Raw genomic sequence first — 56,614 nt, 5'->3', positions numbered from 1 at the left:
AAAGGGGGCTAGGTATGTTTGTATTAGACGGCGCTAAAGAAAAATTGCTTGAAAGTGAGCGTTTGCGTTTTTTGCGTGAAGAGTGGCCAGCGACTTTGCTGCGAATCCAACGTTTAGGCTTAGACCTTAGTGAACTGGTGTTAACTCAAAAAGAGACTAACGGACAGGAGACTATATGAATGAAGTATTAATTTCCGCCAAGTCGTTGAGTAAAAAATTCGGTAAACAACAGGCGCTTAATCAGATCCATTTTGAAATTTATCCAGGTCGTATTGTTGGCTTAATTGGTCCGAATGGATCAGGTAAAACGACGACCTTGAAAGCTATTCTTGGACTAACTCCATTTGATGGAGAGTTATCCGTATTAGGTTTTGATCCGCGCAAGCAACGCGATGCTCTTATGAATGAAGTTTGCTTTATTTCGGATGTTGCTATTTTGCCGCGCTGGATGCGCGTTTGTGATGCCATCGATTTTGTGGAGGGCGTCCATCCCAAATTTAATCGTGAAAAAGCGGAACGCTATTTGGCGACGACTAAATTGAATCCGACTATGAAAGTGAAGGCGATGTCAAAAGGCATGGTGGTGCAATTGCATCTTGCCTTAATCATGGCGATTGATGCCAAGTTGTTGATCTTAGATGAACCCACGTTGGGACTCGACATCATGTATCGGAAAAAATTCTATCAACAATTGTTGGAAGATTATTTTGATGAGAACAAAACCATCATCATTACGACGCATCAAGTGGAGGAAATTGAGCACATGTTGAGTGACGTGATTTTTATACGAGATGGAAAGGTTGTGCTGCAAGCTTCAATGGATGAGATCGAAAATCGTTTTGCTGAATTAAGCGTTGATATGGCAAAGCTTGATGCCGCACAAGCGTTGCATCCAATCGATCAACGCTTGGTATTGGGTAAATCGTTAATGCTATTTGATGGTGTGTCACGAATTCAGCTTCAACAGTTGGGGGAGATGCGGACACCAGCTGTTACGGATTTGTTTGTCACAATGATGAAGGGAGTTTACTAATATGAACGTAGACACAGAAGCTCAATCGCTAAATAGCAATACCCATGATGCGCGCGCTTTTAAGTTGAGGCCTTACCTTCAAACATTAGGTTGGTTGGTAAAACGCGAGTATTGGGAAAATAAATCTTGGTTTTTTTGGGGACCACTGGTGATTACTTTGAGTATTTGCTTGGCATATTTCTCGGTCAATCTGCTGGCAAGTCCCTGGCGCATACATGATAGCTTGATGAATGACATTGAGTTGATGCAGAAAGAGCCTTTCGCGGCTAAAGAATTTAGTTCAATATTTATCGCATCAACCGCAGAAGCGATGCCGATACGATTTCAATTAGTGATTTTCTTTATTTTAGGTATCGGTGCTGTAATTTCGATTTTGTACCTAATGAGTTCACTTTACTCAGAGCGAGTGGATCGAAGTATTTTGTTCTGGAAATCTTTACCTATCTCCGATTGGCAGACCATTTTCTCGAAATGCAGTTTTCCTTTGCTGATATTGCCTGCCATGCTGTGGCTAATTGCAACGGCATCATTTTTTATTTTCATATCCTTGTATGCATTTATCTCAGTTTTTACCTCTGTCAATATGGTTGAGCCCCTGTTACTTAATCGTGAAATGTATTTAACGCCACTTAAAATTTTGGCGCTATTTCCAGTCTATGTACTTTGGGCATTACCCAGTGTAGCTTGGTATTTAATGATATCCGCTTGGGCAAAATCACGCGTGTTTCCATGGGCGATTGGAGTACCTATTTTGTCTGTATTGTTTCTTACCTTTATAAATCAAATCTTTAAATTAGAATGGGATGTGCGCTGGTACGCATTACATGTGATCGCGCGTCTCGTATCGGGTGTTTTCCCAGCAAGTTGGTTGCTTGAACAGAGAAATATTGGCTTGCCGGAACATTATTTTAGTTTGCACAATATCACCCACCAAGCATGGTTAGCTATGCAGAGCACGTCACTTTGGATCGGGGTTGTTGCCGGAATTCTGATGTTAATCGTTGCTGTTCGTTTGCGCCAATTTAACGAGTCGAATACTTAGTAAATTGAATCAAAGTGCTGTTATTCGGCCACCATATTTAATTCTTTTGTTGGTGCAATTTCCTCGAGGAAAGTTTTCTTATGCATCTTGGTTATTTGGGATCCAAACTCATCACACATTTTATGTATTTCATCCGCGTTTAAACTATTTTGATCAGAAATCACCTAATGGCATGTCATATTTGATATGCTGAGAGCATCGTTTTGTTAAATTAACGATAAGAATCGTTAGTACTTGATTTGGCGCAATAAAAATAATTCAAGAACTCTTTTTTGTTGCTTCACTATTTCTTTCAAATGGGAATACTATGAAACTGAAACCAATCTGTCTCGCCTTTGCGTTCGCTTTTAGTTCTGCTTCGGTTGTCTTACCTGTGTTTGCGCAAGAAGCAAAAGCGCCTGCGGCGAAAACCGCAAAATCCACAAAGGCGTCGCCAGCTGCTGTCGCATACACTTCGGTTGAAGGAATTACAGAATATCGTTTAGCCAACGGCTTACGCGTCTTGCTCGCACCGGATGCGTCTAAACCAACTACGACAGTCAATGTGACTTACATGGTTGGATCACGTCATGAAAGTTATGGTGAAACTGGTATGGCGCATTTGTTGGAGCATTTGCTGTTTAAAGGCACCAAAACAAGTGGCAATTTGATGGATCAGTTAAGCAAGCGTGGTATGCAATTTAATGGTACGACTTTCTATGACCGTACTAACTACTACGAAACTTTCCCCGCGAGCGAAGATAATTTGCAATGGGCATTGAATATGGAAGCCGATCGTATGATCAATTCCAAAATCGCCCGAAGTGATTTAGATACCGAGTTTTCTGTTGTGCGCAATGAGATGGAAATTGGTGAAAACAATCCATTCCGCGTTTTATGGAAACAATTGGCAGCGGTGACTTTTGATTGGCATAACTACGGCAATAACACGATTGGCGCACGTGCCGACGTCGAAGGCGTAAAGATTGAGAATTTGCAAGGGTTCTACCGTAAATTTTATCAGCCAGATAATGCCGTGTTGATGGTTGCAGGTAAATTTGACACCGCTAAAACTTTAGCGTTGATAGAAAAAACTTTCGGTGGAATTGCGAAACCTAGCCGTCAATTAGAAAAAACTTGGACACGTGAACAAGCGCGTGATGGTGTGCGTGAAGTGACAGTGCGTCGCGTCACCGATCAACAAATGGCCGCAGTACTTTACCCAACTGCTCCAGGTAGCCATGCGGATGCAGCGGCCTTGGCAGCCTTGGGCGATATCTTAGGATCAGCACCGAATGGTCGTTTGCATAAACAATTGGTAGAGTCAAAGCAAGCGGTTGGCGTTGGCAATATTGTTTTCCAATTGGCTGAGCCAGGTTACTCCATGTATTTGACGATGCTGAGTAAAGACCAAAGTGTTGATGCAGCGAAAAAAGTCTTAATTGATACTGTTGAAGGTTTGGAAAAAAATCCCGTCACAGAAGCAGAGTTGAAACGTGCGAAGACAACTTTATTGAATGACTTAGAAAAGACGATCAATGATCCGCAACGTTTGTGCGTAAGTATGTCGGAATCGATTGCGATGGGTGATTGGCGTTTGTTCTTTATTCAGCGCGATCGTATCGAAGCTTTGACATTGGCCGACGTACAGCGTGTTGCGAAGAATTACTTCAAACAAGATAACCGTAGCTTCGGACAATTTATTCCAGTAGCCGCACCGGATCGAGCAGAAATCCCAGATACACCAGATGTTGCAAAGTTAGTCGATGGTTATAAAGGCCGTGCAAAGGTCGCCGCTGGTGAAACTTTCGATGCAACACCTGCAAACATTGACAAACGTACTGAGAAATTGAGTTTACCAAATGGTGCCAAAGTAGCGCTCTTGAGTAAGAAAACACGTGGCGAAACGGTGAGTGGACGTTTGAATATACATTTTGGTGACGAGACTTCCTTATTTGGTAAAGTCGTTGCTTCGAATATCGCCGCCGATATGTTGATGCGTGGCTCTAGCAAATTTACTCGTGCCGAATTAGATACGAAGCTTGGTGAATTAAAAGCGAAGTTGAATATTTCTGGGGGGGGACAAAACGTGGCGATTTCTTTCGAAACTGTGCGTGCAAATTTGCCTGCCCTATTGGATATCATACGTGAAGTTTTGCGTGCGCCAACATTCCCGCAATCTGAGTTTGAATTGTTGGTGAAGGAGAACTTGTCTGCGCTCGAAAGCTCTCGTAGCGAGCCACAAACTGCCGCATCAGAGGCAATGAAGGTGAAGAAAAACGTACCGTACAAAAAAGGCGATGTGCGTTATGCAGCATCGATTGATGACGGTATCGCAGAATACAGCGCGATTAAGTTGGATGCGGTAAAAGATTTTTATAAAAACTTCTACGGTGCCAGCGCTGCTGAATTCACTTTGGTCGGTGACTTTGATGCGCCAGCAGTAAAAGCGCAGTTGACAAAAGTGATCGGTGACTGGAATAGCCCTGCGAAATTCACACGTGCGCCAAGTTTGCCTGTAGCTGCGGAAAGTGCTTCAATTAAGTTGGAAACGCCAGATAAAGCAAATGCATTTTACTTGGGCGATTTGCCATTTGAATTGAATGATCAAGCACCTGAGTATCCAGCGTTGTTAGTTGCTGATAACGTTTTGGGCGGTGGTATTAAGTCGCGTTTATTTGGTCGTATCCGTCAGAAAGAGGGAATCAGCTACGGTGTAGGTAGCGCTGTTTCAGTTCCTGCTTTAGACAAAACAGCTGGTTTAACTTTGTATGCGATGTTTGCACCGCAGAACTTAGAGCGTTTGCAAAATGCGATCAAGGAAGAGCTGAACTTATTTGTGAAAGACGGTATCACCGCGACCGAGTTGGCAGATGCGAAACAAGCTTTGGCACAAACCTATGCTTTGCGTCGTGCGCAAGATCCAGCTTTGGCAGGTGCTTTGCGTAGTCAATTGTTCTTAGGACGTAGCATGGCGTTTGATGCAGACTTAGATGCGAAAATCGCTGCTTTGACTTTGGATCAGGTGAATGCAGCAATCCGTAAATTCATTACGCCAGAACGTATTGGACACTACTACGCGGGTGACTTTGCTGGTGCCGCGAAAAAAGCTGCAGCTAAGTAAGTGCTGCTTGAGCACAAGATTGAAAATTGGCTGAAACTACGCTGTTCGCTTTTATTTTTTGGGCTGAATTGAGTTTGTTTTATCCGTTTCAACTTGTTTAGAGCTACAAAAAAAGCGCCATGTAAAAATTTTCACATGGCGCTTTTTCATTCTCAATACGAATCTGCGAGTTTGTGTCTTATCTCCGTCGCTAATTGGATAGCAATGTTGATACCTTACATAATGATCCAACGTCCACTGCGATAACTGACTCTGACTCGATCGCCAATACGAAATTGACCAGGATTATTCATTTGTACGATCTGAGTTTGTCCATTATTCAGACGTATGGTAATTTCGGTGACAACGCGTTGTTCACTCGTGCCGCGATCCAGTTCATTACCGATGACACCACCGATAATCGCACCCCCTACCGTCGCAACAGCACGTGCCCCATCATTGTCATGACCACGGCTACGATGGCGGCTGTAACCGCGACCACGGTACGAGGAGTGGTCGTCACTTCTACCAATTTGATTACCAATAATACCGCCTAAAATTGCACCGACTACTGCACCGCCACCGCTACTTTCGCGCACTTCGCTGATATTGCGAATATCAACAATTTGCGCTACTTCTTCTTGGTAGGTCGACGAATATTGTTCGCCGTACTGGTTTGAGTATCTAGTTGTGTATTGTTCTTGATAAGCTCTAGGATATTGTGTGTTGTAGCTGGAGTAATTTGCGTTGTAATCTCGTACTGGCTCGGATCGATATCGATGCACGACGCATCCAGTTAGTTGAGTGAGTATCAGTACAGCGGCAATAAGAGCAATTTTTCGCATGATATTTCCATTAAATTGATTGGAATCTTGGCTAAGTCAATGTTCAGATAGGCCAGTAACTCAGGTAAGTCTGAAACAATTGATGATCTAACGCCGTGACAAGATGCTTAGTTGACCTGTGTTTAGGGCATATCCGCAGTTGATTTTGCTCGGTATTACTGATCGATACTTTGGGGAGAGTTAAATAATCCCATCGCGTTTCAATTTTGCGATTTTTTCATCATCGAAATGAAGTAAATCACGCAAACACGAGGTGGTATGTTCGCTGAGCAAGGGCGGCGGATTTTGGCATTCAATTGGGGTTGCAGACATGCGAATTGGATTCGCAACCAAGGGAACTGAGCCTGCAGTTGGATGTGGCAGTTCACGCTGCAATTGGCGAGCTATTACTTGCGGATCTTGAAAGACTTCCTCTAAATTATTAATTGGCCCGCAAGGGACGCCAGCCGATTCTAAAGCATCGATCCACTCTTGCTTGGATTTTCGTCGGACCATTTCTGCTAATATCGGTACCAAAAGATCGCGATGTTTTACGCGTAGTGGATTACTGATAAAGCGATCGTCATCGGCTAATTCTGGCATGCCGCCAATTTGTACAAATTTTTGATACTGCGTATCATTGCCAGCGGCGACGATGATGTGGCTGTCTGAAGTAGCAAAGCTTTGATACGGAACGATATTCGGATGTGCATTGCCCCAACGTTTTGGTGCGTTGCCACTAGTGAGGTAATTTGATCCTATGTTGGCCAGCATCGCTACTTGAACATCCAATAAAGCCATATCAATGTATTGCCCTTCACCGCATCGGTCTCGATGGCTAAGTGCCGCCAAGATGGCGACCGTGGCGTACATGCCTGTCATTAAATCTGTAATCGCCACACCGGCTTTTTGTGGACCTCCTCCCGCCAATTCATCACGCTCACCTGTGAGTGACATCAGGCCGCCCATACCTTGGATGATGAAGTCATAACCAGCGCGATGCGCATAAGGCCCAGTTTGCCCAAAGCCCGTTATGGAGCAGTAAATGAGATCAGTTTTTACTTGCTTTAATGATGCATAATCTAAGCCGTATTTTTTCAGCTGATCAACTTTGTAGTTTTCAATGACGACATCAGATTGTTTTGCCAATTCTCGGATAATCTCTTGTCCTTGTGGCGTAGAAATATCAACCGTAATTGCGCGTTTTCCTCGATTTGCGCATAGGTAGTATGCTGCTTCACTCGTATTATTACCGTCTGCGTCACGGAGGTAAGGCGGTCCCCATTGACGTGTGTCGTCTCCAGCGTTTGGACGTTCAATTTTAATGACATCAGCACCAAGATCCGCTAAATTTTGTGAGCACCACGGTCCTGCCAAGACGCGACTGAGATCTAAAACGCGAATGTGCCCAAGTGCTGACTTACGCGATGGTGATGGTGTAGAGTTTTGCATGTCGTGTTGAAGATGGATTTTTGTAGTTTTCTTATTCTATTGATGGAGAGTAGCTAATGTGGCCATATCCCAAAATTGTAGCGCACCGAGGTGGTGGAAGTCTCGCTCCCGAAAATACTTTGGCCGCAATGGCTTGCGGATTTAGTCATGGATATCGCGCGGTTGAATTTGATGTGATGCTATCCAAGGACGAAATTCCGGTGCTTATGCATGATTCTGAATTTGGACGCACAATTCAAGCGAGTGGTGAAGTCGCAACAACTTCAGCCGAAGAGCTATTAAAAATGGATGCGGGATCTTGGTTTAACTCTGCATTTTCTGATGTGCGAGTACCAGGTTATGAAGAAGTTTTTCGATTTTGCCAGAAACATCAAATTTGGATGAATGTAGAAATTAAACCAACTCCAGGATTTGAGGGGGTAACGGGTAAGGTTGTTGCAGCTCTGACCCAAGAACTCATGCGCGAATGTGGAGCGCAGGCGATTCCACCATTGTTTTCGTCGTTTTCTTATGAAGCTTTGCGCAGTGCTCAGCAACAAGCACCAGAAATTGCACGTGGCTTTTTGATGGACAGTTTTGAGCCAACTTGGCAGCAGTCATTAATTACTTTGGAAGCGGTAGCGCTACATACTAATCATGAAAACTTAACGCCGGATTGGGCGAAGCAAATTAAGCAAGCTGGGTATGGTCTTTTTTGTTACACGGTAAATTCAGTCGAGCGAGCGAGGCAAGTTTTGTCATGGGGTGTGGATGGTTTTTGCACCGATAGAATTGATTTAATTCCAGCAAATTTCACTAGCAAGATTTAACAGCAAAACCGCATTGTTACAAACGCTTACTTCCTTTACAAAAATGTCGTCGTCAAAACGATTCGGCCAACGTTATAGTTCCATGCAATTTGATTTGCATAGCTTGATAAGAGGCTTATCGAATGAACGACAAATTGAATGCCTGAATAACAGCTTATTTGAATTCACAATATGTAAAGGATATATGATGAAAACAGCACAAATTATTTCTGGATTGCTCGCAACTGGTTTGATTGCTTTGATTCCATTAAACACGTTCGCGCAAGAAACCGCGACACCAAACATCACGAAACGGCAAATCCAACAGCAAAAGCGGATTGCTGACGGTGTTCGTTCTGGCGAGCTAACTGCGAAAGAGACCGCGAATTTAGAATTGCGTGAAGCGAAAATTCAAGCTGATAAACGTGCAGCCAAAGCAGACGGTGTAGTCACAGATGCAGAGCGCGCTAAACTACATGCACAAGAAAATCGGACTAGCCGAAAAATCTATCGCAAGAAGCACAACGATCGTGATGTGCAGTGAATGTCACAATTGCGCGGATTAACTAAGGAATCTCGGCTTTACAACTTCACCTTAATAATTAGCTGAAATCTGAAGTGTTGAGATGAGGTAAAGTTCAAATGGTATCTATTTGATTCACTTCATGAACCTTCATGTGCGAAGTGAACAAAGCTTGATCTCGACTAACTAAGCTTAATTGAGATCAATTTGCATTGAAAAAATTAGAAAGTGTTGTGGTAATTTTGATGTAGTGTGGAAATATTTTCTTGGGTAAAAGATAAAAATCGTTGATACTCGACGCATCCCGTTAGTGCTGAATTTTTCATCATATTCATCCTATTTATGCGTCATTTCCTTTTGCACCTGTTACTTGTCTCCTGCCTTTATCTCGTCAATGGGCAGTCTGAAGCGGAAACGCTTCGTCAGGTTAAGTTGTATTACCCGGAAAATATCGACGGAAAAGGTAAGCACATTCCCATCACTCCAGAAGTCTTGCGGGTTTTTGATTATTTTGAGCGTCAAGCTAACTTAAAATTTTCTATCGTGACTTTGCCTTGGAAGCGTGCGCAACGTGAAGTGCTAAGAGGCGAGGGAATTATCTACGGGTTTTCAAAATCCACTGAACGATTAGCGCAATATCATTACTCGGCACCGGTGTTAAGCTTTCCATTGTGGGCGATCTCTTATGGCGAAGAAAATGCGCAGATCGCCGATCTCAAGGATTTGAAGGACAAAGTCGTCGTGGCGAGTGTTGGAATCTCTCACGGTATCGAGTATGAACGCGCACGCAATGTGCTGTTTACCGTTCAAGAAGATTATTTGTCTTATCAAGAGCGATTTAAGAAATTACTTATTAAACGCTGCGACGTGATTTTGATTCCGTTTAATCGTCTTATTAGTCGCGATCAAATTGATCAAGCACTGCATGAAAAAATCATCGCAAGTTTTAACGATCCGGAGCTTAATGGGCGTAGGTTTAACGTTTCTTTGAATCCTATTTTTGTCGATACCATTCATTTTGCTAGCAGTAAACAGCAATTTCAGGATGTGATTGAAAGAATCGACAAAGCAATCGAACGCGGTAGTAAAGATGGCTCTCTAAGTAAGTTATTGAAGAGCTACTAGATATGGAGTTGGCCTCCTGCGCAGCGGATAAAAAAGCGTTGTGATTGAGTGTAAATTAAGCTGAGAAGCAAACTGATTCATTTGTTTTGTAAAATTCTTGGTAAGAGTTCGAGTGTGTGCACTAAGTGGCTTTTTTATTTCGAGAAGAAAAATGCTTGCTTCTTCACGTATAATCAAAGGTTAAATTTACTTTTTGCATGGCCTTTGCCTTTAAATACACTATGAACTCGTCAGAAATTCGCGAAAAATTCCTCAAATTCTTCGAATCCAAAGGACATAGCATTGTCCGCTCTTCAAGCTTGGTTCCAGGTAATGATCCGACTTTGTTGTTTACCAACTCGGGCATGGTCCAATTCAAAGATGTATTTTTAGGTCAAGATAAACGTAGCTATTCGCGTGCAACGACAGCACAACGTAGTGTACGTGCAGGTGGTAAGCATAATGATTTAGAAAACGTTGGTTACACTGCGCGCCATCACACTTTCTTTGAAATGTTGGGTAATTTTTCGTTTGGTGATTATTTCAAACGTGATGCGATTAACTATGCTTGGGAATTATTGACTGTCACTTATGGCTTGCCAAAAGAGAAGTTAACTGTCACCGTCTATCAAGAAGACGACGAAGCCTACGATATTTGGAAAAATGAAATTGGTGTGCCAGCTGAACGGATCATTCGTATCGGCGATAACAAAGGTGCGCGCTACGCTTCTGACAACTTCTGGCAAATGGCGGATACAGGCCCTTGCGGTCCGTGCAGTGAGATTTTCTATGATCATGGTCCAGAAATTTGGGGCGGTCCTCCAGGTTCTCCTGACGAAAACGGTGATCGCTTTATCGAAGTATGGAACTTGGTTTTCATGCAGTTCAATAAAGATGAACAAGGTGTTTTACATCCACTACCAAAACCATGCGTAGATACGGGCATGGGCTTGGAGCGCATTGCTGCGGTTTTGCAGCATGTTCATTCCAATTACGAGATTGACACTTTCCAAGCTTTGATCAAAGCAGCCGCGCGTGAAACTGGCTGTACTGATTTGAACAACAACTCGTTAAAAGTCATCGCTGACCATATTCGTTGCGCGGGCTTTTTGATTGTTGATGGCATTATTCCTGGCAATGAAGGCCGCGGTTATGTATTGCGTCGTATTACGCGTCGTGCATTACGCCACGGTCACAAGCTAGGCCAAACTAAACCATTTTTCTATAAATTAGTTGCAGATTTAGTAAAAGAAATGGGCGCTGCGTATCCAGAGTTGGCGGAAGCTAGCGAGCGTGTTGCGCAAGTGTTGAAACAAGAAGAAGAACGTTTCGGCGAAACACTGGAACATGGCATGAAGATTTTGGAAGCGGCGCTTGCTAAAGACAGCAAAAATCTCGACGGCAATACCGCATTTACCCTATATGACACTTATGGCTTCCCATTAGATTTGACGGCCGATATTTGCCGCGAACGTGGCGTGGTATTGGATGAAGCTGGTTTCGATGCCGCGATGGAAAACCAAAAGCAGATGGCACGTGCTGCTGGTAAATTCAAAATGAGCGCGGCGATCGAGTACAACGGTGAGAAATCGAAATTTGTCGGTTACGAACAATTGAGCTACGACAGTAAAGTGATTGCGCTGTACGTCGATGGTGCTGCGGTACAAAAAATTGAAGCTGGCCAAGCCGCGATCGTGGTCTTAGATGTTACACCTTTCTATGCGGAATCAGGCGGTCAATGTGGCGATGCGGGTGTGTTGCAAGCTGCTAACGGTGTTGGCTTTGTGGTTGCGGACACCCAGAAAATTCAAGCCGATGTATTTGGTCATCATGGTACTTTAAGTGCTGGTGGCTTAGCAGTCGGTGATGCGGTGAGTGCGCAAGTCGATAAAGTATTACGCGCGCATACGATTCGCAATCATTCTGCTACCCATTTAATGCACAAAGCCTTGCGCGAAGTATTGGGTTCCCATGTGGCGCAAAAAGGTTCTTTGGTGGACGCAGAAAAAACGCGATTTGACTTTAGCCACAATGCACCAATGACCGCTGATGAGATTCGTCAAGTTGAAGTGATCGTGAATCGTGAAATTTTGGCGAACGTCGCGACGCAAGCGCAACTGATGTCGTTTGACGATGCGGTAAAACACGGTGCGATGGCTTTGTTTGGTGAAAAATACGGAGACGAAGTGCGTGTTTTAGACATTGGTACTTCACGCGAACTGTGCGGTGGTGTACACGTTCATCGCACTGGCGATATTGGTTTGTTCAAGATCGTAGCTGAGGGCGGTATTGCTGCAGGTATTCGTCGTGTTGAAGCGGTGACGGGTGAAGTTGCGTTTAATCTGGTGCAAGATATGACTGCGCGTATCAGCCAAGTAGCTGCAACAATGAAAGTGCAGCCAGAAGACATCGGTGCTCGTTTGAATCAATGGCAAGAGCAAATGAAGTCGTTGGAAAAAGAAGTTGCCGCATTGAAGTCAAAATTAGCGGCTAACCAAGCAGATGCGATGTTGTCCCAAGCGACGGAGATCAATGGCGTCAAAGTATTAGTGGCAACTTTAGACGGTGCTGATGCAAATGCCTTGCGTGATTCCGTTACGCGCTTAAAAGATCAGCTGAAAACTGCGGTGGTTGTATTGGCGTCGGTAATTGATGGTAAGGTGAGTTTGACCGCTGGTGTGAGCGCTGATTGCACTGCGAAAGTGAAAGCGGGTGATTTAGTCAATTTTGTTGCGCAGCAAGTGGGTGGCAAAGGTGGTGGGCGCCCAGATATGGCGCAGGCTGGTGGTACCAATCCAGATAGTTTGCCTGCAGCTTTGGCGGCGGTTCCAGCCTGGTTGACTGCTAAGCTGTAATTACTTGTTGGTGGTGATGTGAACTGATAAAGGGTTATTACTATGCTTAACCCTTTATCTTTATAAAAAAATCGCAACTTTTTATTACATTTGTTTTTTTGAATTGCTAAACTTCGAAAGAAAAAGTGATTTTTCTTGTTGCGACGCACAATATTTAGGAATTTACGGTAAAATCACCTGCACAATGTTTCAGCATTCAGATTTGACTTTGCTTGCTGGATAAATCGGTTTAAGTTTATTTTCTAGCTTCAGGAAAAACCATGCAATTCAATAGAGAACTGGACGCCCGCGGCCTCAATTGCCCGCTTCCAATCTTAAAAGCAAAAAAAGCCTTATCTGAAATGGTAACTGGTGAGGTTTTACGGGTGATAGCGACTGATCCAGGTTCGGTACGCGATTTCAAAGCGTTTTCCAAGCAAACCGGTAATGAATTATTGTCGCATTTAGAAGCAAGCAATGAATTCGAATATTTTTTGAAGCGCAAATAGACAAGAGTCGCTTGCTACAAGTCAATTTTGCTCCATACACAATCTTGATTAAGATTGATTATTTGAGAAATTTTGAGACAGTTTGAAGCGAGAGATCTCGGAAAAGTGTAAAAACCACAAATTATTTTGTGGTTTTTTTTTATCGAAACGAAGTGATTTCATAGAGGAATTCATCAGTTTTCATAAAAAAGAACGAACGTTCTAAAAATGCAGACGCGTTTCCTGTTAACATCTATAATCATCTGCTTTACGTTTACGTCAATTAGTGTCAGCAAATTTGATTTTTGATTTTCTGCGTGCGTAGACTAGCAATCGAATTTTTTAGCTTTATTCTTCGTTTTTTATCTCAATTATCTTAGTAAGCACAGTAAAGGCAAAACTATGAAAGTCTTAGTACCAGTTAAGCGCGTGGTTGACTATAACGTTAAAGTCCGCGTCAAATCCGATGGCTCTGGCGTTGATGTTGCTAACGTCAAGATGTCTATGAATCCATTCGATGAAATCGCTGTGGAAGAAGCGACCCGTTTAAAAGAAGCTGGTGTAGTAACGGAAGTAGTCGCTGTTTCTTGCGGTGTTGCGCAATGCCAAGAAACCTTGCGTACAGCAATGGCGATCGGCGCTGATCGCGGTATTTTGGTTGAGACGGACGAAGAACTACAACCTTTGGCAGTCGCAAAATTGTTGAAAGCTTTGGCAGACAAAGAGCAACCTCAATTGATCATTTTGGGTAAGCAAGCGATTGATGATGATTGCAATCAGACAGGTCAAATGTTGGCAGCATTGTTGGGTTGGCCACAAGCGACTTTTGCTTCTAAGGTTGTGGTTGCAGATGGTAAGGCGACAGTGACGCGTGAAGTCGATGGCGGCTTGGAAACTTTGAGTTTGACCTTGCCAGCAATCGTGACAACCGACTTGCGTTTGAATGAGCCTCGCTATGTGACTTTGCCAAACATCATGAAAGCGAAAAAGAAGACTTTGGATAACGTCAAACCAGCCGATTTGGGTGTGGACGTGACTTCTCGTATCAAGACTTTGAAAGTCGCAGAGCCAGCTAAGCGCTCAGCCGGCATTATTGTTCCTGATGTTGCGACATTAGTCAGCAAATTGAAAAACGAAGCCAAAGTGATCGGCTAAATTTTTTATTTGAGAACATTTTTCCTTATTCATTTCAATCAAATTTTTAAGCAAATTCATTTGTGAATTTGCGGAAACAAGTGGAAAACATCATGACTACACTCGTCATCGCTGAACACGATAATGCTTCCTTGAAGGGAAGTACATTGAACACTGTTACTGCCGCTGCTAAATGCGGTGGTGACGTACACGTATTGGTTGCTGGTCACAATGCTGGCACTGTCGCGCAAGCCGCTGCACAAATTGCTGGCGTCAGCAAAGTCTTACACGCAGACGCTGCTTACTTCGCTGAAGGCTTGGCAGAAAACGTCGCCGAGCAAGTCTTGACGATTGCTTCTGGCTATACACATGTCTTGGCACCAGCAACCGCTTACGGCAAAAACATTTTGCCGCGCGTTGCAGCTAAACTCGACGTTGCACAAATTTCAGAAATCACGAAAGTGGAATCTGCTGATACATTCGAACGTCCAATTTACGCAGGTAATGCGATCGCGACAGTGCAATCGAGCGACGCGATCAAAGTGATCACGGTTCGTACAACAGGTTTTGATGCAGCGGCAACAGGTGGTTCTGCAGCGGTTGAAACAGTTGCCGCAGTGGCTGATAGCGGCAAGTCTGCTTTCGTATCACGCGAAGTGGCGAAATCGGATCGTCCAGAATTGACGGCTGCGAAAGTGATCGTTTCTGGTGGTCGTGGATTGGGTTCTGCAGATGCATTTAAAGTTTTAGAGCCATTAGCTGACAAACTCGGCGCAGCAATGGGCGCATCTCGTGCAGCGGTTGATGCGGGTTATGTGCCAAACGATTGGCAAGTGGGTCAAACAGGTAAGATCGTTGCGCCAACTTTGTATATCGCGGTCGGTATCTCTGGCGCAATCCAACATTTGGCTGGTATGAAAGATTCCAAAACCATCGTGGCAATCAACAAAGATCCAGAAGCACCGATTTTCTCTGTAGCGGACTACGGTATTGTTGGTGACTTATTCGAAATCGTGCCGCAATTGGTAACGGAATTGGGATAAGTTTAAAAACATGCGAACACGTCATTCCCGCGAAAGCGGGAATCCATGTTTGCTCAAGTCAGTGTGTTAAATTTGGATTCCCGCTTTTGCGGGAATGACGGTTCAAGATGCGTGAAAATGTTGAAAAATCACGGTGACATTGACGCAAAGAATTCGTAAGCCGAAGAGGGCGCAGAGAAAACTTGGGTGATCTCTGCGCCCTTTATGCTTCCGCGGCAAAAAAATTAATTTTATTATTCGGAGATTGTATGAGCTACGTTGCCCCATTAAAAGACATTTTGTTTGTCATGAATGAATTGGCGGGTCTTGCTGATGTGAATGCCTTACCTGGCTGTGAAGATGCGACGCCTGAAACGGTGGAGGCAGTATTGGAAGAGAGTGCGAAGTTCACCAGCGAAGTCATTGCACCCTTGAATTGGGCTGGCGACCAAGAGCCTAGCTATTGGAAAGACGGTCAAGTTTTCACTACTAAGGGCTTTAAAGAAGCTTTCAAGATGTTTGCTGAAGGAGGCTGGCAGGGCATGCAACATCCTACTGAATTTGGCGGTCAGGGTTTGCCAAAATTGGTAGCAACGCCTTGTATGGAAATGTTGCACGCAGCGAACTTGTCGTTTGCTTTGTGCCCATTGCTCAGCGATGGCGCGATTGAAGCCTTGTTGACTGCTGGTAGTGATGCCGACAAAGCGACTTACCTCGAAAATTTGGTATCTGGTAAGTGGACAGGTACCATGAACTTGACTGAGCCGCAAGCTGGTTCGGATTTGGCGATGGTGCGTACACGTGCAGTACCACAAGGTGATGGCACTTATAAAGTTTTCGGTACGAAGATTTTCATCACTTATGGTGAACACGATATGGCGGAAAATATCGTGCACTTGGTCTTGGCTCGCACACCAGATGCACCAGAAGGCGTGAAAGGTATCTCACTGTTTATCGTGCCGAAATTCTTGGTGAATGCTGATGGAAGCTTAGGTGCACGTAATGATGCGCATTGTGTTTCTATCGAACATAAACTTGGTATTAAAGCTAGCCCAACATGCGTACTGCAATTTGGCGATAATGGCGGCGCAATTGGTACTTTAGTTGGTGAAGAAAACCGTGGCCTCGAATACATGTTCATTATGATGAACGCCGCACGCTTTGGCGTTGGCATGCAAGGCATTGCAGTTGCAGAACGTGCTTATCAAAAGGCAGTGTCTTATGCTAAAGATCGTGTGCAATCACGTGATTTGGCTGGATCCCCAGGTCCTGTGGCGATTATTAATCATCCAGATGTGCGCCGCATGTTGATGTCGATGCGCGCGCAAATCGAAGGCGCACGTGCCTTGGCTTACGTCGCTGCAGCAATGAGCGACAAAGCGCACCATGCAAGCGACGAGGCAGTACGTAAACAAAATCAAGCAGCCTACGAATACTTAGTGCCTATCGTAAAAGGTTGGTCGACTGAGATGTCTTTGAATGTCACATCCACTGGCGTGCAAGTGCATGGTGGTATGGGCTTTATCGAAGAAACAGGCGCGGCCCAATACTATCGCGACGCACAGATTCTGACGATCTATGAGGGGACTACAGCAATTCAGGCGAACGACTTAGTTGGTCGCAAAACAGCACGTGATGCGGGTGCGGTAGCAAAACATTTTATTGCCCAAATTGGTGCTACTCAAGCTGAATTGGCAGCGAGCAGCAATGCTGATTTACAAGCGATTGCTAAGCAATTGGCAGTTGGTGCAACGGCTTTGGAAGAGGTCGTCAACTTCGTGGTCGCTAATTTTAAATCTGACATCAAAGCGGTATTCTCAGGCAGCGTTCCGTATTTGAAATTAGCTGGGGTCGTCTTCGGTGGTTGGCAGTTAGCGCGTGCTGCGCAAATTGCGCACGCTAAATTGCAAGCGGGTGATGGTGATGCTAGCTTTAATCAGGCAAAACTGGCGACAGCACGGTTCTTTGCCGATCATATCTTGACGACCGCGTTTGGTTTGAGTGTGTCGATTGTGGATGGAAGTGCTGGCGTGATGGCGTTGAGTAACGATCAGTTTTAAATTTTTAATTCGACAGGGTTAAAAAATGGCGCAAAGTTAAAAAAACTTGGCGCCATTTGTTTTTTTGATTGTTAGCTGTTAGCCGTAAGCGCCACCTGTGTAAAGTAGATCAAATCCACGTGCCATTACAAACAGTAAGGAAATCGCACCGAGGCCTACGCTAAATACAAGCAGAATCGCTAAGGGCCATGAGGACGCACTCTTTGTCCCTGAGTGTGGGTTGAACTGCGCATCCCAATGCTCATCCGATTTTAATCCAAGTACTAAGCACATTAGGATGCTGATTAAGAACGATAGCATCCATGGTCCGAAAGTGATAAAAAAGTTCAAATTGAAATAGAGTTTTGAAATTAAAAAAGAAATTGGCAAGCTCATGAAATGCAGCCATGCAAAATTGTCGCGTTTTCCATATAGGTAAAGGCGATGCGCTCCCAAACTGCCAAAGAGGAGGCAAATCAACACAGTAAGGGTTTTGTTTTTGTGTTTGCTGATTGTCATAGTGGAATTTTTAATGCTTTTGAGTAAATAACCATTTTATCGGATTTGTTGTTTTTGATCTGCATTCATGATGAATCGAGGCGAATTCATTCGGCGTAGTAAATTTCTTTGGAATAGCGTAGAAAGCGAAGGCAAAAATCAGGTAAAATGTTAGGTTTTACGAAGCCACGATTCAATAGTTCTTGCAGAGATACTGCTTTGCGGGCTATAATTTGCGGCTTTTTCCGTCCTTTGACAATTTTTTGGAAATATTATGGTCGTTATTCGTTTAGCTCGTGGTGGTGCAAAAAAGCGCCCTTTCTACAATATCGTTGCAGCTGATTCACGTAATCGTCGTGATGGTCGTTTCATCGAGCGTATTGGTTTCTACAACCCAGTAGCAACTGGCAATGCAGAAGAAGTTCGCATTGCTGCTGATCGTTTGGCTTACTGGCAAGGTGTTGGTGCACAAATGTCCCCAGCTGTTGCACGTTTGGCTGCTCAAGTAGCAAAAAAAGCAGCTTAATTGTCTGCAGTAATTGAAGTAAGACAGGCAGTGCAAGTATCTGCAAATCAATCTGCTCCTGATGATCTGGTCATTGTTGGCTATGTCTCAGGGGCATTTGGTCTTCAAGGGTGGGTGAAAATTCGTCCTTACTCGACGACTGCAGATGCTTTGTTAGATGCGCCGTCGTTCTGGTTAGAATCTAGCGCGCAAGCTGCTGGTGCCCCAAGCTTAAGTGAATATAAACGATTAAGCTCAAAAGTGCATGGTGAAGATGTGGTGGCAAGATTGGACGAAGTTCCAGATCGGACTGCTGCGGAAGCTTTGAAAGGATGTGTCGTCAAAGTGTCGCGCCAAGCTTTTCCTGCGTTAGAGCAAGATGAGTTTTATTGGGTCGATTTGATTGGCTTGTCTGTTCAGAATTTACAAGGTGAGAATCTTGGTGTTGTTCGAGCTATGATGGACAACGGTGCTCAATCAATTTTACGTGTCGCTGGCAGTGATGTGCCCGAAGCAGAATTGATCAAGCATGAACGTTTAATTCCTTTCGTGGATCACTTCATTAAAGAGGTTAATCGCGAAGAGAAGAAGATCGTCGTTGACTGGGGCATCGATTATTAAAGCAAAATTTGTTGGAATCGATCGATGTTCGTCTATTGGAGCGTGATGAATGCAATTTGATGTCATTACGCTGTTTCCAGAAATGTTTGCTGCGATTACGCAATCTGGTGTAACGCGTCGCGCATTTGAGCAAGATAAATGCGCATTGCAGTTTTGGAATCCACGCGATTTCACAACAGATAGACATAGAACCGTTGATGATAGGCCGTATGGTGGTGGTCCCGGCATGGTGATGATGGCCAAGCCTTTGCAGATGGCGCTGCATGCCGCGAAAGCAAGGCAGCAAAATCTAGGTCTGACAAAGCCTAAAGTTCTTTATTTGTCACCACAAGGTAAACCTATCAATCACGCACGCGTGATGGAGTGGGCGGCACAAGATGGTTTGGTTTTGTTGTGTGGTCGTTATGAGGCGGTTGATCAACGATTGTTAGATCGTGAAGTCGATGAAGAAATTAGCTTAGGTGACTTTGTTTTGTCTGGTGGTGAATTGCCCGCAATGGCATTAATGGATGCGGTAATTCGTCAATTGCCAGGTGTATTGCATGATGAGGCGTCGGCAGTTGAAGATAGTTTTGTGAATGGCTTGTTGGATTGTCCGCATTACACTAGGCCAGAAGTGTTTGAAGAGCAAAGCGTGCCAACCGTCTTGTTAGGTGGTAATCACGCAGAGATTGCAAAATGGCGACGTCAGCAATCTTTATTGGTGAGCGGGCAAAAGCGCCCAGAATTAATCGAGCAAGCGCGCAAGGCGGGTTTGCTTAGTAAAGCGGATGAGCAATTTTTAAAATCGCTCAAACCGATGTAAGAAATTCGCGACTTTATGTGCGAGTCAAACATGCAAAATGAGTGCATGTGTTTAGCGTGAGCTGAAGCAGTTATCAGTTCACATGTTTAATCCCATCCTCTACTGAGCAAAATAGCGTAAGCGAATATAGGCGTCAGCAAGATGGTAATTGGAGTGAAAAAATGGATTTGATCCAAACATTAGAGCAAGAAGAAATTGCTCGCTTAGGTAAAAACATCCCTGAATTTGCACCTGGCGATACAGTGGTTGTTAACGTTAACGTTGTTGAAGGCACACGTAAGCGTGCTCAGGCGTACGAAGGCGTTGTTATCGCTCGTCGTAACCGTGGTTTGAATTCGAACTTCATCGTTCGTAAAATCTCTTCTGGTGAAGGCGTTGAGCGTACATTCCAATTGTACTCACCATTGATCGCTTCTATCGAAGTGAAACGCCGTGGTGACGTACGTCGCGCTAAGTTGTACTACTTGCGTGACCGTTCTGGTAAATCTGCTCGTATTAAAGAGAAATTGCCAAATCGTAAAGCAGCAGCTGTGTAATCTACACAATGTTTGTTTTGTGATTCTAGAAAGAGGGGTGCCGATGGCATCCCTTTTTTGTTTGTGAACTTTTTTCATGATCGCGGTAATGATGGCGATACTCAACTTTGATCCCCAATCTTTAGAGATACATTCGTACGCAGATGAAACTGCGCTGCCAAGCAGTAAAATGTCTCTGGAATTTTTACGTCAACGTTTTCAGTTGGAGCTTTCTTGGTCGCCTGAAAATACAGGTGAATCAAGCTTGTATCGAGGAATGGACTTCAAGCCCGCATCTGTGTTGTTGCCATTGCTTGTACGTGAACAAGGTTTGCAAGTGTTATTGACGCAAAGAGCGGCACATCTACATCATCATGGAGGGCAGATCAGTTTTCCTGGTGGGCGAGTAGATGCAAGCGACACTTCCGTTGAGCATACTGCCTTGCGCGAGGCGCAAGAAGAGGTGGGATTGCTGGAGTCTCAGATTGAAGTGTTAGGGTGTTTGCCAGAATACCTTACTGGCACAGGATTTTTGGTTACTCCTGTGGTTGCATTGGTGCATCCGCCTTATAATTTTCGTTCTGATCCATTTGAAGTTGCTTCTATTTTTGAGGTGCCTTTGAGTTTTTTAATGAACCCTCAACATCACCAACGTCGTCAATTTGATTTTCCGGATGGCCGAGGTCGGCGTAGTTTCTACGCGATTCCATATCAAGAATATTTTATTTGGGGAGCAACCGCTGGCATGCTGCGTAACTTATTCCATTTTTTACGTGCAGATCTACCTGATTGAGTAGGTGATCTACTTCATAAACGGGTCAAATCAGTTTACACTGGAGATCTTTTCTAAGTCATCCCTCAAAGGGAAGTTTGCAGACTCACTATGACATTTCTCTCCATACTCTTCGCGCTCTTGATTGAGCAACTCAAGCCACTGAGAGTGGATAATCCGGTATATACGCAAGTACAGTTTTTTGCCGTAAAGGTCGAAGCTTGGTGTAACGCAGGCAAAGCACATCATGGAAGAACTGGTTGGTTTATTGTGGTTGGCGCGCTCACAATCCCAACGGCTTTGGTCTATTGGTTGTGTCTTCACTTGAATCCATTTGCTGCCTTTATTTGGAATGTTCTTATTGTCTATCTTACTTTAGGGTTTCGTCGTTACAGTCATTACTTTACTTCGATACAAGTTGCGTTGAATGCTGGTGATGACGATGCTGCGCGTAAATATTTGTCCGATTGGATTAATAAGGATTGTTCGTCGATGAGTGCGTCTGACGTGGCGCGTGGTGCGGTTGAGCGTTCTTTGATTGCTTCGCATCGAAATGTATTTGGTGTATTTTTTTGGTTTTTGATGCCGGTTGGACCTGCTTGTGCGGTGATGTATCGAATGTCGGAATTTTTGTCGAGAGAGTGGTGTGAACCTGAACACATGCAAAATGAGGAGTTTGGCCAGTTTGCGAAAAAAGTGTTTTATTGGATAGATTGGGTGCCGGCCAGATTGACTGCGGTTGCTTTTGCTGTAGTAGGAAATTTTGAAGATGCGATTTATTCATGGCGTAATTATGCGAGCCGTTGGAGTGATGAATTGCTTGGGATTATTCTGTCGGCGGGTGGTGGTGCAATTGGCGTCCGTTTGGGGGAGCCAGAGACCAAGGCTTTGGTGGTGTTGAACGCAGACGCTAGTGCGGTCGACGTTGATAGTTTGGAGTTGGAAAGTCAGCCAGGCATGGAGGCAAATCCACGCTCACTGCAAAGTGCGGTAGGTTTGGTTTGGCGAGCACTTTTATTGTGGATGTTATTGTTGTTGTTGCTATCTTTTGCAGTTTGGTTGTAGTGACTGCTTTAAGTAAAAATAGAAACCCGCCTTTAATTGGCGGGTTTTTTATTGGGCGGTTTTAAGTCGTCCTGTGTCTGTAGAGCGCAGAGCGAAATAATAGTAAAAAAAACGCTGTTCAATTGAACAGCGTTTTTTTGTGAATCTATAACGCGAACTTAATTGCGTACTACGCGCTTGTATTCGTTTGTGCGAGTATCGATTTCGATAATGTCGTCTTGGCTAACGAATAATGGTACTTGTACGATATGGCAGTGTGCTTCAATCGCATTTTCGATTTTCGCTTCTTTCAATACGTTACCAGAAGTGTTGCCTTTTACAGCTGGTTCAGAGTAGATGACTTGACGAGCGATCGTTGTTGGCAATTCTACAGAAATCGCTTTGCCATCATAGAAAACTGCTTCGCATTCCATGCCGTCTTTGAGGTAATGCAATGCATCGCCCAAGTTTTCTTCTTCGATCTCATATTGATTGTATTCAGCATCCATGAATACGAACAATGGATCTGCGAAGTAAGAGTAAGTTACTGGTTTTTTGTCGAGAACAACAACATCAAACTTGTCATCGCCACGGAATACGTTTTCCAATGGGCTGTTAGTCAACAAGTTTTTCATTTTCCACTTGTAAGTGAAGCCAGTGCGGCTAGAGCCGTTAACGTCTGAGCGCAATACGATCATTGGTTTGCTGTCGACCATAATGATGTTGCCAACGCGAATTTCTTTTGCAGGTTTCATAGTAATTTATGTAAAAAGTAGGTTGCTTAAAAATCATCTGTTGCCTACTGGAATATTGAAAATATTGCCCTGCAAGCTCAGCTTAGATTGAATCGGAAAATACATTAAAAATTAACCGCGTATTTTAACCTATTTTTTTGTCCAATTCCTGTTTTGCTTTGATGAAGCTCAATAAATTTGAGCTCATATCGCCTAGATTTCGCATCTGCTGCTGCCAATCAAGGCTTAGCTGTTGGATGCTGTTGAGATCTGCTCTAAAGTTTGACCACAGTTCAGGCCAGTTTGGTGCTTGCGAAACGCCATTCCATGCGAGTGAGAAAAGTTTGCTTGCTTGGCTTTCTGCATCATGTACATTTAAAAATGCTTTTAGTTTTTTGTGGTGAAGATTCTCATCCTGCGGATAAATATGCCAGATAAAGGCCTTGCCTGCCCATTGCGCTCGAACAAATGAGTCCTCACCTCGAACGAAATTGAGATCACAGCTCCACAATAATTTGTCGTACTCGGCTTGTGGCAAAAAGGGAATGATATGCAGAGACAAATTCCCTTTTTGATACTTTGACCCTGACAGCGGTTCGCATTGCAAGAAGCCAGCAATCTTGTCTTGCGCTACCCCCGTGGGAATGAGGCAGCTAATCTTTTCGATTGAATGTTCCCATGTTTTCAGTAAATCCATTAAGGGTGCGTGCGGGTAGCAGAACATGGAAATTTTAAAGGATTTTACGTCTTGGTCACTGAGTCCTAAATTGTGCAGAAACGCATTTTTTTCTTGTTTTTCTAAGTTGAACTGTTGTGCTTGTTCAAGTAAATCTTTTTCTAGTATGAGTCCGCCAGTTTTTTTATTAAAACCTGGGAAGAAAAAATATTTCGTCAATGGATATTGCGGATGCGAAGAAGGTAAGGTGTGACAACCTTCAACCCAATCTTCTGCAGTTAAGCCCTCTAAGTTTATCCAAATTGGTTGGGGCTGACATTTCGCCATGGTCGCAATGTAATTGGGCGGAATATCGCAACCAAAAAACTCAATCACGATATCAGCGATGTCGGCGACTTCAAATTGCTGATCTTGTCGCTGCCAATGTTGTATCTGAATATGTTGTACGGTTTGGTGTTCGCTTTCTATACAAACTTCGGGGCAGATTTTTTTGAAGCTTGCTAGATCATCTACCCAAAGTGTTACCTCAATTGCATGCTCATTGCGGAGCTGGCGTACGAGCCGCCAGCAAATGCCGATGTCGCCAAAGTTATCAACGACTTTACAAAAAAGTGCCAGATTCATGGGTTCAGATTGTGTATGCAAGATCGATGATGGAGGAGATTCGTTTTACTTAACGATAAATATTTTTCCACTCGCGTAGCGCAGTAAAACATGCAACTTCATCTTGCGTATCGGTGATTTTGTCATTTGTTTTAAGTGTGTCTATTACCGCGGAAATTCTGCTTCTCAGAAATGGATTTGTACGTTTTTCCAGCCCAATATTGCTAGGAACTGTGGGCACGCCAGCATTGCGTTTTTCTTGTGCTTCCACCATACGTTGTTGTAGCTCTTGATTATTTGGCTCAACAGCAAGTGCAAACTTCAGATTGGAGAGGGTGTATTCGTGCGCGCAGTAAACTGCAGTGGCATCTGGCAAACGTGCAAGTGTATCGAGTGAATCCAGCATTTGAGCTGGCGTTCCTTCAAATAATCTACCGCAACCACCAGCGAACAAAGTATCACCGCAAAACAGACTTTGTAATTGCATAGAATAGTAGGCGATATGTCCAAATGTGTGCCCTGGAACAGCGATTACTTTTAAACGCAAGTTGAGCGTATCTATATGAATTTCATCATCGTCATCAAGTGGAATTGTTACCGCATCAATTCCATCATGCGCAGGGCCGTAAACAGGGATTTGAAACTGTTCTACCAACAGATTTACACCACCGATGTGATCCGCGTGGTGATGTGTTAGTAAAATGGCTCGCAATTGCAATTGGTGTTTTTCTAGCGCAGCAAGGATAGGTGTCGCATCGCCTGGATCGACGACAATTGCCTCGCGCTGATTATGAATTAGCCACAGATAATTGTCGTCAAAAGCGGGTACAGTCAATATACTAAGCGTTTGGTCATCTATCTGATTATTCATATTCGGATTTTCCTGATTTTTTAAGTGAGTGAAGTGAACGTATCCAATTCTACGCAGTCCACCATTATAGACTTAGGTGATTGGTTGATGCAGCCAGCCGGTGATTATATCTGCGCGTGGGAGCAAGCACAGTTTGATCTATTAACTGCGGATATCTTTGGATTCCATGCATTGCAAATTGGTTTGCCGCAATTGCCAGCGTTGGCAGCTAGCCGTATGCCACATCAATGGCAAACTGCTAGTTCATTTCCAAACCAAAACACGAAGGCGTGTCAAGCAGTGGTCTTGGTTCACGACTTTGCAGAACTCCCATTTGATTCGCAAAGTATCGACTTGATTGTCTTGCCGCATGTGCTGGAATTTGCCAAAGAACCGCACCAAATTTTACGCGAGGTGGATAGAATTCTCATACCCGAAGGACGCGTGATTATCACAGGAATGAATCGTGTCAGTTTGTGGGGAGGTCGGCAATTCTTTGGGCGCTTGATCAATCGGCATTTTTTACCCGAAGAGGGTGAGTTCATTAGTCCACATCGTCTGCGAGATTGGCTCAAGTTGTTGAGCATGGAAGTAGGTCAAACCCGCTTTGGTTGCTATGCACTTGCAGTGAATAATGAACAATGGTTGCAAAACTCAGGGATGATGGAAAGTTTAGGTCAACGTTGGTGGCCAAGATTAGGTGCGGTTTATATGATTGAGGCGGTTAAACGTGTACGAGGTATGCATTTAGTCGGCCCAGCATTAAAACAAAAACGTGTGCGGCAGACTAGTGCGGTGCCAGTCGCAAATAAAATAAAAGAACATGGATAAAATTAAGATTTATACAGATGGTGCTTGCAAAGGTAATCCGGGTGTAGGTGGTTGGGGCGCGATTCTTATTGCTGGAACTCGCGAAAAAGAATTGTTCGGTGGCGAGCGTGAAACCACCAATAATCGTATGGAATTAATGGCGGTGATTCAGGCCTTGCAGGCATTAAAGCGACCATGCGAGATTGCCTTGTACACGGATAGTCAGTATGTCTTAAAAGGCATTACCGAATGGATCGACGGCTGGAAAGCGAAAGGGTGGAAAACTGCCGCAAAAGCACCAGTAAAAAACGTCGATCTCTGGCAACAGTTAGACCAAGCACGCCAAGTCCATAAAATTGATTGGATATGGGTGCGTGGTCACACAGGTGATGCTGGAAATGAGCGTGCTGATCAGTTAGCAAATATGGGTGTGGATTCTGTGCTGTAATTTGGACGTTTAGGTTGGATCTCAGGCACTCATTTGCAATTGCAGATTTACTTAGAGAGGCTTTTCGGTAAAGGAATCCTTTCAGTCTCGCCCGGTACTTGTCCCATTCCTAGTGCGTTATCGCCGGCTTCCCACGCTATTGCTGCGTTATCGATGTCTTCTTTTTTGCTAGCGACAAAATTCCACCACATAAACCGGTGCCCGAGTGCTTTTCCACCGATGATGACGAAGCGTGCTGGGTGTGCGCCTGTGGTGATTGCTTGTTCTTGATCCAACACCAGCATCGTGTGCATTTCTAATGTGTTGCCTGCAATACTAATTTGATTTTCTATGGAGTAGATCGCCTGCTCATCCGCTAGCATAGGAAGTTGCCATTGACTGTTTGCTGGTAATTGAATATCAAGGTAGAGCGTTGGTGACAAAGCTGGTACGGGCGAGCTGAGGCCAAATGCACTGCCGACTAATACGCGTCCGGTTGCCTCATGATTGTGGGCAATTGGTATCGCTGTAGCTGGTGTATGGCTAAATGAGGCGGGAATTTTTTCTTGATCTTCGGGGATCGCTAACCATAGTTGCAGACCATGATTGGTGTAGGTATCATTTTTGTGTTCTTCTGGTTTGCGCTCTGAGTGTACGATGCCTTTACCGGCAATCATGAAGTTGATAGCACCTGGTTCTATTCTTTGTGTATAGCCTAGATTATCTCGGTGCATGATCACTCCCTCGAACAAATAGGTGAGTGTGGCGAGTCCGATATGTGGATGTGGGCGCACATCATGATTGTCGTTTGGCGTGATTGTGACAGGTCCAAAATGATCAAAGAAGATAAATGGTCCGACTGCTTGTCTTGTCGCACTTGGTAATAAGCGACGCACTACAAAGCCACCACCTAAATCTTTATTGTGTGGTCTAAGCAGTTTGTTGGGTTCCATTTTGTTGGTATCCATTACGCACGCTCCACTTTGGTCGTGATTTCAGTCGTGACACTAGCCATCAATTTGTGTACCGGACATTTTTCGGCAACCGCACTAATTTGTGCGAATTCTTCCTCGCTAAATTCACCTTGCACCAACAGAGTCGCTGCTAGCTTATAAATACCTCGTCGTTCTTGTGAATCATCACGTTCGATGCGGGTGTCGATGTGAGTGATATTAATATTTTTCTTCTTCGCGTACCACATTAAGGTTAGTGCTTTGCAAGAAGCAAGCGCCGCATCATATAAATCATGCGGACTTGGGCCGAGATCTTCACCACCTTCGGCAACTGCGATGTCAGTCGTCAATGTATGGGTCTTGATGTGGACTTCTTGCGCGAGTTTAGTGTTTGCTTTGGAATTGAGTTGAATAGACATCGTGATTCCTTCTAGAAGGGTGAGGGCTAATACAAGCTAGTCGTATTGGCTGATCTATTGTAGCGAGCTTTTATTTTGTTGGTGTGACGAGATCATGATGCCAGTAACAATAAAGCCAAATGCTACTAAGTGATACCAATGTGGTAACTCGCCCAAAATCACAGAAGACAATAGCGCAGTAAATAAGGGTGTTAAATTGACAAAGAAACTAGCCACATTGGGACCCGCACGTTGCACACCCGCGCCCCAACAACGAAACGCGATGATGGCTGGGCCTATTGCGACGAAGCAAATTGCAGCGATTAAGTTCCAGCTCCAGTTAATGTGATAATCAATCAATGCCCACTCGGTACCTGCAAACAAGGCAGACCAAATAAGGCCATAACTAATTTGCGCCAATAAGAAATGTGACTAATCTTTGCGTATGTCGTTATCGCGTGTTTTGTCATTTAACAGCCAGCTATAAAAAGACCAAGCAATCGTGGCAGCGATCATCAATAAATCACCTGGAACTAATTGAAATGCTAGTAGCTGCTGTAAGCTGCCTCGACTGAGTACAAGCACGACACCGAGAATTGACAGCAATGCACCCGTAACTTGTTTTTTATTAATGCTTGTACCAAAAAATGTGGCACCGACCAGTAGCATCCAAATTGGCATGCCAGAGGCCACCAAAGTCACATTGATCGGTGTTGAACTTTGTAACGCTAAATATTGCAAAGCGTTGTACAAACCGATGCCTAGTAGACCGAGCATCAAATAATACTTCGCATCGCGCCACAGGCTGCTGCCGGATTTAAAAATTGGATAGGCGAAAGGGAGTAGGAGGAAAAATGCTAATGTCCAGCGTAGGAGATTTAATGTCGTTGGAGGAATCGATTGATAAATCATTCTCCCCAAGATGGCGTTGCCTGCCCAAAGTACAGGAGGAATAGTCAAAAGGGCAATTGTACTTATGGAGAGGGGAGAGCGCATAGAAGGTTTATCGAAATCGATTTTCGTATTATCTGCTGAAAATAAGTTTGTCGTGATTAGTGTGAGCGGACATAATCAGAAATTATATTTATATTAAATTAGTCTTAATTTTGCACTTTTTAAATATTTGACGTATTAAAATCACTAAGGCAATCTAATAGCCTGTGTTCCCACTTTCATTTTTAATTTTGTTTTAAGGAAAATCATATGCCAGCATATCGCTCCAGAACTACCACCCATGGCCGCAACATGGCAGGTGCTCGCGCTCTATGGCGGGCGACGGGGATGAAAGACGGGGATTTTGAGAAGCCGATTATTGCGGTAGTTAATTCCTTCACGCAGTTTGTGCCTGGTCATGTGCATTTGAAAGATCTAGGGCAAATGGTTGCGCGCGAAATTGAAGCGGCTGGTGGTGTTGCAAAAGAATTTAATACGATTGCCGTCGATGATGGCATTGCGATGGGACATGGGGGCATGTTGTATTCATTACCGTCGCGCGAATTGATCGCTGATTCAGTGGAATACATGGTGAATGCGCATTGCGCCGATGCGATGGTGTGTATTTCGAATTGCGACAAAATCACGCCGGGTATGTTGATGGCGGCCATGCGTTTGAATATTCCCGTGGTGTTTGTCTCCGGTGGTCCGATGGAGGCGGGTAAAGTTTTGGAGACCCTGCATCCTAAACAGGCAGGACAAATTGGCGAGCAAAAAATTATGAAAATCGATTTGGTCGATGCCATGATTAAGGCCGGTGATAGCAAAGTCAGCGATGAAGAAATCGGTCGCATCGAGCGTTCAGCTTGCCCCACTTGCGGTTCTTGCTCGGGGATGTTTACTGCAAATTCGATGAACTGTTTGATGGAAGCATTGGGTTTCGCTTTACCGGGTAATGGCACCATTTTGGCAACGCATGCGGATCGTAAAGACTTATTTTTACGAGCTGGCCGCTTGATTGTCGAGTTGGCCAAGCGCTATTATGAACATGATGATTATTCCATCTTGCCGCGTTCAATTGCAAACAAAGCGACTTTTGAAAACGCGATGGCGCTCGATGTGTCGATGGGTGGCTCGACCAATACGGTTCTGCATTTACTCGCGGCGGCAAATGAGGCTGGCGTTGATTTTAAAATGGCGGATATTGATCGCATCTCTCGTAAGGTTCCATGCCTGTGCAAGGTCGCGCCAATGACCGATAAATACCATATCGAAGACGTGCATCGTGCTGGCGGTATTATCGCTATTTTGGGCGAATTGGCGCGTGCGAATTTGTTTGATACGACACGCCCAACCATCCATGCATCGACTTTTGCGGAAGCAATCGCACATAATGATATTGCGGTTAGTGAAGACGCAGCGGTTAAAAAACTATTTATGGCAGCACCCGGTGGCGTACCTACTCAAACTGCGTTCTCACAAGAAAAACGCTTTGATAGTTTGGATACGGATCGTGCAAATGGCTGTATTCGTGACTATGCACATGCCTATTCAAAAGATGGTGGTCTTGCCGTTTTGTATGGTAACTTGGCAGAAAAAGGTTGCATCGTGAAGACCGCAGGTGTCGATGAAAGTATTTTGACATTCAGTGGCAAAGCGCGCGTGTTCGAAAGTCAAGATGATGCAGTCGCAGCGATTTTGGGTGATACCGTGCATGAAGGTGATGTAGTGATTATTCGCTACGAAGGTCCAAAAGGCGGGCCTGGTATGCAAGAGATGTTGTACCCAACTTCGTATATTAAATCGAAGGGCTTAGGCAAAGCTTGCGCCTTATTCACCGATGGTCGATTCTCTGGTGGTTCATCTGGTTTGGTGATTGGTCATGCGTCGCCAGAAGCGGCAGAAGGTGGAGCGATTGGTTTGGTTGAAGAGGGCGATCAAATTTTGATCGACATTCCGAATCGCAGCATACGTTTGGACATTAGCGACGAGACTTTAGCAGCACGTCGTGCCGCGATGGAAGCCAAAGGTGCTTTAGCGTGGCAGCCTATGAATCGTGATCGTTACGTTTCACAGGCTTTGCAAGCCTACGCGGCATTGGCCACTTCGGCTGATCGTGGTGCCGTACGCGATATTACGCAATTGCGTCGGTAGTTAAACTGGGGTGATTGGCGGCCTTCGATGCTCAATACTCAATACGATGGCGGCGTGGGTTTCACTCGATAGGCGCTTTGTAAATTTCTAAATTTACTAAATACAGAGATAGCACAGAGGAAAACTAAAAATGAAGAAAATCGTAATATTTTGATTTTCTCTTAGTGTTTCTCTGTGCTTATGTGCCTATGTCCTTCGAGGTTTAGATTTGATCTGAATTACTCAACAAATTTTGGCTGAGGTTTTACGCGTCGTATCGTTTGCACTAGCATGGTCACAAGGATAAATGCGACCAGTAATCCCAAAATAAATTTCGCCGTTTGATCGCTTGCTGAGCTCATGAAAATTGGACCATTTGCCACTACCATGAGCATGACTGCGCAACTGAGTAGACTAAATCCGGTTTCGATACGTCGCATGAACTTTGTCCAGCGGCCTTGTAACATTAGCGCAAAGTAGAAGGGTATGTTCAAGATGACGAGCGTCAAAAGGTAGGGGGCTAAGCCCTGCAAAAATGTGTCGGTATAAGTCAAGGCCATATACGCAGCGGGCGCCGCTTTACCGTTCCAGATTACATCTAAAATCCATCTCGGCTCTATCAGCAGATAGATGCCGCACAACATGCCAGTTAAACCAAAAGCAATGCCGATACGACCTCCACCTATTTGGTCTTGATCGTACGGTTTCCATTTGACAGCATGGGGACGACGTTGGCGCGCCCAGCTAACTAGACCATAGTGGACGACCAAAACACCTGGCCACCAAAACGATGGAATCACCGTGCCACCCCACCATTTACTAAGAACACGTAAAAAATCTACGCTAGAGTTGATCTGCTGATTGAGGTTGATGAGTAAGCCTATGCTCCAGATGACGATCAGTCCGATGAGAGTAAGACGCAAAAATTTGCCGCCATCACTGGGATCAATGATCGTTAATGTGGGTCGATAGCGCGCGGCCACGTCGTTCGGATGACCAAAGTCTTGGAGTAACTCCATGATCATTGCCGCATCGGCAGCACGCCCCATGTCCTCGGCTTTTGCATGCAGCTCTTCTTGCAATAGAGCCCGCAATTCAAACGCTACATCGTTGCGCTGCTTGCGTGGTAACTGCAATGCGACATCGGTGATATACGATTCAATGACATCATTGGGTTTCATGCTATTCCTCCTTCAAAAGTTGTCCCATCACCTGATTCATGTTTTGCCATGATTCGGTAAGTTTTTCGAGCAATTTTTTGCCATCCTCATTCAGTGAGTAGTAGCGCCGAGGCGGCCCATCTTCAATTTTCCACTCACTTTGTAGTAAGCCCTGTGTTTCTAATCTGCGCAGCAGAGGATACAAAGTGCCTTCCTCAATTGCCATGCCTTGTTCGGACAAAGCTTGACGCAGTTCATACCCGTAGCGCGGTTTGCGCAATTGCGAGAGCGTGGCAAGCACCACCACACCGCGTCGCAGTTCGAGTTCTAATTTTCCGAAATTATCTGTAGTAGCCATGTGGCGCACTGTACTGTGTGTTGCACAGTATGTCAACCGGTTTTTTAAGAAAGTGTGTTTTTATTGTATTTTTATAAAGTCAGCCCATAAATATGTAATGAGCGGTTTTGCTTGATCTTGCAAGGTCTAGCGCTTGCGTAAGTTGACTTGATGATAAATTTACAGATCTATTAATGATTTACACATTGGTATAGTCCGCTGTTGTCGGAAAATGTCAGTAAATTAGTGAGCCAGCTCAAAGCTTAAATTGGTTCGGCAGCGACTCAGATACGGCGACTCGTTTATACTCTTACTTTTTTATGCCTTGTAAATATCACGTCAGCATAATTAGGCGACGGGAATACAAGGCTCGCAAGATTGTGGTCTCTGCACATCGCAGAGATGGACCGAGAGAACACTATGTTAAGTAAAGAGTTGCCTGAAAATTTGCAAGAACAGGCATTAGAGTATGTTGATTCGTGCGCATTGCCGACCACTTGGGCGAATTTCACGATGCACGCGTTTAGAGAGCCAACAACAGGCAAAGAGCACATTGCCTTGACATTAGGTGATGTCGCGAATGGTGAACCTGTTTTAGCACGTATACATTCCGAGTGTTTAACTGGTGATGCCTTGTTTAGCAAGCGTTGTGATTGCGGCCCACAGTTGGAGCTGGCGATGCAAAAAATCGCGGCTGAAGGGCGTGGCGCGATTTTATATTTGCGTCAAGAAGGTCGCGGAATTGGATTATTGGCAAAGGTCCAAGCGTATCATCTACAAGACCAAGGCGCCGATACAGTTGAGGCGAACCAGAAGCTAGGCTTTGCCGCAGATTTGCGTAACTATTCTTTATGCGATCCAATGCTGAAGCATTTGGGTATTTCTAGCGTGAAATTGATGACGAATAATCCGCGTAAAATTTCGGCGCTAGAAGGCTTGCAAGTGAAAGTGCAAGAGCAAGTGCCTTTGATTGTTCCGCGAAATCCCTATAACGAACGATACCTCGACACCAAAGCGACCAAGCTTGGTCACATGCTTATTCCTGAGTTATAAGAAGCGAGCTTGGTAGTACTAACTTTGATTAAGTTGCCATCTGTTGCTGCGGTTTTTGATGGCGCTCGTGATTGGTTCGGCGCATGATCTAGGCAACATGAAGACATTCGACACTAGCGGTGTAAAAACGTTGGATCCCAGACAGGATCAGGTGTTTTTGGAATGACATAGCGCGCATTTTCACTTTGAATCGCAATCACCTCGTTGGCAACATGCTTGGGAAGTCCGCGTCGTTTGATGGGACGATTTTGGATGAACAAAGACTCTAAGTAATTTTTTAAATAGCCGGGGTCACCTGCAAATAGGCAGATTTTTTGCCAGATATGCGGGTATTCATTTTTGATAAAGCTATCTGGTGTAATTCGATTAATCGCAGCTAACGAGAGCGCATTGGGATTACCGTGTTCAATATACGTAAATGCCTTGCTTTGGAGTTTTGCAGGGTCTTTCAAATCTTCATCTAAAAATAATTTTCCGATTGTCTGCATACTCGTTTCAAGTTTTGGTGCTTCTAGATTCGAGTAGGGGGCTAAGGTTCGTAGAATTTGTTCCGCGGTTGGTAAAGCTGCACGACTCCAGCGTATGCATTTAATTCCCGCGCTTTTGAGTAATTTTCTGGTTGGATATTCTTCTTCCGCATCCTCTACTGGATCGCGTTCAAGTTCTACCACGCACAGTAGCTCCAATGCTTGATTAAAGATACCAAAATCAAGATGCCGCTCTTGCAGTTTTTGGCGCATTAGTTGGCGTTTTTTCTCGTTACCGACATGGGCGTCTAAAATTGACGCGAGTTGTACATGCGGGAAAATCAAGCAGTTAGGCAAGGCTTTCTGTATGCGTTTGAAGAAAATTTCTTCGTCTGCGTCAAAGAATTTGCGTGCTTCGCATTGCGGGAGCGCTTTTGAATCTTTATCGAGAAAATGAGAAAACATCGTTTCACCTAATTTGTTGATAAAAATTAACTTTGTATACGACACACGGTATACGACACACTTATCACATATGAAAATATACTTTCAATATGAGATAAAGCAAGCTAAAGTCTGACAAAATAAGGTGAATGGTCGCGAATTTCTGATAAGCGGCAGTGTTTATCTCGATTTATATCGATTTGTTTCGATTGAGCCGCTTCATTTTAAGCGGCTCTATTGCCTGAAGAAAACTTCTTAATAAGTGCCCATGTAATCGCGCTTACCTAATTCAATTCCGTGGTGGCGCAAAATGGCGTAAGTGGTCGTGACATGGAAGAAAAATTGCGGTAATCCATACGAAAGTAAGTAGGCTTCACCTGATAATTTCTTTTCTTTTGGTGTGCCTGGACGCAAGACGATTTCACGTTCTTCTGCTTCTTCAAATTGAGTCGGCGTTAGCTGGCGCATGAAATCAATCGTTTTATGTAAACGCGCTTGCAATTCTTCAAAACTATTTTCAGTGTCTTGGAAATCCGGCACATCAACGCCAGCCAATCTAGCTGAAATACCTTTTGCAAAATCAGTAGCAATCTGTACCTGACGAATCAAATTAAACATATCCGGTGCGAGACGTGCCTGTAAAAAGACTTGATCTTCGATCTTTTTTTCAGTGGCGTGCGCCTGTGCTTTTTGCAAAATCACTTGCAAGCTGCCAAGCATTTGCTGGAAGACGGGGACAGAAGTTGAATACATCGTGATGCTCATAGTATGCCTTTAAGATGAAATAGCAGAGGTAAAATAGCAGGTGAATATAAAAAACGCACAAAGCATACAGGAGATGTGCTTTGTGCGTTTTATTTGGTGTTGATTGCGTGCTTAGATCGTGAATCAAAATCGTTAATCAAGATCGTCACTGAAATCAGTGAAGTTAGTTGCAAAGTAGGTTTGGAAATGCGTTCCCACTTCGACTATACAAGCGTGCAATCTTTATTTAACTGAACAATCAACTTAATATCACGACGAATTTATTAAGCAAATGCTGGTAACTCGTAGCCTTCAATTGTCGCCTCGCTGACTAATTTGGCGAGGTAAGCGTGCGTTGCTTTACGTCCTTCCATATCCGTCAGATAGGCTTGCAGACGTTCTTTTACTTCGTCAAAACTGACAATGTCACCACCTTTGCGTTCAGTCACTTGAATGATGTGATAGCCGAATTGGGTTTCAATTAATTCTGGCGTGATATTGCCTGGTTCTGTATTGAAAACCGCTTGCTCAAATTCTGGAACCATTTGACCGCGACCAAATTGACCCAAAGCACCACCTTCTTTGCCAGAAGGGCAAGCGGAGTGTTCTCTTGCCATTGCTGCAAATGCACTAGGATTTTTTTGCAGATCAGCCAAAATGCCTTCTGCTTTTGCTTTAACTAAACTGGCAGCGAGGCCATCGCCTGGTGTGAACAAAATGTGACTTGCTGCTGCCATTTCACCTTGCTTGAAACTTGCGCTATTTTCTTCGTAAAACGTACGGCATGTTGCTTCATCTACTTCGTCGAAGGCGACTTCTTGCTGCAATAAAGTACCGATAATTTCTTCTTCATTGCCTGCGTTGATATCTAATTTTGCAGCTTCAGCGATCATCAAATTGCGTAAGATCAGCTCTTGAATTGCGCTATCGCGTAATTGCTCGCCTTCTGGATGGCCTGCGGAGCGGGCACGGTTCATTTCAGCATTGATCGCTGTTTCATTAATTTCAGTGCCGTTGACGCGAATAGTCATAATGTTCCCAAATAAAAGTGTAAATAAATGCTTAGCTTGATTGCAGCAATGGAATCAAAGCCAAAGCGAAAGTAAATGTTAAAGACTGAGGCTAATTGTGGGCAAAATAGGCATTTTCAAGCCAGTTTTCTGCGATTTTATCGATATTTTGAGCGTTTGCGCTGGAATTCTTAGGTGGAAAGCGTTTGTGCTGCGGCTAATTTTGCATTGAGTTCAACAATTTGCGCTTTGAGCGCCTGATTTTCTGCGCGCAAGCGTTCTAATTCAGAAATCGGTGCATTTACTGCATGTTCTGCCGATATTTCTTGGTTTGTTGCCTTGGCCGTTTCTGGTTCCGTACTCACTTTGGGAGTTCGCGGTTGCCTTAACTGACGAGCGGCTTGTTGTAACTCTTTTTTGCCTCCAGCAACGGCGGCCACTTGCTGTTCAGATGGTAGCGAGGCGATGGTTGCTGCAGTGTTGATTGATACTGTACCAGCACGAACTGCTTCTATCAGTTCTGGTGTCGCTGCTTTACGAATTTTTTCAATTTGCGCGACCGCGGGTTTGCTGAGCCCAGCAACCTTGGCAATTTCTTCTCTTGTTTCAACCGAAACTGGATCCGGTTCTTTTGCTGCTAGCTCTGCTTCTGCGGCTTTTTCTTTACTCGATTTCTCTTTACGGCGCGTGGTAATAATTTCTTTTTTGCGTAATGCTAAAACCCCGCGTTGGAAGCTGGAAACGCTGCGACGAGCGAGATGATTATCTATCATCCAAAGCATGACATCTTCGATACTTTGAAAATGGTCATTCTGTTTAGTCTGAAAAGGAATATTGTGCTTTTGACAGATCGCATATCGATTATGTCCGTCGATCAGTGTTTCGCCCCACAGCACCAAAGCATCTCGGCATCCTTCTTTTAGTAGGCTGCGTTCTAAGGCTAAATATTCTTGTGTAGTCAGTGGGTCGATGTAATCACGTAAGGCTTGATTGATGATGATATTCATAATGCTGAATTGGTCATAAGAAACAGTGTATGCGCTGTGCCATGACCAAGTTGTATGGGATTTTTTTAAAGACCAATACTTTACAGCATTCCTTTGATGCGGTCATAACCAGAACGGCTGATAGGTAACACAGCGCCGTTATGTAAAACAGCTTGATAGCTATCTTTTGTCGCACGTTCAAGACATTTGAGTGATTGAAGGCGGATGATGGTGGAGCGATGGATGCGCACGAAAAATTCTGGATTGAGTTGTTTCTCTAATTCGGAGAGGCTTTGCGTTTTAAGGAGCGATTTCCCAGCGTAGTGAATTTGTACGTAATCGTCTTGCGCTTCAATATAGTCAATTTGATCCACCGGAATCACAAAGGTTTGCCCACGATCTCTAACGGTTAGACGTTCGGCGATGGCATTGGTTTGTGATACCAATGCCTGCACAGCGGGATTGCTTTGACCTAACAATTTACGTGCCTTCGTCAGCGCTTCGTCAAATCGTTGTTGTGAGTAAGGTTTGAGTAGATAGTCGATTGCATGTTGATCAAATGCCTTGAGTGCATATTGATCATAAGCAGTGGTAAAAATCACCCCGTCTTGGCGTTCGCTTGCGGCTAACACTTCAAAGCCATTCAGTTTGGGCATTTGGATATCTAAAAAAATTAAATCAGGTTGCAGCGTCGTGATCGCATCAACTGCTTCAATTCCATTTTCACATTCGCCAATGATCTCTATATCACTGTGACTGCGCAAATATTCTGTGGTCAGGCGACGAGCGAGTTCTTCGTCGTCGATGATTAGTGCACGTAATTTGGTATTCATAACGTCGTTTTTGTCGGTAAGAAGAAATAGTTGTTTTGTTTTATTTTTCTAAAGGGAGGGCAATTTCAATTCTAAAAACTTGATCGATCACTTGCCATTCAACTCGTGCTTTATCAGCGTATAAACTGCGTAGCCGCGCTTGCAAGTTTTTTAGACCTGTGCCGGTGCCTTGTGCCTCGGTTGGTTGTGCATCAATAGGATTATCAATCGCCACAAACAGCCAAGGTGTGCGGGCTCGACTGCTCAGCGTAATTGTGCCGCCATCAACTAGATCACGAATACCATGTTTGATCGCGTTTTCTAATAAAGGCTGTAACAACATTGGTGGCAGTAAGCATTCTCCCGAATCAGGATCAATCTGCATTTGTACTTGCAGTTTTTTACCAAAACGAATTTTTTCAATCGCGAGAAAGTGATTGCATAGCGCAATTTCGTCTGTCAGGGGAATTTTTTGTTTTTCTGAAAGTGCCAAAGTTTGGCGGAAGAACTGCGCTAGTTCGATCGTCATATTGCGTGCACCTGCTGGGTCTATTGCCGTTAGCGCACTGATGGAATTAAGACTGTTAAATAAAAAGTGGGGATTGATTTGCGTACGCAAAACTTGAAGTTCCGCATCACGCGCTAAGACTTCAGAAGCTGCTTCACGTCGTTCAGCTTGGCGGATATTTTCAAGCGCGAGTAAGACGTCGTAGACTAATATGGATAATAGGTAGAGGAGTGTGCCGCAAATGAATAACAGGCTAGCCAAATGCTGATTAAGTTCGATCCCAGCCCAGGTTTCGTCAAACTGTAAAGTAACTTTGTTCCAATAAAAACATAGTACCGCCCAGATCACACCATAAATTAAGGCAGCACCGCCGAACACCCCCGACACGATAAAGAAGTTGCGTTTCTTCATAGGAAGTGCGCGGGCGACATAATAGGCTGATGCGGCGAGACCGCCAAACAGTAAGGTGGCCGGCACCGCAAATAGTAAGGCGTTGGCCCATGCGCTCAGATTCGTTAAAACCAGTAAGGCGGCTAGCAAACAGCCTATCATCAGCCAAATTGCGTAGGTTAGTGTGATGTTACGCAGATTAGATAAGATAGGATTCATCGTTAGCTTAACTTCGTGAGTAAGAAATTAGGATGTAGTCTAAGTACTATTTTTAGGAAATCAGGAAATGCCTTGTATATAAAATTAGATACAAATGGATTGGAGTGCTAATCATTGTAATTACCCTTGGTTTTTTTGATTAGCACCCGTCTATTTGTGTTCGCATCTGTATGAGCATTACTGATTGACCAGTGTATGCAATTTCGTTTTACACAAGGATTAATTTTTTATTTCAACGCCACCCATCACTGCGGTGCCAGTGATGATCAAACGTTTGTTTGCATTCATTGATGGAATACTGGAATCATCAATGCCACCTAAAAACGCAAAACCGTTATTGACGACAGTCCAATCACTTGGGATTTTCAGTGTGATACCGCCCCAAAACGCGGTGACATTCAGTACTGCTTCGGTTTGAATAACGGCATTACGCAAATCAAGTTCAGCGCCGCCCATAATTGCAGTCACCGCGCCACCACGAAAATCACTAGAAGCAATATTACCTTGGTGCCCACTCATTACCGCAACGACGTCAAGATGGTTATCACTGGAGTTCGTCGCGTTGTTTTTGAATGCTTCTTCCCCAAATCCTTTGAAAACTTGATTTGCCTTATCTTTAAAGATGATCAAGAGGCCACCAGCAATCATCAATACTGGCCACCAATCACGCATGCGGAAGTTGATAATGCCAATGCGATTGAGTGTGATGATGACGCCTGCGGTGATGAAGCCGCCACCAATAATGTAACCAGAACGCGTATTCGCCTGTGATAGTTTGATGGCACCGATGACAATAAAGACCGCTGGCCAAAATTGGATTAAATCACGTGTGTTAAAGATGTGTAAGTTATCTAGTAGAGCCAGCGCGCCGAACGCGATGATGAATGCACCTAAAACAAGGCGCTGTTGTGGATTGACGTTTTTCATGTTGGTATCCTGTTTTTTAAATGGCTAATTCGAGTATGAGATGTAAGTTCTTGATGTGTGTTTATGACTTTGGTTTATCCGCAAAATATTTAATGACCATACTCAAGCCAGCGGCGATGATAAACAGTGGCCAGCTATTGCTGAATGTTAATCCGTATAATTTTTGCGTTACCGCGTACAACCAAGCTGCGATACCAATTTGCATCAGGCCATCAAGCACTTCTGAGATACGCTCTGCGCGCACTGCACATATAATTCCAGAGATCGCAATTAATGCTGGCCAGTATTTGAAGTAATCACGTGCATCAATGTAATCTAAACGGTCAAATAAAAAGAATCCGCCTAGTAAAATCAAAATGATGCCGAAACTGAAGCTGTCTTTGCTTTTGTGCGTTTTGCTGATAGTTTGCTCTGACATGATATTTCCTTTCGATGTTGCAATGATCTTGAATTTGATTGTTTGAACGCGCTCATGTTTGCGCCACATCGATAAGATAAAACAGTGCTTTTGAGAAGTCATGCGGTATTCGGTGAATGACAGTAATCGGTCGGTGAATAGCGAAAAAGACGGCGAACAGTAGGTAAATGTATGGTTCGCGGAGGCGAATCGGTGTACGAGACGGTAGTCAGGGCGACTTTGGAATAATCTGCCGAAAAGTTAAGTTGATGCGCGCTGCACAGGGATGCTTTTCTTTGGCAATCGCATGTTGCCAATGACTTTGTGTATTACCGGACATAATCAACAGACTGCCGTGCGTTAGTGGAATTTTATAGCGTAATTGTTTGTCGAATTTATGTTTCAGGATAAATTCTCGAATCCCACCTAAACTTAACGAGGCGATTACCGGTTGCCTTCCCAGCTCAGGCTCATCGTCACTATGCCAGCCCATGCTGTCATGTTGGTCGCGGTAATAATTGAGTAACACGCTGTTGAAGCGATAGCCGCTATGCGCTTCAATCGCTTGTTTGATGGTCAGTAGTTCTCGGTTCCAGATGATAGGAGTTAAACGCAAACCGGAGTAGGTATATTCGGCGTTGGCGTCGCCATACCAAGCACTTAATCGTGGTTGTAGTCGTTGAATCCCAGCGATGGTAATTGCATCTTGACGCCAAGCTATTCCCTGCACGAGTTGATCAAACAATTGATCTGCTGCGATCTGTGTATAGAAATTAGGGTGGTAATCTAGCTGTGCATCTTTCAGTAAAATTCGCTCACCCGTTTGCTCAACATCGAACAAGGAAGACTGCATAGTTTATTTCTTTCCGATTAAGCGATGCCGTTCATACTCGATATTGATAATAGTGCGTTGTATCGCGATATCCATAGCTCGTGGTAAGTCGACAAAACTAAAACCGATCTGATAGCGAATTCCTTTGTGTTGATCAATCGGTGTAATGTGTCGTACTACCACTGGGCAATGTAAATTCGACTTTGGTGATAATGTGATCCAGACGCGGTGTATGGTATCGCCAACCTTGAATTTGGGTTCACCATCAATCGTTACACCGAAACCGCCGACGCTGAGATCGTGAATCGGCCAGTTTGCGATTAAATCACCATCAAGGTCACTCAATTTAGCGCGAAAGGGATTGGCAATTGGTAGCTGGTTTCGGTAACTTTCTCTGCGCTGTAGGCGAATAATGCGACTTGGGATCGGAACCCAAAATGCGTCCTGTTCACCCCAACTAAATCGTTGTGGGTTGACGCCAGTAAACTGCACACGTATACCATCAGGAAATGCCATGAATACACATTGCGGTGCTTTTTCTAATAGGGCATTTGCTTTGGGATCACCACCAAGATCAAACACCAAGCCATCTGGGCGAGCAGACAGAATTAGACTCAATATAAAATTCTGTCCGCCATTAAAATAAACCGATACCGGTTCACGTCGATGCGCGAGGTCGTTTAAAACACTGAGGATTTCTACTTGGCCAAGTAAAAAATATCGTTCCTCGATTTGTTCATTGCTGAGTGAAACCGCCATGAACTTCCTTTGCTATGTAATTCGATTGCCACTACTTTGCGAATGCGATGTCGAGGCAATTTCTTATTGTAATAATTGAATAAAGTGTTCTGCGCTGCGTATGACTGCTTTCGATTCCATACCAAATAAATTGCGTGTCTCTTGCACGACAAAATCATTAGTTCCTTTGACGCAATACAAAACACCTTCGAAATTGGTACCCAAATAGGTGAACGGTGTGAGTTTCGTTTTTACGGGGATATCGCTTGCCAGTAGTGCGCGTAATTTTCTTTCGACATCATACAGACTGCTAACCTCAATGTTGACGACGCCGCCTTTAGGATTGGGAAAATTACAAGCAAATAACGGACGTTGGCCCATAGGATTTTTAACAGTAATTTTTACCCCTAATTTAAGAAACTTACTGATGGCAAAAAAATCGTCTTCGGTAAACATGCGTGACGCTCTCTTCCGTATTTAAGTATTGTTAGTTAGATTACCAGAAAGTGACTTCTGTCCCAACGGAAACTGTGGTTTTTAGCAAGAATTGCATCTCACATGTGGCTAGCACGAGGCGATTTCTAATTTTTCCACAAAATGCTTCACTTCTCTCGATAAATCGAGACCGCATCCTGCATTTGTTTTACTATGGCAAGTTATGATTATCTTCGTCAACGAACTTATCTATTTTTAGCAATGAATCAACGAGAATCTGAATTTGAGTTTATTAAGGGATTAAGTGCCGAGCTTTCATCTCGCAACTTAGTTTTTCCTACGTCATTGAAAGCAACGATGAAAATTCGTCAAGCGCTGGATGATCCAGATATGCCCACCGAGCAAGTCGCGAGAATTATTAGCACCGAGCCAGTGTTATCGGCACAAGTACTGATGCTGTCTAACTCGGCGATGTTTAATAGAAGTACTAAGAAAATCGAAGAGCTACGTGTCGCGGTTACTTTGTTGGGGTTTAGTGTCGTTAGAAATGTAGCGATTTCCGTCGGCATGAAGCAATTAAAAGACCAACAGGACAACACCTCGAAGTCAGAACAAATGGAAGGGCTGTGGACGCGTAGTATGCGCGTTGCGGCACTATCGTATGTGATCGCCAGAAACCGAACGAAACTTAGCGCGGATAAGGCAATGGTCGCTGGGCTATTACATGACATTGGAAAATTTTATATTTTAAGTCGCGCACATCAATATCAGGGTTTGTTCACATCTGATCAGGCCTTGTGGGAATTAATCGATCAATGGCACGCCGATATTGGTGCTGCAATTCTTGAGAGTTGGGAAGTTTCTGACGATATTCGAGAAGCTGTGATGGATAGAAAACGCACCGATTTGCCTCTGCACACGCGGCCAACTTTAACCGATGTGGTGGCAGCAGCCGATTTCTTAGATGCCGGCTTTGTGAAGCAATCTTTGCAAGATATTGATTGGACTAACGTACCGGGTGCTTTAAAAAATCTCGGCTTAAATGAAGAATCAGCAATTCGTTTGATGACCGAAACACGGCAAGAAATGGCGCAAATCTTGCGAGTGATTGCCTAAGCACGCGAGATATTGTCAAAAAATATCGGGTCATGAGTGAACTAATTAGTGAACTAATCTATGGAGTTTGGTTCTAATCGCTGCAATTAGTTTGCATTCTCGATTCTGCATGGTCTTTCGAACGGTAGTAAGATTTGTCGAGGCATGCAGTTACAAGAATAGTGATTATCAGAGTTGTCTCAATTATGGCGACCATAACCAAGCAAAAATTAGCAGTTTTAACGATAATAAATTGGAGAAACGATGAAAAAATTATTAATGGCTTTCGCATTGACCGCAATCAGCGCACAGGCTGCGTATGCGAATGATGCGTTGAAAACAGCGATCGCAGGTGAACAACGGACTCCGGCGAACGTCACGCGTGATGCAGCGCGTCATCCATACGAAACTCTGCAATTTTTTGGTGTGGCGGCAAAATCGACCGTGGTAGAGCTTGCTCCCGGTGCCGGATGGTATACAGAAATTTTGGCACCTTATGTGCGTAAAGATGGCAAATTGATCTTGGCGGGCGCGAGTCCACGATTGAAAACACGTCTTGATGGAACGCCAGCGGTATACGATAAAGTCGCTTACGGTGAATTTGCGCCGGGCAAGAAAATAGACTACGCACCCAAAAATAGCGTTGACGTCGTGTTGACCTTCCGCAATGTGCACAATTGGATTAGCGCCAGTGACACAGCTGCGAAAGAGGTGTTTCAAAGTGCATTTGATACGTTAAAACCAGGCGGTGTGTTTGGCGTGGTTGAACATCGTTTGCCTGCTAGCGCAACGCAAGATGCGAAGGCGAGTAGCGGTTATGTGCACGAAGCTTTTGTGATTAAGCTGGCAGAAAGCGTGGGATTTAAATTGGCGGCGAAGTCAGAGATCAATGCAAATTCGAAAGATACGGCAAATCATCCTGGCGGCGTATGGGCATTACCACCAGTCCTTACGAATAAAGAGACGGATAAAGAAAAATATCTAGCGATTGGTGAGAGTGATCGTATGACGCTCAAGTTTGTGAAGCCATAATTGCTTCGTCAATCCACAGAAAAGCCCGATGACCGATGTGTTATTTGGGCTTTTTTATTGTGTTGCATGACTACCTAATACGTTTAATCTGACATTCTATGACCATTAATTTGTTCTTGCCTTTGCGTTACTTGTTTGCGATTGCATGCGTATTAGTGGCTGTCGACACGCATGCGCAGACCATGTATCGATGTGGCAGTAGTTATCAAGATAAACCATGCACGGGGCAAGCGGGTGTTGTGATTGGCAGTGCAAAAAAAGTAGATATAAACGAGCTGAATTCTGCGGTTCGTGTTGATCCAGCATGCAAGCGACGTAGTGAAGAGGCGAAGAAAATCATTTGGATGCGTGAAGCGGGCGCACAGCAAAGTGATTTGCTCGCGAAATCATCAGATGCAGAAAATAGACGATTGATTGCCGATGTCTATGCCGTGCGTGGAAATATCAATGATATTCGAGCGAGCATAGAGAAGAATTGTATGGAAGAGAAAGATAGAAATAGACAATTCGCGCTAGCTGAGGCAACTGAGGCTGATATGCAGGCTTTGCGACAACTACAACAAAAACAAGCGCAAAGAGCCGCACAGACATCTCAAGCTAACGATAAAGTTGTGAAAGAAGTGAATAGCGAGCAAATCTCGCCAGACGCATCGGTCATGGCAGCAAAAAAACGATTGCCATGTCCAAACTTAAAAAATCAAATGGAAATTATTAAGGCGAATTTGCGTACTGGTGCAGATGCTCAAACGATGCAAATGTTGAATCAACAAAAAAGAGAGTTAGATAAAGAAATTGCCGCCACTTGTGCGCAATGAGTATTTGCCTATGTTGCTGACTATCGCAGCACCGACGCAACACTGATACAACACTTACCTAATACAGACCAAACAAGCACGCATGTTTTCGTGTTTGAAAACGAGGAGCTTTTATGACGAAATATACTTTGAATGTGAATGGCGCGACCAAGTCGCTTGATGTTGTGCCAGATACGCCTTTACTTTGGGCATTGCGAGATTCATTGGATTTAAGTGGTACCAAGTACGGTTGCGGTGTCGGCCAGTGTGGTGCTTGTATGGTGCAGATTAATGGCGTGCCGACACGCTCCTGTATGACGCCGGTATCCAGTGTTGGTCGTCAAAAAGTGACAACGATAGAAGGCATTGATCCGAAAGCAGCGCATCCATTGCAGCAAGCTTGGCAAGAGCTGGACGTGCCGCAATGTGGCTACTGTCAAGCGGGACAGATTATGAGTGCTGCTGCTCTATTGAAAGATAATCCGAATCCTAGCGATGCTGATATCGATGCTGCGATGGGCGGCAACTTATGCCGTTGTGCGACCTACTTGCGTATCCGCGCAGGCATACACCGTGCTGCTGAAATCGCTCGTACACAGAAAGGTAAAAAATGAAAACAGTAGATTTAGAATTAGCCAATTCTTCTCGTCGTGATTTTTTACAGCAAACGAGTGCGGGTGCTGGTGCTTTGGTGCTGGCAAGTTTTTGGGGGGCAGATGCCAATGCCCAGCAATCGGTTAGCAAACCAACTGCGGGTGCCGCCTTTACGCCAAGCGCGTTAATCAAAATTGATACCGACGGTAGTGTGACCTTAATTTCAAAACAGCCAGAGATCGGGCAAGGGATTAAAACTTCGCTGCCTATGGTGATTGCCGAAGAACTAGAGGTGAATTGGAAAGACGTAAAGATTGTGCAGGGGGATTTGAACCCCGCCTATGGTAGCCAATTTGCAGGCGGCTCTCTATCCACACCCTTGAATTACGATGAGTTTTTAAAGCTGGGCGCATTAGCGCGCACCATGTTAATCGAAGCTGCTGCACAAAGTTGGAAAGTCGCCGCAACAGAATGTTATGCAGAAAAGAGCAAAGTATTTCATAAGGCAAGTAAGCGCCAAGCAAGTTATGCTAGTTTGGTGAGTAAAGCAGCTAGTTTGCCAGTGCCAGATGTGAAGACAGTTAAGCTGAAAGATCCTGCTAAGTACAGTTTAATTGGTAGCCGAATCGGTGGTGTGGATAATGCTGACATCGTCACTGGCAAGCCCTTGTTTGGGATTGATGTGAAATTGCCAGGTATGTTGTATGCCGTGTACGAAAAATGCCCCGCCTTTGGCGGTAAAGTCGTCAGTGCAAATTTAGAAGCGATTAAGGCCTTGCCCGGTGTGCGCGATGCTTTCATCATCGAAGGTACTAATAATTTAAATGGCTTGATGCCCGGTGTTGCGATTATTGCAGAATCAACTTGGGCTAGTTTTAGCGCGCGTAAGCAATTAAAAGTGGTGTGGGACGAGGGTAAGGTTGTCAATGAAAGTTGGGATGACTTCAGCGCAAAAGCGATGGCAGCATCAAAGCAAACCGGCGCGATTAACCTGCGAAAAGACGGTGATGTCAATGCCGCGTTGGCGAGTGCAGCCAAAACCGTTGAAGCGAGCTACAGTTATCCGTTTATCTCACACGCAAGTATCGAACCACAGAACTGTACTGCTTGGTATAAGCCAGAAGACGGTAGTTTGGAAATGTGGGTGCCAACTCAAAATCCAGCCGCGGGTCAGGCAATTGTCACCAATATCCTGAAGATTCCAAAAGAAAAAATCACTTTACACATGACACGTAGTGGTGGTGGTTTCGGTCGTCGTTTGAGTGCCGATTACGTGATTGAAGCAGCGGCAATTGCGATGAAAGTGAAAGCGCCAGTCAAGCTAACTTGGTCACGTGAAGATGATATGCGACATGATCACTATCGCGCTGGTGGTTTCCATTTCTTGCGTGGTGGTGTTGATGCGAAAGGTAAGCTAACTGCTTGGCACAATCATTTCCTTACATTTGCGAATCGTGTCACGCGCGATGGTAAGAGTATTTTGCAACCTGGTAGCGGCGCAAGTTTATCTGGTGATGAGTTTCCTGGTCGATGGGTGGAAAACTGTTTGTTGGAACAAACACCAATGGAAACTGGTGTGCCGATGGGACCGTGGCGGGCGCCAGGCAGCAATGTGTTTGCTTGGGTATTCCATAGCTTTATCGATGAATTAGCACATGCCGCTAATCGTGATCCATTGGAATTCCGTCTTGAAATACTGGGTGATAAAGATGTGATGCAAGGCACGGGTGAACGTGGGCAACCATACAATGTGAACCGTATGCGCAATGTTTTGAAGATGGTGGCCGAGAAATCTGGATGGGGAAAACGTCAGTTCCCGCGTGGTCAGGGGCAGGGGATTGCATTCCATTTTAGCCATCGTGGTTATATCGCCGAAGTCGCTGAGGTGACGGTCTCGAAAGAGGGGCAATTAAAGGTAGATCGCGTCGTCGTTGTTACGGATATCGGGTCACAAATTGTGAATATGAGTGGCGCTGAAAATCAAGTACAAGGCTCTGTCATTGACGGTATCAGCACCCTGATGTTCCCTGAACTTGATATTCAGCGTGGTCGTATTGTGCAGGGTAATTTTGGTGAGTATGGTTTATTACGCATGCCAGATTCTCCGACCAAGATTGATGTGCATTTCTTGAAGAGCAATTTCCCCGTCACAGGATTAGGGGAACCCGCATTCCCACCGTTGGCTCCAGCAGTCTGTAACGCGATTTTTGCGGCGACTGGTAAGCGTGTTCGACAATTGCCTTTGTCTCGCAATGATTTGCGCTGGTCATAGATGTTTGCGCCGTAATTAACGGCGTAATGACAAAGTAAAAAATCCGACATAGTTTGAGCTAGGTCGGATTTTTTATGGCGAGATCAATTTTGTTTTATTGACGTACGCGTTTTTTCGCACCCGTGGCTTTACTACTTTTAGGTTTAAATTCGGGTTGCCCTGCAGCGCCAGCAAAACCTGTTTTTGGTGCTGATTTGGATGGCAGTCCGACGACTGCTGACTTTTTCACTGGCGTTGTAGGGATATTGTTTTGTTCAATCGCAGTGCTTGCAGCCTTGCTTGATGCTTTCATATTTCTGACTATTGGTGTTGGTGTTTTCTTGGGAGTGGTACTGCTGCCGACATTTGTATTATCCGCGACGATGATGGTGTCCACGTCGATTGTACTTGTCGGCTTTACTTTTTTGACGCGCGGATAACTAGAACCAGTTTTCTCGATGGGATTGATATCTTTAATTTCGACACTATCTCTTTGCGTTGCGTCGCTTGTCTCTGATTTTGCCGACATGGATGAGGTAGCTGGTGGAGAAACGGCGACGACGCTATCTAAGGAAAAAGGCGTAATTGTTTGGCCAAGAGCAAGAAATTTCTCTTGAATTCTTTGTCCCAAATTAACAAGCTCATGCAAGTACATTTGACTTTGTCCTGACACCGCATGGGCTTGCGCAGATACTCGCAGAAATAATTCTTGAGGATCTTTTAATTCTCCCATGTCGGATAAGAATTCATGCCAACTTTCCCAGTTAGTATGTAGCATCTGCGCTTGTAATTCGCTGGCGCGATCAAATTCTTCGCTCAAGGATTGCGTTAGATTGTTGTATGCGGCTAATTGCTGATCCAAATCGGGAACTTGCTTACTGGTCAGCTTATTTGATACGAAAATCATCATTTCTCCTTTGTGATAGATTGAGCAAAGAAAGTGGTTTCATTGACGAGATAAAATCGAATCCGTTTAATTTATGCCGCGTTGCAGCATTTGACTGATTGTAGTAGTTCATCCTTCAAATAGCGAGTGTTACTTGCATATCGAATGCCACAAACAAGTGCGATGGATCTGGGCTTTAGTCATTTAGATCGCTCTGCCTGCATTATCGGGCGAGTTTTTGCTGAGCGGACTAAATTCAATCATCGAATATTTGACGATGCGCAAGTTGCATGATGATCGAATCGAAAGCAACGTAAAATGTGCGCAAACTTGCGAGTAAATGCAGGATAAAGGACCAAAATGATGTTGGAAAAGAATCAAAATTTAAATCAGCTACGTGATCAATTGCGCAATTTTGTTGCTGAGCGTGAGTGGCAACAGTTTCATACACCCAAAAATCTAGCGAGTGCTTTGATTGTAGAAGCGGCAGAATTGTTAGAACCCTTTCAATGGTTGAAGTCGGGCGAACCAGAAGAACTCGATGCCCAAACGCGTACCGCGATCCAACATGAGATGGCAGATGTCCTGAATTATCTTGTTATGTTGGCCGATAGGCTGGACATTAATTTGCTCGATGCTGCACATGAAAAAATACAATTGAATGCGCAAAAGTATCCCGTGCCATTGGCGCGTGGAAACGCACAAAAATATACCAACTTAAAGTAGGCCTCAGCGATAAACCTACCTAATACACCTTAGCTATCGAGCTTCAATATGAACCAAGTACACATCTTAAATCAACAGTCTTTGCGAGACTTATCCGAGCATGCAAAGCAAAATACACGACTACGTAAAAACTTCAATTTCCATGCGAGCAATGAATCTAGTTGTCATCGATTGCTCAATGCGCTAGAGCCGGGTACCTATGTGCAGCCGCATTGCCATTTATCTCCAGAAAAAGATGAAACACTTGTGGTGGTCGCGGGGCGTATTGGTGTGCTGTTGTTTGATACGGATGGAAATGTAAAGCACAGCGTCGTGTTAGCAGCAGCAACAGAAAATTTTGGAATTCATATTCCTACAGGAGTATTTCACAGCATGGTTGCACTTACGACTGGGTCGGTTTTCTTTGAAGCGAAGGCTGGTCCATATGTTGCCATTACAGATTCCGAACGTGGCTCGTGGGCACCAAAGGAAGGAGATTCTGAGGCGCAGAATTTTTTGAATAAGATGCTAAAACACTTTGAATCAAACTGAATCAAACTGAATCAAATTGAATTAAGCGATGCGGTAGAGAAGGGGCCTACATGAGGACGCATAAGCTTGCGGTCTGCGCTTAAATTAGTTGGGTCCTAGCGATAAAATCGTGATGTGGATATTCCTCCGGCGAGATCTCAAATCCTTGTGCTGTAAGCCATGCACAAGCTTGTTCAAGATCGGAGAAATAGGCAATTCTTTCATCGTCGAAGTCGTCGGTTTGTGTACGGTAGATCTGCTTCTTTAACTTGCTAGGCATGACGATCGCTAATGCTTTGCAATTATTCGAGAAAGCCCACTCGCGCATTTTTGCGATACGTTGCAAGCTAGTCGCATTCGACATTTCCCAGTTGACTGCATTGGTCAATCCCGCCCAAGGTGCAGATATTGGGGCCTTGTCACGATACTCTTTGAACGCTGCGAGTGTGCCTTCCGCATTAAACACCCCCGCGCTACTGCGTATAATGACTTGTCGAATAACACTGATTTCCCACTCGCCGTGAATTTTTCCCATAGACAATCGACTTTAGTTCAAGTGTGATGAGCTGGAAAGTAAGTTTTGCAGTTAATCGACTGAATTTTACTAAACAGAGTCACGCGTTTAGCAAAATTCAGCAAGGTCGCAAAGCAAGCCACTTAACGTACGCGAATGATTAGCGCATACTAGCGATTAATGCTTCGAGTTTAACTGTATCGGCGCAGAACAGGCGTATGCCTTCTGATAGTTTCTCGCTCGCCATTGCATCTTCATTCAACATGAAGCGGAAGGTTTTTTCGTTGAGTTCAATTTTTTCTAGGTTGGATGCAGATGCTGTTTCTGAATTCAATTTTAATAAAACGCTTGATTCCGAGTCACTCAGTTTTTGCAATAAATCGGGACTAATGGTGAGTAAATCACAACCTGCTAATTCTAAAATCTGCGACGTGTTTCTGAAACTCGCGCCCATAATTTCTGTTTTGTAGCCGAACTTGCGATAGTAATTGTAGATACGTTTAACGGACAAAACGCCAGGATCATCAGCGCCGTAAATTTCTTGGCCAGTTTGCTTTTTGAACCAATCATAAATGCGTCCAACAAAAGGTGAAATTAATTGTGCTCCTGCCTCTGCACAGGCCGCTGCTTGCGCTAAGCAAAACAATAAAGTCATGTTGCAACGTATGCCTTCTTTTTCAAGAATTTCTGCTGCGCGTATGCCTTCCCAGGTGGAGGCAATCTTGATCAATACACGTTCGCGTGGAATGCCAGCAGCCTCGTACAGCGCGATCAATTGACGCCCTTTGGCAACTGTCGCTTCAGTATCAAATGATAGTCGTGCATCGGTTTCTGTCGATACGCGGCCAGGGACAATTTCTAGAATCTTTAAACCAAAGCTAATTAATAATTGATCGATAATTTGATCCGTCGATTTGTCTGCGTTACGTGCAACAGCATCTGCCAATAGAGGCTGATATTCTGGTTTTTGAACAGCTTTTAAAATCAAGGAAGGGTTAGTTGTCGCATCACGCGGTGTGTAAGCTTGCATCGACTGGAAGTCACCCGTATCTGCGACTACGGTAGTGAATTTTTTGAGTTGTTCGAGTTGATTCATGATGAGTATGTAAAAAGTTTGAAATGAATTTAATTGGCGATCGAAAGCTGTACTGCTGGTTTATTGAACATGGATTTGCGCGGGTCCTTCAATCATTTCACCAATCACGGCGGCTTCAGTAAAATGATTTGTATGTAATAGCGCCAAAACTTCGTCGACCAATTCCTTGTCGCAAGCGATCAGCAGTCCACCAGATGTTTGCGGGTCAGTGAGCAAAGCTTGGGTGATGCTGTCGGTGGAGTTGAGTATGACATCATGTCCGTACGCGGCGAAATTTCTAGCAGAAGCACCGGTGACGCAACCCGCAGCTGCGAGTGTTTGGACTTGCGGCAATACAGGGATGTTGGATGCGTTGATTGTGGCAGAGATTTGTGCGCCTCGACAGACTTCTAACAAATGGCCGAGTAATCCAAAACCAGTCACATCGGTCATCGCATGCACGCCGTCCAGTTGCGCCAATAATTGACCTGGCTTATTGAGCTTTGTTGTGTTGGCAATCATGCTGGCATATCCTGTGGCATCCAAACGTTGTTTTTTTAAGGCCGCTGAGAGTATGCCGACACCTAAAGGCTTGCTCAGAATTAATTGATCACCAATTTGTGCGCCAGAATTACGTTTGACTTTTGATGGATGGATGAGCCCCATTACCACTAAACCATAAATTGGTTCAACTGAATCAATACTATGTCCGCCCGCGATTGGAATGCCGGCCTCGCGACAAATGCTTTCGCCACCTTCAATGATTTGGCCGATTACATCTAGCGGGATTTGATTAATTGGCATTCCTACTAGAGCTAAGGCCATGATAGGTGTACCGCCCATTGCATAGACATCAGAGATCGCATTTGTCGCTGCGATACGACCAAAATCATAAGGATCATCAACAATCGGCATAAAAAAATCGGTCGTCGCGATCAATGCTTGTTCATCATTCAGACGGTAGACCGCAGCATCGTCAGAAGTTTCTATACCTACCATGAGCGCTTGTGGCACAGGGAAACCAGTTGATTTCTTGAGAATATCAGCCAAAACACCTGGAGCAATCTTGCATCCACATCCACCTCCATGCGAAAACGATGTTAGTCGTATGGGGCTATTACTGGATTCCTTGGGATCTGTCATGTTTCTGGAACTTTTCGTGAAATGAAATTATGGATGGACGATTATAGAATACTGTATCGCTATCGCGCGAAAAATCGCATGTCGCATTGGTGAAAGTTTAGGTTGGGATTCTTTCATTTTTATATTGGTTGACCAATTCGATTCTGCAAATAAAAAAGGCGATCCAATTGTGGATCGCCTCATTCTTTTGCTGTGCGCTATTTGCTTTGTTGCTTAAGCTCGATTATCGGTCGCTGAATGAACGACGGCTAGCGTCGCCAAATCGTGATTTAGCACCGCCACCAAATCCACCACCTTCACCACGCGGGGCTGCATTTGGCTTGGAGAAGCTGCGTTGACCTGGCTTACTATTACCAAAGTTATTGCCAGTGGAGCGCTTGTCGCCTGGTTTCCAGCCACTTGGCTTGCGCGCAGGTGAACGTGCTGCCATTGCGCTTTTCTTCGGCTCAAAACCTTCGATCACATCAACAGGAATTAATTGCTTAGTAAAACGCTCGATACGTTTTACGTTGATGCTTTCCGCATGGTTTACCAAGGAAACTGCGAGACCCTTACGTCCAGCACGACCTGTACGACCGATACGGTGAACATAATCTTCTGGGAACTTTGGTAAATCGTAATTAAATACGTGGGTGATGCCTGGTACGTCGATGCCACGTGCAGCAACATCCGTTGCTACCAATACGCGTACCTGACCACGACGCAGAGAATCTAAAGTGCGGTTGCGTGCACCTTGATGCATATCGCCATGCAAAGCTGCTGCTGCGAAGCCTGCAATATTCAAACGATCTGCAATCGTATCTGCATCGCGTTTAGTAGCAGTAAATACGACAGCCTGATCCAAAGATTGATCGCGCAATAAATGGTCTAACAAACGGTTTTTATGTGATAAATCATCAACGAAGTGAACTTTTTGTTGAATGTTTTCGTGCTTAGTTGCAGAGCCAGCAATTTGAATAATTAATGGATCTTTAGTAATACGACGAGCCATGCTGCCAACCACGCCATCTAATGTCGCAGAGAACAACATTGTTTGACGACTCTCAGGCGTCGCTGCGACAATCTTTTCGATGTCTTCGATAAAGCCCATATCGAGCATACGATCAGCTTCATCTAAAACCAATATTTCTAATTCTGAAAAATTAATTTTGCCCGATTCCATGTGGTCAATTAAGCGACCTGGAGTAGCAACTAAGATTTCCGGATTGCGGGACAATAATTGCATCTGCTTAGGATATGGCATGCCACCCAAAATTGACACCGCTTTTACGCGACGAGAATATGCACTGTATTTATCTGTCGCTGTGGTTACTTGTAAAGCTAATTCGCGCGTTGGTGTCAGTACCAACATTTTTGGTTTTGCTGCTTGAAAACGTGGGCGCTCACCACGTGAACGTGCGGATTGACGTTCTTGGTTTGGTGTTTTGCCGTTAACAACATTTAGATTCTCTGATGCTGCTGCAAATTTGTGTAATGCTGGCAGCATGAAGGCGGCAGTTTTGCCAGAGCCAGTTTGTGAGGATACCAATAAGTCACGACCTGCGATTGCAGCAGGCACTGCTTGTTGTTGTACTGCTGTTGGCGTAGTGTAGCCTGTATCAGCAATAGCGCGCAGGATGGACGTGTGGAGGCCTAGTGTTTCAAAAGTCATTGTGTTCTTCTTCCGTTATTAATCTGCGCATGGCATTTGCCAAGCGCGCAAAAAAGCAGCGTCAACCAATCGAAATGAACAAAGAAAACCGATACCGAAAACGGTACAAATAGGGAATGCGATGAAATTTCGGCACAAAAGCTTTGCGCCGGGACGATGTCTATGTGTGAAACCAGACATACAGGGCGGGAGGGCTTTACATTGCAGTATCACTCAATCACGATACGCAAGGGCTACGATGCTACCTGTTACTTTAGTCGCAACGCAAAATTAATATTGCACTGCAAAAAAACGAGACTATACAGCATAATCAGAATTAACGCATCTAAAACTTGATTTAGTTCAAAAGGCTTAGAGACGCAGATAGTATATTCATGGCTCACCGTCTGCTGAACGCACAGCAGTATTTTTTAGAGTCATTAAGAAGTACAACTTGATTTTTATAGGATCAAAAGGGTTATTTTGTTGGCTGTGATAAGTGTGTTTCTAATACAGATTTTTAGTTGCCTTTTATGTTTGCAACAAAGGGGAATCTATTAGAAAGAGGAAGCGCGCTTTTGTTAAGTGTGGAGTATTAGGTGACGAGTAAAAAGCATTTTGTTTCGAAAGCAAAAGCACATAAATAAAAAGCTGAAAGTAGGTGAGGCAATTACATTGCTACCAAACTTTCAGCTAATAAGATTTCAGCAAATATTGGGCAAATTTTAGCCCAATAAAAATCGAAATTAATCAGGTGTTAAACCCATTACGTGCGAGAAGCCGCCGTCAACATAAGTGATCTCACCTGTAATACCACTCGCTAATGGAGATAATAAGAAGGCGGCAGTGTTGCCGACTTCTTCGATGGTAACATTACGACGCAATGGTGCGTGTTCAGCAACAAACCCGAGTAGTGTGCTGAAGTCTTTAATGCCACTTGCCGCCAAAGTTTTGATTGGACCAGCAGAGATACCATTTACACGTATGCCTTTTTTTCCTAAGTTTTCAGCCAAGTAACGCACGCTTGCTTCGAGGGAGGCTTTTGCTAAACCCATCGTGTTGTAATAAGGAATTGCACGGATCGCGCCTAAGTAAGAAAGCGTCAGCAAGGATGAATTTTCGTTCATCATTGGTAATGCCGCTTTCGCTAAAGCAGGGAAGCTATAAGCAGAGATGTCATGAGCAATGCGGAAGGCTTCGCGTGAGAAACCATCTAAAAAATCTCCAGCAATTGCCTCACGAGGCGCGAATCCAATTGCATGTACCACGCCATCTAATTTTTCCCATGATTTGTTCAGATCGGCAAACACCGCGGCAATTTGTTCATCGCTACTTACGTCGCAGTCGAACACCAATTCGCTATTAAACTCTTTTGCAAATTCGGTGATGCGATCTTTAAATCTCTCACCAACATAGGTAAAGGCAAGTTCCGCACCTTCGCGGTGACAAGCTTGGGCAATGCCATAAGCAATTGAGCGGTTTGATAATAAACCAGTAATGAGGATTTTTTTGCCTTGCAAAAATGCCATATCAACTCCAGGTGTTACCGTAAGATAGTAGTTTCTTCATATTGAATGACGGGAGACTACATATGCTTGCGCTAAGGTTTTAGACGAAATTCTTGCGTGGGTGATGACGAATCTGGTTCTACGAGCTGTTCAGTGTCAAATTGACGAACAAATTCAGTTGAGAGGTAGGATGCTACAAATCGACGACTCTAACGGAGAAAAAAATTGACTCAATCCAGGCGCAAAAAATATAAACAGGACGGAATTGTAGTTGTTCGGGACTGATACCGCAAATATTAACTTGATTGGTTGAATAACTGATATTGATGCCTTACGCATCGTCAGACGTTAAAGTAGCTAATAGGGTAATCTTGTAATAGGTCAAGCATTTTTTTGCATCAACGCAATTTGTTGTAGAACTGCTTTAGTTTTAATTGCTTTTTAGTTTTACTTGACACTTTTCGGTAATTTCCCTTTAGAATCGTTGCCGCAAGAAAAGATGGTAAATATATTGGCGGATTTTTGTAAATAAGAATGAATTCACTTTTTAGTGAATATGATTTCTGATTGTGTTTAAATAGATGTTGTCATAGACAGAAGAGATTGATTTGAAGTTAATTTAATGTTGCAAAGCAGCATAGAAGCAACTTCCATTGATTGCTTTAGTTGTGTCAAAATAAGGGCTGTTTTTCGCAAAGATTTAAAAAAAACAATGTTTTGTTGAATGTTATCGGGGGAACTTCTTGTCGATAAAT

General features: G+C 44.2%; 56 protein-coding genes and 1 pseudogene (1 of these 57 only partly in view). 29 read left to right on the top strand and 28 right to left on the bottom strand.

Annotated features, from left to right (window positions below; translation table 11 throughout):
* The 4 genes from KDM92_RS08405 to KDM92_RS08390 all read left to right on the top strand — a co-directional run.
* On the top strand, positions 1 to 179 hold the 3' portion of the coding sequence (locus KDM92_RS08405) for a GntR family transcriptional regulator (RefSeq protein WP_212683917.1). It extends 199 nt beyond the left edge of the window; 179 of the gene's 378 nt are visible here — the last part of the coding sequence; the start codon falls outside the window, past its left edge; the stop codon is at positions 177 to 179.
* Positions 176 to 1,033 carry an ABC transporter ATP-binding protein gene (locus KDM92_RS08400; RefSeq protein ID WP_212683916.1) on the top strand — a complete coding sequence of 286 codons (858 nt, stop codon included), beginning with the start codon at positions 176 to 178 and terminating at the stop codon, positions 1,031 to 1,033. The genes KDM92_RS08405 and KDM92_RS08400 overlap by 4 nt, the downstream gene beginning before the upstream one ends.
* Before the next feature lies 1 nt (position 1,034).
* The gene (locus KDM92_RS08395) at positions 1,035 to 2,075 is read left to right on the top strand and encodes a hypothetical protein (protein WP_212683915.1); all 1,041 of its coding nucleotides are present in this window, start codon (positions 1,035 to 1,037) and stop codon (positions 2,073 to 2,075) included.
* Between the two features lie 307 nt (positions 2,076 to 2,382).
* Positions 2,383 to 5,178: a M16 family metallopeptidase gene (locus tag KDM92_RS08390; RefSeq protein ID WP_212683914.1), complete on the top strand. Its 2,796-nt coding sequence runs from the start codon at positions 2,383 to 2,385 to the stop codon at positions 5,176 to 5,178.
* Positions 5,179 to 5,393: 215 nt separating this feature from the next.
* On the opposite strand, the gene KDM92_RS08385 is transcribed toward KDM92_RS08390, so the two are convergent.
* Both KDM92_RS08385 and KDM92_RS08380 read right to left on the bottom strand, forming a co-directional pair.
* The gene (locus KDM92_RS08385) at positions 5,394 to 6,002 is read right to left on the bottom strand and encodes an outer membrane lipoprotein (protein WP_212683913.1); all 609 of its coding nucleotides are present in this window, start codon (positions 6,000 to 6,002) and stop codon (positions 5,394 to 5,396) included.
* 180 nt (positions 6,003 to 6,182) lie between these two features.
* Positions 6,183 to 7,433, bottom strand: a complete 1,251-nt coding sequence (locus KDM92_RS08380) for a CaiB/BaiF CoA transferase family protein (protein WP_212683912.1) — start codon at positions 7,431 to 7,433, stop codon at positions 6,183 to 6,185.
* A gap of 56 nt (positions 7,434 to 7,489) precedes the next feature.
* Here KDM92_RS08380 and ugpQ point away from each other — a divergent pair, with 56 nt between their 5' ends.
* The 8 genes from ugpQ to KDM92_RS08340 all read left to right on the top strand — a co-directional run bounded on the left by ugpQ (position 7,490) and on the right by KDM92_RS08340 (position 17,386).
* Positions 7,490 to 8,242 (top strand): glycerophosphodiester phosphodiesterase, encoded by a 753-nt coding sequence (gene ugpQ, locus KDM92_RS08375; RefSeq protein WP_212683911.1) that lies wholly within the window; start codon positions 7,490 to 7,492, stop codon positions 8,240 to 8,242.
* 187 nt (positions 8,243 to 8,429) lie between these two features.
* A complete protein-coding gene (locus tag KDM92_RS08370) occupies positions 8,430 to 8,765 on the top strand; it encodes a hypothetical protein (protein WP_212683910.1) in 336 nt (111 codons plus the stop codon).
* A gap of 321 nt (positions 8,766 to 9,086) precedes the next feature.
* On the top strand, positions 9,087 to 9,869 hold the full coding sequence (locus tag KDM92_RS08365) for a substrate-binding periplasmic protein (RefSeq protein WP_212683909.1): 783 nt from the start codon (positions 9,087 to 9,089) through the stop codon (positions 9,867 to 9,869).
* Positions 9,870 to 10,090: 221 nt separating this feature from the next.
* On the top strand, positions 10,091 to 12,703 hold the full coding sequence (gene alaS, locus KDM92_RS08360) for an alanine--tRNA ligase (RefSeq protein ID WP_212683908.1): 2,613 nt from the start codon (positions 10,091 to 10,093) through the stop codon (positions 12,701 to 12,703).
* A gap of 260 nt (positions 12,704 to 12,963) precedes the next feature.
* Positions 12,964 to 13,191: a sulfurtransferase TusA family protein gene (locus tag KDM92_RS08355; RefSeq protein ID WP_189344843.1), complete on the top strand. Its 228-nt coding sequence runs from the start codon at positions 12,964 to 12,966 to the stop codon at positions 13,189 to 13,191.
* Between the two features lie 381 nt (positions 13,192 to 13,572).
* Positions 13,573 to 14,325 (top strand): electron transfer flavoprotein subunit beta/FixA family protein, encoded by a 753-nt coding sequence (locus KDM92_RS08350; protein WP_212683907.1) that lies wholly within the window; start codon positions 13,573 to 13,575, stop codon positions 14,323 to 14,325.
* 92 nt (positions 14,326 to 14,417) lie between these two features.
* A complete protein-coding gene (locus tag KDM92_RS08345; RefSeq protein WP_212683906.1) occupies positions 14,418 to 15,347 on the top strand; it encodes an electron transfer flavoprotein subunit alpha/FixB family protein in 930 nt (309 codons plus the stop codon).
* Between the two features lie 248 nt (positions 15,348 to 15,595).
* Positions 15,596 to 17,386, top strand: a complete 1,791-nt coding sequence (locus KDM92_RS08340) for an acyl-CoA dehydrogenase (RefSeq protein WP_212683905.1) — start codon at positions 15,596 to 15,598, stop codon at positions 17,384 to 17,386.
* Between the two features lie 78 nt (positions 17,387 to 17,464).
* On the opposite strand, the gene KDM92_RS18560 is transcribed toward KDM92_RS08340, so the two are convergent.
* Positions 17,465 to 17,659, bottom strand: coding sequence for a hypothetical protein (locus KDM92_RS18560; protein WP_230408244.1), 195 nt, complete (start codon positions 17,657 to 17,659; stop codon positions 17,465 to 17,467).
* 478 nt (positions 17,660 to 18,137) lie between these two features.
* On the opposite strand from KDM92_RS18560, the gene rpsP reads away from it, so the two are divergent.
* From rpsP to KDM92_RS08305, 6 genes are all read left to right on the top strand, one after another.
* Complete coding sequence (gene rpsP, locus KDM92_RS08330) at positions 18,138 to 18,389, top strand: 30S ribosomal protein S16 (RefSeq protein WP_189344838.1); 252 nt, start codon at positions 18,138 to 18,140, stop codon at positions 18,387 to 18,389.
* The gene (gene rimM, locus KDM92_RS08325; protein WP_230408243.1) at positions 18,390 to 18,989 is read left to right on the top strand and encodes a ribosome maturation factor RimM; all 600 of its coding nucleotides are present in this window, start codon (positions 18,390 to 18,392) and stop codon (positions 18,987 to 18,989) included.
* A gap of 49 nt (positions 18,990 to 19,038) precedes the next feature.
* The gene (gene trmD / locus KDM92_RS08320) at positions 19,039 to 19,794 is read left to right on the top strand and encodes a tRNA (guanosine(37)-N1)-methyltransferase TrmD (protein ID WP_212683903.1); all 756 of its coding nucleotides are present in this window, start codon (positions 19,039 to 19,041) and stop codon (positions 19,792 to 19,794) included.
* Positions 19,795 to 19,955: 161 nt separating this feature from the next.
* Entirely contained in the window at positions 19,956 to 20,330 is a 375-nt protein-coding gene (gene rplS, locus KDM92_RS08315) for a 50S ribosomal protein L19 (protein ID WP_189344836.1), read from the top strand.
* 91 nt (positions 20,331 to 20,421) lie between these two features.
* Positions 20,422 to 21,102, top strand: coding sequence for a CoA pyrophosphatase (locus KDM92_RS08310; protein WP_212683902.1), 681 nt, complete (start codon positions 20,422 to 20,424; stop codon positions 21,100 to 21,102).
* A gap of 90 nt (positions 21,103 to 21,192) precedes the next feature.
* On the top strand, positions 21,193 to 22,146 hold the full coding sequence (locus KDM92_RS08305) for a CobD/CbiB family protein (protein WP_212683901.1): 954 nt from the start codon (positions 21,193 to 21,195) through the stop codon (positions 22,144 to 22,146).
* Between the two features lie 158 nt (positions 22,147 to 22,304).
* On the opposite strand, the gene KDM92_RS08300 is transcribed toward KDM92_RS08305, so the two are convergent.
* The 3 genes from KDM92_RS08300 to gloB all read right to left on the bottom strand — a co-directional run bounded on the left by KDM92_RS08300 (position 22,305) and on the right by gloB (position 25,009).
* The gene (locus KDM92_RS08300) at positions 22,305 to 22,880 is read right to left on the bottom strand and encodes an elongation factor P (RefSeq protein WP_189344834.1); all 576 of its coding nucleotides are present in this window, start codon (positions 22,878 to 22,880) and stop codon (positions 22,305 to 22,307) included.
* A gap of 124 nt (positions 22,881 to 23,004) precedes the next feature.
* Positions 23,005 to 24,159, bottom strand: a complete 1,155-nt coding sequence (gene earP / locus KDM92_RS08295; RefSeq protein WP_212683900.1) for an elongation factor P maturation arginine rhamnosyltransferase EarP — start codon at positions 24,157 to 24,159, stop codon at positions 23,005 to 23,007.
* A gap of 49 nt (positions 24,160 to 24,208) precedes the next feature.
* A complete protein-coding gene (gene gloB, locus KDM92_RS08290; RefSeq protein ID WP_212683899.1) occupies positions 24,209 to 25,009 on the bottom strand; it encodes a hydroxyacylglutathione hydrolase in 801 nt (266 codons plus the stop codon).
* Positions 25,010 to 25,096: 87 nt separating this feature from the next.
* On the opposite strand from gloB, the gene KDM92_RS08285 reads away from it, so the two are divergent.
* Complete coding sequence (locus KDM92_RS08285; RefSeq protein WP_212684078.1) at positions 25,097 to 25,819, top strand: class I SAM-dependent methyltransferase; 723 nt, start codon at positions 25,097 to 25,099, stop codon at positions 25,817 to 25,819.
* Positions 25,812 to 26,246, top strand: a complete 435-nt coding sequence (gene rnhA / locus KDM92_RS08280) for a ribonuclease HI (protein ID WP_212683898.1) — start codon at positions 25,812 to 25,814, stop codon at positions 26,244 to 26,246. The genes KDM92_RS08285 and rnhA overlap by 8 nt, the downstream gene beginning before the upstream one ends.
* A gap of 47 nt (positions 26,247 to 26,293) precedes the next feature.
* Here the strand turns inward: rnhA and KDM92_RS08275 are convergent, their stop codons facing one another.
* The 3 genes and pseudogenes from KDM92_RS08275 to KDM92_RS08265 all read right to left on the bottom strand — a co-directional run bounded on the left by KDM92_RS08275 (position 26,294) and on the right by KDM92_RS08265 (position 28,572).
* Positions 26,294 to 27,193, bottom strand: a complete 900-nt coding sequence (locus KDM92_RS08275; protein ID WP_230408242.1) for a pirin family protein — start codon at positions 27,191 to 27,193, stop codon at positions 26,294 to 26,296.
* Complete coding sequence (locus KDM92_RS08270; RefSeq protein WP_212683897.1) at positions 27,193 to 27,597, bottom strand: OsmC family protein; 405 nt, start codon at positions 27,595 to 27,597, stop codon at positions 27,193 to 27,195. Before KDM92_RS08270 ends, KDM92_RS08275 begins: the two co-directional genes overlap by 1 nt.
* 54 nt (positions 27,598 to 27,651) lie before the next feature.
* Positions 27,652 to 28,572 (bottom strand): annotated as a pseudogene (locus KDM92_RS08265) (DMT family transporter).
* 207 nt (positions 28,573 to 28,779) lie between these two features.
* Here KDM92_RS08265 and ilvD point away from each other — a divergent pair.
* Positions 28,780 to 30,663, top strand: coding sequence for a dihydroxy-acid dehydratase (ilvD, locus tag KDM92_RS08260; protein WP_212683896.1), 1,884 nt, complete (start codon positions 28,780 to 28,782; stop codon positions 30,661 to 30,663).
* A gap of 218 nt (positions 30,664 to 30,881) precedes the next feature.
* Here the strand turns inward: ilvD and KDM92_RS08255 are convergent, their stop codons facing one another.
* Together KDM92_RS08255 and KDM92_RS08250 are read right to left on the bottom strand one after the other, a co-directional pair.
* A complete protein-coding gene (locus tag KDM92_RS08255) occupies positions 30,882 to 31,823 on the bottom strand; it encodes a hypothetical protein (RefSeq protein WP_212683895.1) in 942 nt (313 codons plus the stop codon).
* 1 nt (position 31,824) lies between these two features.
* Positions 31,825 to 32,160 (bottom strand): PadR family transcriptional regulator, encoded by a 336-nt coding sequence (locus KDM92_RS08250; protein WP_212683894.1) that lies wholly within the window; start codon positions 32,158 to 32,160, stop codon positions 31,825 to 31,827.
* A 399-nt stretch (positions 32,161 to 32,559) separates the two neighbouring features.
* Between KDM92_RS08250 and ribA the strand changes: the two genes are divergently transcribed.
* Positions 32,560 to 33,192: a GTP cyclohydrolase II gene (ribA, locus tag KDM92_RS08245; RefSeq protein WP_229827074.1), complete on the top strand. Its 633-nt coding sequence runs from the start codon at positions 32,560 to 32,562 to the stop codon at positions 33,190 to 33,192.
* A gap of 113 nt (positions 33,193 to 33,305) precedes the next feature.
* Here the strand turns inward: ribA and KDM92_RS08240 are convergent, their stop codons facing one another.
* From KDM92_RS08240 to KDM92_RS08190, 11 genes are all read right to left on the bottom strand, one after another.
* Positions 33,306 to 34,124: a DUF2726 domain-containing protein gene (locus tag KDM92_RS08240; RefSeq protein WP_212683893.1), complete on the bottom strand. Its 819-nt coding sequence runs from the start codon at positions 34,122 to 34,124 to the stop codon at positions 33,306 to 33,308.
* A 234-nt stretch (positions 34,125 to 34,358) separates the two neighbouring features.
* Positions 34,359 to 34,868 carry a DUF1993 domain-containing protein gene (locus KDM92_RS08235; RefSeq protein WP_212683892.1) on the bottom strand — a complete coding sequence of 170 codons (510 nt, stop codon included), beginning with the start codon at positions 34,866 to 34,868 and terminating at the stop codon, positions 34,359 to 34,361.
* Between the two features lie 263 nt (positions 34,869 to 35,131).
* Complete coding sequence (locus KDM92_RS08230) at positions 35,132 to 35,878, bottom strand: peptidylprolyl isomerase (RefSeq protein WP_212683891.1); 747 nt, start codon at positions 35,876 to 35,878, stop codon at positions 35,132 to 35,134.
* Between the two features lie 170 nt (positions 35,879 to 36,048).
* Complete coding sequence (locus tag KDM92_RS08225) at positions 36,049 to 36,864, bottom strand: ParB N-terminal domain-containing protein (RefSeq protein WP_212683890.1); 816 nt, start codon at positions 36,862 to 36,864, stop codon at positions 36,049 to 36,051.
* A gap of 80 nt (positions 36,865 to 36,944) precedes the next feature.
* Positions 36,945 to 37,676 carry a LytR/AlgR family response regulator transcription factor gene (locus tag KDM92_RS08220; RefSeq protein ID WP_212683889.1) on the bottom strand — a complete coding sequence of 244 codons (732 nt, stop codon included), beginning with the start codon at positions 37,674 to 37,676 and terminating at the stop codon, positions 36,945 to 36,947.
* 40 nt (positions 37,677 to 37,716) lie between these two features.
* Positions 37,717 to 38,772, bottom strand: a complete 1,056-nt coding sequence (locus tag KDM92_RS08215) for a sensor histidine kinase (protein ID WP_212683888.1) — start codon at positions 38,770 to 38,772, stop codon at positions 37,717 to 37,719.
* Positions 38,773 to 38,991: 219 nt separating this feature from the next.
* Complete coding sequence (locus tag KDM92_RS08210; RefSeq protein WP_189344818.1) at positions 38,992 to 39,699, bottom strand: LiaI-LiaF-like domain-containing protein; 708 nt, start codon at positions 39,697 to 39,699, stop codon at positions 38,992 to 38,994.
* Positions 39,700 to 39,760: 61 nt separating this feature from the next.
* Complete coding sequence (locus tag KDM92_RS08205; RefSeq protein ID WP_212683887.1) at positions 39,761 to 40,117, bottom strand: LiaI-LiaF-like domain-containing protein; 357 nt, start codon at positions 40,115 to 40,117, stop codon at positions 39,761 to 39,763.
* Between the two features lie 208 nt (positions 40,118 to 40,325).
* Positions 40,326 to 40,949, bottom strand: coding sequence for an alpha-ketoglutarate-dependent dioxygenase AlkB family protein (locus tag KDM92_RS08200; RefSeq protein ID WP_212683886.1), 624 nt, complete (start codon positions 40,947 to 40,949; stop codon positions 40,326 to 40,328).
* 3 nt (positions 40,950 to 40,952) lie between these two features.
* Positions 40,953 to 41,687 (bottom strand): flagellar brake protein, encoded by a 735-nt coding sequence (locus KDM92_RS08195; protein ID WP_212683885.1) that lies wholly within the window; start codon positions 41,685 to 41,687, stop codon positions 40,953 to 40,955.
* A 63-nt stretch (positions 41,688 to 41,750) separates the two neighbouring features.
* Positions 41,751 to 42,122 carry a hypothetical protein gene (locus KDM92_RS08190; RefSeq protein ID WP_189344814.1) on the bottom strand — a complete coding sequence of 124 codons (372 nt, stop codon included), beginning with the start codon at positions 42,120 to 42,122 and terminating at the stop codon, positions 41,751 to 41,753.
* Positions 42,123 to 42,314: 192 nt separating this feature from the next.
* On the opposite strand from KDM92_RS08190, the gene KDM92_RS08185 reads away from it, so the two are divergent.
* The 5 genes from KDM92_RS08185 to KDM92_RS08165 all read left to right on the top strand — a co-directional run bounded on the left by KDM92_RS08185 (position 42,315) and on the right by KDM92_RS08165 (position 47,888).
* Positions 42,315 to 43,217: an HDOD domain-containing protein gene (locus KDM92_RS08185; RefSeq protein ID WP_329603141.1), complete on the top strand. Its 903-nt coding sequence runs from the start codon at positions 42,315 to 42,317 to the stop codon at positions 43,215 to 43,217.
* 243 nt (positions 43,218 to 43,460) lie between these two features.
* On the top strand, positions 43,461 to 44,228 hold the full coding sequence (locus KDM92_RS08180) for a class I SAM-dependent methyltransferase (protein ID WP_212683883.1): 768 nt from the start codon (positions 43,461 to 43,463) through the stop codon (positions 44,226 to 44,228).
* 98 nt (positions 44,229 to 44,326) lie between these two features.
* Entirely contained in the window at positions 44,327 to 45,043 is a 717-nt protein-coding gene (locus tag KDM92_RS08175; RefSeq protein ID WP_212683882.1) for a hypothetical protein, read from the top strand.
* A gap of 113 nt (positions 45,044 to 45,156) precedes the next feature.
* Entirely contained in the window at positions 45,157 to 45,636 is a 480-nt protein-coding gene (locus KDM92_RS08170; protein ID WP_189344810.1) for a (2Fe-2S)-binding protein, read from the top strand.
* Entirely contained in the window at positions 45,633 to 47,888 is a 2,256-nt protein-coding gene (locus tag KDM92_RS08165; RefSeq protein ID WP_212683881.1) for a molybdopterin cofactor-binding domain-containing protein, read from the top strand. The genes KDM92_RS08170 and KDM92_RS08165 overlap by 4 nt, the downstream gene beginning before the upstream one ends.
* Before the next feature lie 94 nt (positions 47,889 to 47,982).
* On the opposite strand, the gene KDM92_RS08160 is transcribed toward KDM92_RS08165, so the two are convergent.
* Positions 47,983 to 48,774 carry a phasin family protein gene (locus KDM92_RS08160; protein WP_212683880.1) on the bottom strand — a complete coding sequence of 264 codons (792 nt, stop codon included), beginning with the start codon at positions 48,772 to 48,774 and terminating at the stop codon, positions 47,983 to 47,985.
* Positions 48,775 to 49,113: 339 nt separating this feature from the next.
* Between KDM92_RS08160 and KDM92_RS08155 the strand changes: the two genes are divergently transcribed.
* Positions 49,114 to 49,479: a nucleotide pyrophosphohydrolase gene (locus KDM92_RS08155; RefSeq protein ID WP_212683879.1), complete on the top strand. Its 366-nt coding sequence runs from the start codon at positions 49,114 to 49,116 to the stop codon at positions 49,477 to 49,479.
* A 48-nt stretch (positions 49,480 to 49,527) separates the two neighbouring features.
* Entirely contained in the window at positions 49,528 to 50,010 is a 483-nt protein-coding gene (locus tag KDM92_RS08150) for a WbuC family cupin fold metalloprotein (protein ID WP_212683878.1), read from the top strand.
* Between the two features lie 79 nt (positions 50,011 to 50,089).
* On the opposite strand, the gene KDM92_RS08145 is transcribed toward KDM92_RS08150, so the two are convergent.
* The 5 genes from KDM92_RS08145 to fabI form a co-directional block, all read right to left on the bottom strand.
* Positions 50,090 to 50,524 carry a hypothetical protein gene (locus tag KDM92_RS08145; RefSeq protein ID WP_212683877.1) on the bottom strand — a complete coding sequence of 145 codons (435 nt, stop codon included), beginning with the start codon at positions 50,522 to 50,524 and terminating at the stop codon, positions 50,090 to 50,092.
* Between the two features lie 139 nt (positions 50,525 to 50,663).
* Positions 50,664 to 51,599, bottom strand: coding sequence for a transaldolase (gene tal / locus KDM92_RS08140; protein WP_212683876.1), 936 nt, complete (start codon positions 51,597 to 51,599; stop codon positions 50,664 to 50,666).
* Between the two features lie 60 nt (positions 51,600 to 51,659).
* Positions 51,660 to 52,721 carry a selenide, water dikinase SelD gene (selD, locus tag KDM92_RS08135; RefSeq protein WP_212683875.1) on the bottom strand — a complete coding sequence of 354 codons (1,062 nt, stop codon included), beginning with the start codon at positions 52,719 to 52,721 and terminating at the stop codon, positions 51,660 to 51,662.
* Between the two features lie 223 nt (positions 52,722 to 52,944).
* Positions 52,945 to 54,372: a DEAD/DEAH box helicase gene (locus tag KDM92_RS08130; RefSeq protein WP_212683874.1), complete on the bottom strand. Its 1,428-nt coding sequence runs from the start codon at positions 54,370 to 54,372 to the stop codon at positions 52,945 to 52,947.
* Between the two features lie 725 nt (positions 54,373 to 55,097).
* Complete coding sequence (gene fabI, locus KDM92_RS08125) at positions 55,098 to 55,880, bottom strand: enoyl-ACP reductase FabI (protein WP_189344801.1); 783 nt, start codon at positions 55,878 to 55,880, stop codon at positions 55,098 to 55,100.
* Positions 55,881 to 56,614 lie beyond the last annotated feature (734 nt).

The sequence above is a fragment of the Affinundibacterium baiyunense genome, from assembly GCF_018139645.1.
Classification (GTDB): domain Bacteria; phylum Pseudomonadota; class Gammaproteobacteria; order Burkholderiales; family Burkholderiaceae_D; genus Undibacterium; species Undibacterium baiyunense.
The sequence above is the reverse complement of the archived record's forward strand: the minus strand, read 5'-3'. Positions and strand labels throughout refer to the sequence as shown.

What these genes read in the sequence shown, in the direction of transcription:
- KDM92_RS08400 (WP_212683916.1), top strand. Translation starts at nt 176, where the DNA reads ATGAATGAAGTATTAATTTCCGCCAAGTCGTTGAGTAAAAAATTCGGT.
- KDM92_RS08395 (WP_212683915.1), top strand. Translation starts at nt 1,035, where the DNA reads ATGAACGTAGACACAGAAGCTCAATCGCTAAATAGCAATACCCATGAT.
- KDM92_RS08390 (WP_212683914.1), top strand. Translation starts at nt 2,383, where the DNA reads ATGAAACTGAAACCAATCTGTCTCGCCTTTGCGTTCGCTTTTAGTTCT.
- KDM92_RS08385 (WP_212683913.1), bottom strand. Translation starts at nt 6,002, where the DNA reads ATGCGAAAAATTGCTCTTATTGCCGCTGTACTGATACTCACTCAACTA.
- KDM92_RS08380 (WP_212683912.1), bottom strand. Translation starts at nt 7,433, where the DNA reads ATGCAAAACTCTACACCATCACCATCGCGTAAGTCAGCACTTGGGCAC.
- ugpQ (WP_212683911.1), top strand. Translation starts at nt 7,490, where the DNA reads ATGTGGCCATATCCCAAAATTGTAGCGCACCGAGGTGGTGGAAGTCTC.
- KDM92_RS08370 (WP_212683910.1), top strand. Translation starts at nt 8,430, where the DNA reads ATGAAAACAGCACAAATTATTTCTGGATTGCTCGCAACTGGTTTGATT.
- KDM92_RS08365 (WP_212683909.1), top strand. Translation starts at nt 9,087, where the DNA reads ATGCGTCATTTCCTTTTGCACCTGTTACTTGTCTCCTGCCTTTATCTC.
- alaS (WP_212683908.1), top strand. Translation starts at nt 10,091, where the DNA reads ATGAACTCGTCAGAAATTCGCGAAAAATTCCTCAAATTCTTCGAATCC.
- KDM92_RS08355 (WP_189344843.1), top strand. Translation starts at nt 12,964, where the DNA reads ATGCAATTCAATAGAGAACTGGACGCCCGCGGCCTCAATTGCCCGCTT.
- KDM92_RS08350 (WP_212683907.1), top strand. Translation starts at nt 13,573, where the DNA reads ATGAAAGTCTTAGTACCAGTTAAGCGCGTGGTTGACTATAACGTTAAA.
- KDM92_RS08345 (WP_212683906.1), top strand. Translation starts at nt 14,418, where the DNA reads ATGACTACACTCGTCATCGCTGAACACGATAATGCTTCCTTGAAGGGA.
- KDM92_RS08340 (WP_212683905.1), top strand. Translation starts at nt 15,596, where the DNA reads ATGAGCTACGTTGCCCCATTAAAAGACATTTTGTTTGTCATGAATGAA.
- KDM92_RS18560 (WP_230408244.1), bottom strand. Translation starts at nt 17,659, where the DNA reads ATGTGCTTAGTACTTGGATTAAAATCGGATGAGCATTGGGATGCGCAG.
- rpsP (WP_189344838.1), top strand. Translation starts at nt 18,138, where the DNA reads ATGGTCGTTATTCGTTTAGCTCGTGGTGGTGCAAAAAAGCGCCCTTTC.
- trmD (WP_212683903.1), top strand. Translation starts at nt 19,039, where the DNA reads ATGCAATTTGATGTCATTACGCTGTTTCCAGAAATGTTTGCTGCGATT.
- rplS (WP_189344836.1), top strand. Translation starts at nt 19,956, where the DNA reads ATGGATTTGATCCAAACATTAGAGCAAGAAGAAATTGCTCGCTTAGGT.
- KDM92_RS08310 (WP_212683902.1), top strand. Translation starts at nt 20,422, where the DNA reads ATGGCGATACTCAACTTTGATCCCCAATCTTTAGAGATACATTCGTAC.
- KDM92_RS08305 (WP_212683901.1), top strand. Translation starts at nt 21,193, where the DNA reads ATGACATTTCTCTCCATACTCTTCGCGCTCTTGATTGAGCAACTCAAG.
- KDM92_RS08300 (WP_189344834.1), bottom strand. Translation starts at nt 22,880, where the DNA reads ATGAAACCTGCAAAAGAAATTCGCGTTGGCAACATCATTATGGTCGAC.
- earP (WP_212683900.1), bottom strand. Translation starts at nt 24,159, where the DNA reads ATGAATCTGGCACTTTTTTGTAAAGTCGTTGATAACTTTGGCGACATC.
- gloB (WP_212683899.1), bottom strand. Translation starts at nt 25,009, where the DNA reads ATGAATAATCAGATAGATGACCAAACGCTTAGTATATTGACTGTACCC.
- KDM92_RS08285 (WP_212684078.1), top strand. Translation starts at nt 25,097, where the DNA reads ATGCAGCCAGCCGGTGATTATATCTGCGCGTGGGAGCAAGCACAGTTT.
- rnhA (WP_212683898.1), top strand. Translation starts at nt 25,812, where the DNA reads ATGGATAAAATTAAGATTTATACAGATGGTGCTTGCAAAGGTAATCCG.
- KDM92_RS08275 (WP_230408242.1), bottom strand. Translation starts at nt 27,193, where the DNA reads ATGGATACCAACAAAATGGAACCCAACAAACTGCTTAGACCACACAAT.
- KDM92_RS08270 (WP_212683897.1), bottom strand. Translation starts at nt 27,597, where the DNA reads ATGTCTATTCAACTCAATTCCAAAGCAAACACTAAACTCGCGCAAGAA.
- ilvD (WP_212683896.1), top strand. Translation starts at nt 28,780, where the DNA reads ATGCCAGCATATCGCTCCAGAACTACCACCCATGGCCGCAACATGGCA.
- KDM92_RS08255 (WP_212683895.1), bottom strand. Translation starts at nt 31,823, where the DNA reads ATGAAACCCAATGATGTCATTGAATCGTATATCACCGATGTCGCATTG.
- KDM92_RS08250 (WP_212683894.1), bottom strand. Translation starts at nt 32,160, where the DNA reads ATGGCTACTACAGATAATTTCGGAAAATTAGAACTCGAACTGCGACGC.
- ribA (WP_229827074.1), top strand. Translation starts at nt 32,560, where the DNA reads ATGTTAAGTAAAGAGTTGCCTGAAAATTTGCAAGAACAGGCATTAGAG.
- KDM92_RS08240 (WP_212683893.1), bottom strand. Translation starts at nt 34,124, where the DNA reads ATGTTTTCTCATTTTCTCGATAAAGATTCAAAAGCGCTCCCGCAATGC.
- KDM92_RS08235 (WP_212683892.1), bottom strand. Translation starts at nt 34,868, where the DNA reads ATGAGCATCACGATGTATTCAACTTCTGTCCCCGTCTTCCAGCAAATG.
- KDM92_RS08230 (WP_212683891.1), bottom strand. Translation starts at nt 35,878, where the DNA reads ATGACTATTCGCGTCAACGGCACTGAAATTAATGAAACAGCGATCAAT.
- KDM92_RS08225 (WP_212683890.1), bottom strand. Translation starts at nt 36,864, where the DNA reads ATGAATATCATCATCAATCAAGCCTTACGTGATTACATCGACCCACTG.
- KDM92_RS08220 (WP_212683889.1), bottom strand. Translation starts at nt 37,676, where the DNA reads ATGAATACCAAATTACGTGCACTAATCATCGACGACGAAGAACTCGCT.
- KDM92_RS08215 (WP_212683888.1), bottom strand. Translation starts at nt 38,772, where the DNA reads ATGAATCCTATCTTATCTAATCTGCGTAACATCACACTAACCTACGCA.
- KDM92_RS08210 (WP_189344818.1), bottom strand. Translation starts at nt 39,699, where the DNA reads ATGAAAAACGTCAATCCACAACAGCGCCTTGTTTTAGGTGCATTCATC.
- KDM92_RS08205 (WP_212683887.1), bottom strand. Translation starts at nt 40,117, where the DNA reads ATGTCAGAGCAAACTATCAGCAAAACGCACAAAAGCAAAGACAGCTTC.
- KDM92_RS08200 (WP_212683886.1), bottom strand. Translation starts at nt 40,949, where the DNA reads ATGCAGTCTTCCTTGTTCGATGTTGAGCAAACGGGTGAGCGAATTTTA.
- KDM92_RS08195 (WP_212683885.1), bottom strand. Translation starts at nt 41,687, where the DNA reads ATGGCGGTTTCACTCAGCAATGAACAAATCGAGGAACGATATTTTTTA.
- KDM92_RS08190 (WP_189344814.1), bottom strand. Translation starts at nt 42,122, where the DNA reads ATGTTTACCGAAGACGATTTTTTTGCCATCAGTAAGTTTCTTAAATTA.
- KDM92_RS08185 (WP_329603141.1), top strand. Translation starts at nt 42,315, where the DNA reads ATGGCAAGTTATGATTATCTTCGTCAACGAACTTATCTATTTTTAGCA.
- KDM92_RS08180 (WP_212683883.1), top strand. Translation starts at nt 43,461, where the DNA reads ATGAAAAAATTATTAATGGCTTTCGCATTGACCGCAATCAGCGCACAG.
- KDM92_RS08175 (WP_212683882.1), top strand. Translation starts at nt 44,327, where the DNA reads ATGACCATTAATTTGTTCTTGCCTTTGCGTTACTTGTTTGCGATTGCA.
- KDM92_RS08170 (WP_189344810.1), top strand. Translation starts at nt 45,157, where the DNA reads ATGACGAAATATACTTTGAATGTGAATGGCGCGACCAAGTCGCTTGAT.
- KDM92_RS08165 (WP_212683881.1), top strand. Translation starts at nt 45,633, where the DNA reads ATGAAAACAGTAGATTTAGAATTAGCCAATTCTTCTCGTCGTGATTTT.
- KDM92_RS08160 (WP_212683880.1), bottom strand. Translation starts at nt 48,774, where the DNA reads ATGATTTTCGTATCAAATAAGCTGACCAGTAAGCAAGTTCCCGATTTG.
- KDM92_RS08155 (WP_212683879.1), top strand. Translation starts at nt 49,114, where the DNA reads ATGATGTTGGAAAAGAATCAAAATTTAAATCAGCTACGTGATCAATTG.
- KDM92_RS08150 (WP_212683878.1), top strand. Translation starts at nt 49,528, where the DNA reads ATGAACCAAGTACACATCTTAAATCAACAGTCTTTGCGAGACTTATCC.
- KDM92_RS08145 (WP_212683877.1), bottom strand. Translation starts at nt 50,524, where the DNA reads ATGGGAAAAATTCACGGCGAGTGGGAAATCAGTGTTATTCGACAAGTC.
- tal (WP_212683876.1), bottom strand. Translation starts at nt 51,599, where the DNA reads ATGAATCAACTCGAACAACTCAAAAAATTCACTACCGTAGTCGCAGAT.
- selD (WP_212683875.1), bottom strand. Translation starts at nt 52,721, where the DNA reads ATGACAGATCCCAAGGAATCCAGTAATAGCCCCATACGACTAACATCG.
- KDM92_RS08130 (WP_212683874.1), bottom strand. Translation starts at nt 54,372, where the DNA reads ATGACTTTTGAAACACTAGGCCTCCACACGTCCATCCTGCGCGCTATT.
- fabI (WP_189344801.1), bottom strand. Translation starts at nt 55,880, where the DNA reads ATGGCATTTTTGCAAGGCAAAAAAATCCTCATTACTGGTTTATTATCA.